Here is a 52,933-nt window from a genome sequence, read left to right as displayed (position 1 = left end):
TTCGTAGGCTACACGGTAAGGATGGATCGGCGAGCTGTTCGATTTGAACAAAGGCATCAGCTTCTCGGTCGCAATCGCTTCCTGCAGTTGCAGCTGTTTCATCCAGGCACGCCGCTTTTCCTGCGCGCTCTTGTTGATACGGCCACTGGCCGCTTGCAAGACCGCCCCCAGGATGGTGCCGGGATCACCCACCAGACCCAGCGTGATGTCGCGATTCTTGCCCACCGTACGGTAATCCTGGTCGATCTGGATCACTTTGGCATTCAAGCCCAGACGCTTGCCATAGCCCATGCGGAAATCGAACGGGGTGCCGACAATCAGGATCACATCGGCTTTATCGAAACCTTCGCGCCGGGTACGGTCGAAATGGTGCGGATCGCCTGGCGGCAGCAAGCCACGCGAAGCGCCGTTGAAGTACGCCGGGATATCCAGGCCGCGCACCAGGTCGATCGCTTCCTTGTGACCACGCGAAGACCAGACCTGGCCGCCGTACAGCACCACCGGACGTTCCGCCTGCACCAGGATGTCGGCCAGCTTCTCGATATCGGCCACGTCGCCCAGCGATTTCACCGAAGCGCGGTATTGGCCGGCAGCCGGAATCACCGCCTTGCTGATGTCGATTTCACGGTCCAGCACATCGCGCGGGATTTCCAGGTAGGCCGGGCCGGGCGCGCCGGCAAAGCAGGCCCGGATCGCCATCGACACCATGTCGGCGACACGTTCGGTGGAACGTACGCCTTCGGAGAATTTGGTAATCGGCCGCATCATCTCGGTATGCGGCAAGTCTTGCAGCGAACCCATCATGTGCTGGGTGATGCCGCCCTGGCCGCCGATATGCAACACCGGGCTTTCGGAACGGAACGCCGTGGCGATGCCGGTCACCGCATTGGTGCAACCCGGCCCGGCGGTGGTCACCACCACGCCCAACTTGCCGGTCTGGCGCGCATAACCGTCGGCAGCGTGAGCCGCGACCTGCTCATGCCGCACGTCGATGATACGAATGCCTTCGTCGATGCAACCATCGTAGATATCGATGATATGGCCGCCGCACAGGGTAAAGATGGTGTCGACGCCTTCATTCTTCAGCGCACGCGCCACCAGATGCCCGCCTGACACCACGCCGGCGTCACGGCTCTTGCGTTTGAGCGTATCGTCGGCCGTGGTGCTCGACACTGCACCAGGCGCCACTTTCGACTCGGATATCACTGCTGCCATTGCTCCTCCTGTTATCGGTTATCTTTTTCAATGCCGCTTTTTTCCAATTTCTTGCGGCTCCAAAACTTGATGCCATCTTAGCTAGCTCCGACAACTCTCGGCATTGACCATAGTCAAGTTTCCGTCCTTTTGTTTCCGCCTTTTTCCTGGGCGAAGTCATGCCGCGCCAAATGCGCCTGTCAATGTGCGTAAAGTGGGGAGATATGGAGCGAAATTGACAACAATGCAAGCACAGGAACCGCATCCGATCCTGCGATCGCTCTTACTTGAGAGTAAAACCGGAATAGTCTTCAGCTAGTCTTCAAAGCGGCCGTGGCGGCCAACCCCTAAGGTAAATCTGGCGGCCCCGGCTTCGCCTTCAGCCAGCACAATCGGTACCCCTTGCGCACCTTCGCGGCGCAGCGCCTCGGCCAGCGGTAAATCCCATTGTTCATACGCTGAACGGCGATCTGCCAGCATGCACTGTTGTGGAAAGGCTGCTACCTGGCGTGCCAGCTCGTGTGCCGCCGCCAGCGCACCGCCAGGCGGCGTGATGCGATTAATCAGCCCCATGCTCAGCGCTTCGGCAGCCGTCACCGGGCGTCCGGTCAAAATCAGGTCCAACGCACGACCCATGCCGATCAGACGCGGCAGCCGTACCGTGCCGCCGTCAATCAAAGGCACGCCCCAGCGCCGGCAAAACACACCGAATACGGCATCTTCATCGGCGACACGCAAATCCGCCAGCAACGCCAGCTCCAGTCCGCCGGCTACCGCATAGCCGTTGATGGCAGCAATCAGCGGTTTCGAGAGTGCCATGCGTGTCGGCCCCATCGGGCCGCTGCCGGCGCCTTCAGGATCAAGTTCATTACGCAAAGCCGGATCGCCGACAGCGCTCAGATCGGCGCCGGCGCAAAACTGGCCACCGGCGCCGGTCAACACCGCGACCTTCAGCGTGGCATCGCCTTCAAAGCGTTCAAACGCCAAGCGCAATTCCTCCGCCATGAGGCGGTCGACAGCATTGCGCTTGTGCGGCCGGTTCATCGTAATGGTGCAGATGGCGCCGTCCGTGTCGAATAGAATGCTCTGCATGATTCATCTTTCTACCTGGCAGCGTGGGCATGCATGCCCACCCTGCAATCAGTTGGTGGCGGAATCAATCGAACGCATCTCGCGCGCCGCCACCGACAACATGGCCAGATCGACATTGCCGCCCATCTGGAAATCGGTAAGCAGCCGGCGGTATCGTTCCAGCGGGGTTCGGCTGGCGGCTTGCCAGACATCGATCATTTCCTGCGATTGTTCCAGCGTGGGTGAAAGCTGAATCACCTTCGCCGTCAAAGCGCGCTGCAAACCAGTCAGATCGCTTTGCAGTGCAGTACGCGCCAGGATTTGCCAATGCGAATCGACCGGCAACGCACTTACCCGCTCACGCATCCAGCCGAAGTTCAGGTTGACGTCCAGCGCAAAGTAGACTGCCGCGACCAGTTCCAGGCTGCGCCCGGTCGATGCCGCGACTTCGGCAATATCCAGCACCGCGCCGATCAGCTCGGCGCTGGCGACCCGGCGTGCCAGCTGCTCCGAGACACCGGCGTGTATCAACGCATCGCGCTTTGCCTTGAGGGCGTCGGCATCGCTGGCCGCCAACAGCGAGACCAGTTGCGGCCCCAGTTGATCGGCAGCCTGGCGGAAGCGCGCCACCGTGGCTTCAATCGAAGCTTCCTGTGCGTGGCGATGCAGGAACCAGAAACTGGCTTGTTCGATCAATCCACCGACATCGACAAACATTTGCGCCTGCAAGGCATCCGGCACCAGGTTGTCGAGAGCATCGATGTCTTGCCAGATTTCCTCGAAACCGAATACCTCGCGGGCGATGACGCTGGCGCGCAGCACGTCGGTCGGACTGGCGCCGCTCTCATCGGCCAGTTGATGGACAAAGGTGGTCCCGACCCGATTGGTCAGCGTATTCACCAGATAGGTGGAGATGATCTCGCGCGCCAGGGGATGACGCCGCATGGCGTCAGGGAAGCGTTCGCGCAGCGGCTTTGGAAAATAGGCGGCCAACGAGCTGGCGATAAACGGATCTGCCGGCAAATCCGATGCCAGCAGCTGTTCATACAGCCACATCTTGTTATACGCCATCAGCACCGCCCGCTCCGGCGCGGTAAGCCCTTGTTTGGCCGTCTTGCGTTCAGCGCACTCCTCTTCCGATGGCAAGAACTCGACCGCCCGGTCAAGCCGGCCGGCGCGTTCAAGGAAACGAATCAAACGTGATTCCGGCTCCAGCAAGCTGGCGGCGCGGCGCCCCGCCACCGACAGCGCCTGGGTCTGGTAGTAGTTATCGGTCAGTACCTGCAGGCCGACTTCCTCCGTCATTTCGGCCAGCAATTTGTTACGCTGCTTCTCGGTCATTTCGCCTTCACTGACGATCAGGCCGAGCATGATCTTGATATTGACCTCATGATCGGAGCAATCGACACCGGCCGAATTATCGATGGCATCGGTACAGATGCGGCCGCCCTTTTGCGCATACTCGATGCGGCCGAACTGAGTGCAGCCGAGGTTGCCGCCCTCCGCTACCACCTTGCAATTGAGCTCGGCACCGTTGACGCGAATCGCATCGTTGCTGCGATCGCCAACCTGGGCATGGCTTTCACGCGTGGCCTTGATGTAGGTGCCGATACCGCCGTTGTAGAGCAGATCCACCGGCGCCAGCAGGATGCCGCGTATCAATTCCGTCGGCGCCAGTTCGCTGGCAGTTATGCCCAATGCCGCCTGCACTTGCGGCGATAGCGGAATTGTCTTCAGGGTACGCGCATACACCCCGCCACCGCTGGAGATGAGACTGGCGTTGTAATCGGCCCAGCTTGAACGTGGCAACGCAAACAGGCGCTCGCGTTCAACGAAACTGGTCTCCGGATCGGGATTCGGATCGAGGAAAATGTGCCGATGATCGAACCCCGCCAACAGTTTTATGTGGCGCGACAGCAGCATGCCGTTGCCGAACACATCGCCAGACATGTCGCCGATGCCGACCACGGTGAAATCCTGCTCCTGGGTATTGACACCGGTTTCGCGGAAATGGCGCTTGACGGCTTCCCATGCGCCGCGCGCGGTAATGCCCATTTTTTTATGGTCATAGCCGACCGAGCCGCCGGAAGCGAAAGCGTCGCCCAGCCAGAAGCTGTATTCGGCAGAAATCGCATTGGCGTAATCGGAGAAACTGGCGGTGCCTTTATCGGCAGCCACCACCAGGTAAGGATCATCCGGATCGTAGCGCACCACGTCTTGCGGCGGTACGACTTTGCCGTCGACCAGGTTATCGGTCAGATCCAGCAAGCCGCGCAGAAACGTCTGATAGCAGGCTACCCCTTCGCGCAAATAGGCGTCGCGGTCGCTGGCCGGCGGCGCATTCTTGAGGACGAAACCGCCCTTGGAACCAACCGGCACGATCACTGCGTTCTTGACCATCTGCGCCTTCACCAGGCCCAGCACTTCAGTGCGGAAATCTTCACGCCGGTCGGACCAGCGCAAACCACCGCGCGCCACTTTACCGCCGCGCAGATGCACCCCTTCAAACCTCGGCGAATACACCCAGATCTCGAACATCGGCTTGGGCGCCGGCAGCCCTGGCACTTTGGCCGGATCGAACTTGAATGACAGATAGGATTTTGGCTGGCCATCGGCGCCGCGCTGGAAATAATTGGTGCGCAAGGTGGCGCCGATCACGCCCAGGAACTGGCGCAGTATCCGGTCTTCATCAAGATTCGGCACCTGATCCATCGCTTCTTCGGTCTGTTGCAGCAAGGCCTGGGCTTTCGCTTCGGTACCGGCATCTTTTGCCAGAGCCGGATCGAAACGTATCAGGAACAGCTCCACCAGCTTGCGTGCAATCGCCGGATTAGCGGTCAGCGCCTGTTCGATATAGGCGTTGCTGAAGGTCGACCCGACTTGCCGCAGATAGCGCGCGTAGGCGCGCAGAATGGTCACTTCACGCCAGTTGAGCCGAGCCCGCAATACTAGCCGGTTGAGATCGTCATTGTCAGCTTCGCCACTCCAGACACGGCCGAAAGCATCTTCGAATACGTCTTTGATGCGATCGATCTCGATTTCGCTATCGTCCGCGGTCTGCATCCCGAAATCGTGGATCCACGCCGGTTCGCCATCTTGCAGCTCGATCCGGTAAGGACGTTCCTCATTCACCTTGACGCCCATGTGCTCCAGCATCGGCAGGCTTTGCGACAGCGCCATCGGTTTGCCGGCACGATAAATTTTCAGGCGCAATGAAGCCGGCGCCGCTTCGATCGGACGATACAAACTCATGGCCAGGCCGGCATTCTGCTGCGCAGCCTCCAGCAATGCGATGTCATGCACCGCCGTGCGTGCAGAATAATCTTCGCGGAAACCGGCCGGGAACGATGCCGCATAACGACGCAGCAACCGCGTACCCTGTTCTTCTCCACGCTGCTCCAGCAAGGCTTCCGTCAAATCGTCCTGCCAGCGCCGGGTGGCTTGCACAATGCGCGTCTCCAACTCCTCGACATTGACATCAGTTACGCTGCCCGGCTCGGTACGCACAGTAAACTGGATACGTGCCAGCACCGATTCCGACAACAACGGCGTGAATTCGATGCCGGTGCCGTTGAAGGCTTCCAGCAGCAAATCCTGGATACGTTCACGCAACTCGGTATTGAAGCGGTCGCGCGGCACGAAAACCAGGCAGGAAACATAACGGCCGAAGGCGTCGCGCCGTACAAACAGGCGGGTACGCTGACGTTCTTCCAGCCGCAAGATGCCGCTCGCGGTATCGAACAATTCATCTTCATCGACCTGGAACAATTCATCGCGCGGGTACTGCTCCAGGATGGTGGCCAAGGTCTTGGCAAGATGCCCCTTGGGCACAAAACCGGCACGTTCCAGCACCTTCGCCACTTTGCGCCGCACCAGCGGGATCTCGCTGGTCGGCACCATGTAAGCCGTCGAGGTATACAGACCGACCATGCGGCGCTCACCGACCACTTTGCCGCCGGCGTCATACCGTTTGACACCGACATAGTCGAGATAACCGGCCCTATGCACAGTAGCGCGCGAATTCGCTTTGGTAATAAAAATCGGCGAGCGCGCGTCTATGATGGCTTGTGCGCTGACCGGCAATTTGGTGGTGCTATCCGCGGTCCGTAGGGAATCGCGCAGTATGCCCAGGCCCGAGCCGGGTACGCCTTGCAGATAGTTTTCGCCGTCGTTGACCACCAATTCGTAATCGCGATAGCCGAGGAATGTAAAATGATTGTCGGCCATCCATTCCAGGAAGGCGCGCGCCTCGGCGACTTCACTTTGCAACGCGGCATCGCCGCCACCTTGTTTTTTCAGATCGTCGATAGCGGCGTTGGCCGCGCTCATCATCTGGCCCCAGTCCTCGACTGCGGCACGGACATCACCCAGCACCTTGAGCACACCGGCCAGGATTTCTTCCATCCTGGCTGCCTCAGTGCAACGGTCGACTTCTATATGTATCGTCGATTCCAGCCTGGCCTTGCTGCCATCCTTGCCAGCGTTCTCGCTGGCGCGCTGGATTTTTTCCACCTGCCCGCTGGCATCGCGCCAAACGCGGAATACAGGATGAATCACCGCGTGCAAAGTCAGGCCCAGGCGGTTGATTTCGGTGGTCACGGAATCGACCAGGAACGGCATGTCGTCGTTGACGATTTCGATCACGCTATGGCCGGATTGCCAGCCATGCTCGTCCACCCTTGGATTGTAGATACGCACCCGCGGCGTACCGCTCACAAAGTGCCGTGCAAACTGCCAGTGGGCGACTGCAGCGCCGTACAAATCGGCGATATCGCGGCTCAATATCTGCTCTTCCCCTACTTGCGAGTAATACTCGACCAGGAATGGTTGCATCGGGGTAAACACTTCCGGCGGCAAGCGATCGCGAGCGAATTCGACCATCTCTGCCAGCTTTTGCTGTTTTCTTTCCACGGCGGCTGTATGCATGATTTTCCCTCGAGCGGTTATGTCCAGTTTCGGTCCAATTTCGGTCAATCAAGTTAGATTCTACCCATGACATGCCGACACCACACGCTTTTTAAAAATGCAACTCCGATTCCATGATTCCATGACAGGCGCACGCCAGGCAGCCGTGTCCATTGATGCACAACAAATGGTGCATCGCGCCATGAACGATATGCACGTAAAGAAATTTATCGGCAATGATAAACCGCGGTGGCAGCTCAAAAATAGGTCGTTAGCCAACATTTGATAAAATAGACAACTTAATTCTTTAACCCCCCCCCGGACAGACAAGGAAAAAGTTGCAGCATCTTCGCGCACGACAAACACATTCCGCTGAGCCTCGGCAATTTCATGTTTGAATGGACGACAATCACCAAGATCGGCGGCAGCACTGTCATGCTTCCCGCTGCTGCTGCAATTGCAGCATGGCTGCTGGTGGCACGTGCCTGGCGCGCATTTTGGGTGTGGTGCATGTTGTTTGGCGGCGCGTTACTGTTGGTGGCCGCGTCAAAGATCGCATTTGTGGGCTGGGGCATCGGTATTGAAGCCCTGGATTTCAGGGGCTTCAGCGGCCATGCAATGCGCGCCGCGGCGATTATTCCTCTGCTTTTCTATCTCGTTTTACAGCAACAGACAGCACTGGTCAGGCGCACGGCGGCAGTTTTTGGCATGTGTTTTGCGGTACTGGTCAGTTTATCGCGCGTACTGTTGGATTTCCATTCGGTCAGCGAGGCGGTCAGCGGATGGCTGATGGGAAGCCTGGTCTGCCTGGCGTTTATCTGGCAAGCGGAACGCCTGCCAAAACCGTCATTGAATCGCGCGTTGATCACCGCCAGCTTCGTATTGCTGCTGGCTGCATCGTTCGCCAGGCCGGTACCGACACAATGGCTGATCGAAGAAGCCGCGCAATTATTAACGGGCCATGATGTAGTGGCCGCCGAAAGCCACCGCCATGCGGTGGAAAAATCCGGCGAACGGCCTGGAAATCAACTGGCGCCTTGATGCTCAGCCCACACCATTCTGCTGTCTTAATTGCCGGTCCCAACCAGCACCATGCCGGCGGCTCTTGCTATTTGAAAACGAAGAGGCTACCTTCTCAATTAAGCAGGGGCGAAATAATTATTTGATTGCTGGCCTATCTGAAGGAGTAGCTGATGAAAACCGTCGCACAGATTCTTAAGACCAAGCAAAATCAGGCCGTCTACACGATTTCTCCCGGAGCCAAAGTCCTGGATGCCGTAAGAATGATGGCAGACAAGAGCGTCGGTGCATTGCTGGTGGTAGAACAAGAAACGATCGTCGGCATTGTCACCGAGCGTGACTATGCCCGGAAGATGATACTCATGGGCCGCTCGTCGACCGACACTTTCGTACGCGACATCATGACTTCCTCCGTCATGTATGTGCGCCTGGATGACACCAACGAACAATGCATGGCGCTGATGACCGAAAACCGCTTGCGGCATTTGCCCATCCTGGACGATGGGAAGTTGATAGGAATCATTTCCATCGGCGATCTGGTGAAAGACATCATTTCCGAGCAGCAGTTCATCATCCAGCAGCTCGAGCATTACATCATGGGACGCCCGGCCTTGTAAATTTAGGTATATAGTAGAAACCGCAAGCAATTCCCACTCGGTGGCCTCAGATGAAAAACTGGGTAGTCCTGCCTTCCTGCTTTATTTGCTGCTTCTTGCTCGCCGCCTGCGCGACCACGCCCCAGGCGCCACGGGCCGATAATCTTTTTAACGATCAACTTTTCGCTGCACCGTCGCAACCTGTCAGGGCCGACGATGTATTTGCCGTCAGCCACGCAATGAAGCAGTATCTGAATAGTGTGGAGACGGCCCGTCAAATGCACGAAAAAGGCATGCAGCAGGGCCTGTTCGACGCACTATATAGCGAGAAGCAGTTGAAACTGGAATATAACGCCGAACACACTCGCAATGCCGCACAAACCTTCACTGCCCGCACGGGAAATTGCCTGTCGCTGGTGATCATGACTGCCGCCTTCGCCAAGGAACTTGGACTGCCGGTGCAATACCAGACGATATTGATGGATCGCGCCTGGAGCCGCAATGAAGACCTTTACTTTGCCAGCGGCCACGTCAACATCACACTCGGCAAAAGATTGACTGAAGCGCGCGTGCGGTTCGACCAAAGCAGTCTGCTGACGATTGATTTCCTGCCGCCGGAAGATACCGCCGGCCAGCATCGGCAAGACATTGATGAGAAAACGATTGTAGCGATGTACATGAACAACCGCGCCGCCGAGGCCTTGGCCGTGCACCAGCTGGACGACGCCTACTGGTGGGCGCGCGAGGCGATCAGGCAAGACGACCGGTTCCTGCCTTCCTACAATACGCTGGCGGTGATCTATCGGCGTCATGACAATCTGCCGGAAGCCGAGCACACGTTGCGGCTGGTGTTCGAGCGCGAACCGGATAGCACCGTAGTCATGTTCAATCTGATCGGCGTTCTTAACGATCTTGGCAAATTTTCAGAATCGAAAACATTGGCTGCCAGACTGACGAAATTGCAGCCTGACGCTCCTTTCCAGGCATTCAACCTGGGCATGGCAGCGATGCGCGCGGGAGATTTCAAAACCGCGAAACAGCAATTCACCAAGGAAATTGCACGCGACCCTTACTATCATGAATTCCAGTACTGGCTGGGGATCGCCTGCCTGCGCCTTGGTGAAACGGATCAGGCGCTCAAGCACTTGAGCATCGCAATGGAAAACAGCACCAGCCGTAGCGATCACGATGTGTACGCTGCCAAACTTGATCTGATCAAGTCTCATACTTCGCCGCTGCTGGTTCATTAAGCGGCACTGCGAACTTGCTGCGTTGGCAGCCATCATTGATGCTTCTTTCGAACGCATCCTGTCTTTTTTCATCTTGCATTTCCCGATTATTAATGCATTGTTGTTCTACGTAAATAATCGCGTGGAAATTGCGCAACAACAGTGCCAAATGATGTTAGTTGTCCACTCTTTTGTTAGCTTTTTTCGGCAAGAAAGATTTAAGATCAAATCGTCTCCACACAAAAGAGGTGACAACATGGGATGGATGAACAGATTGGCGACGAAATATATCCAGACGCCGGAAAAGCTGGCAGAAAATGAACTCCGCGATACGCGCCTGGCGTTATATCAATCAGAAAGGCAATTGCTGGAAGCGGAAATGCGAGTCGATTATTATCGCAACGTCCTGAACTTCCTGGAAGCGATTTCCGCCGACGGCGTAGAGAGCGTCGCCGAGTCGCAGAGATCCAAACTATCCCCACAGCCACAAGGGCCGCAACGGCTTACACCAGATCTGAGCACATACCGCGGAGCGGCCTGACATTCGGGATTGCATGGATTTCACGCGGCGCAAATGGACAGGCATGGTTGATGTTCAAGCTTGTTCGTTTTCGCTGCAATTTTTGCTGCAATTCACCCTCCTGGCCGGCCGGCCCTGAGACCGTGACTTTCGCCCCGCAGTGGTTGGCGAGGTGCAGGTTCGTCATGCTTCGTATCTCACGTTTTTTACTTCCGCGACTTTTACTTAAGTACGCTACCGTACAGACCACGCTCTGCGTCAGGCAGATGCTGGCAAGCATGACTGCAAAAATCGCCACACCTTTGGGATTTTCCAATCCCGTCCTGGCAGCTAGTTCGATACTGCGGAAAGGCATTGATGAATTCCATCGATAAGGCACGCTCCTTCCATAGTCAGAACTATCGGAAGATCGCCGGTTGGGTAGTGGAACCGGGTAAAGAAATTATCCTCGGTAATCAGGGGAATCGCGTGTGCCGCTTCTGCGCCAAACGAGCTCCTGAGGTCAGTTTCCGTCTATCTGCACATGCACTGCCTGAATCAATGGGTAACAAGAGCCTGTTTGCCGCTTATGAATGCGATGAATGCAATGCTTTTTTTGGCAGCGGAATAGAAAGCGATTTTGGTAACTGGTCCAAACCTATGCGCACTTTGGCGCGTATCAGAGGCAAAAATGGTGTGTCTGTCATCAGGCACCAGCGTGCCGCCTGGCACATCGGATATGACGACATCAGCAGCTTGGCGACAAGCCAGTTTAAAGATGACCCGACGCTTGCGGTTGACCTGCACACCCGGCAAGTCATGTTGCAGCGTGACCCCTACACGCTCCTTGCCGTGTTGACAGCTTTCGTAAAAATGGGATTGTCCGTGATACCAGATAACGAAATGCCGAACTTCGCACATGCGCTTCATTGGATCAGGACGCGCGACCACCGGAATAGCCTGGCGTTGGAGTTTCCCGTCATGCACACCTTCGCTCTCGACCTGATGCCAAATGACAAAATCAATGTGTTGCTTATCAGACGCAAAGACGGAAGCCGCGGGGTTCCTTATGTTTTCTTCATTCTCGCCTACGGCAACGAAATGTTCCAGGTAATGCTCCGCTCGCCGGAACGTGATCCGTTAATCGACACACCAAGCTTTTCAGCTAACTTGAGCATGTATCCTTTCCCGCCTCCAAACGCGCGTTTCGACTCGCCCCGTCAGCAGTCTTTGGACTTCAGCGGCAGGCAGTTGATACAGGGGGAAATCGTGCCGATGCCAATCGGATCTGAGAAAAAGGACAGGTCGGCCAGATCCGCAGGACAAACGTTATTCGGCAGTAACGCAGAGCAGCCGGCTCCCATCGGACGAAGTCAAACATGAATTCTCCCGTGTCAGACGCGTTGGTTTTCTTCGGTGCCACCGGCGATCTGGCTTACAAGCAGATTTTTCCAGCCCTGCAGGCTCTGACCCGCAACGGCCATCTCGACATGCCTGTCATCGGCCTCGGCAGGTCAGACTGGAGCGTCGATCAATTCATCGCACGGGCGCGGGATAGTATTGAACAACATGGTACGTTGGATGCGGGCGCCTTTAAAAAACTCTCGGCACGGCTGCAATACCTGAGCGGCGACTATTTGGACAACAGCACCTATCAACGCCTCCGAGTAGCGCTGGCAGGCGCAAACCACCCCCTGCACTACCTCGCCGTTCCGCCAGAAATGTTTGACAACGTCATCAGAGGCTTGTATCGCTCCAGGTGCGCAAAAAACGGCAGGGTCATTGTGGAAAAGCCGTTTGGCCGCGACCTGGCGTCAGCGCAAGCCTTGAACCAGTTGCTGATGCAATCCTTTCCGGCGCCGGACATATTTCGTATCGATCATTACATCGCCAAGGAAGCGGTCCAGAATTTACTCTACTTCCGCCTGGCAAACAGCTTCCTCGAACCGGTCTGGAACCGCGACCATGTGGCAAATGTTCAAATCACCATGGCGGAATCATTTGGCGTGCAAGGACGTGGCGGATTTTATGAAAGCGTGGGGGCAATTCGCGACGTTGTGCAAAATCATTTGCTGCAGGTAGTGGCGCTGCTGGCGACCGATGCGCCGGCCGACCACCATGCAGACGCCATACGCGACGCGAAATTGCAAGTATTCCGGGCCATGCGGCCGATTTCCCCTGCTCAGGCCGTGCGCGGCCAGTTTCACGGATACCTGGAAGAACCCGGTGTGCAGGCCGATTCCGCAGTCGAGACTTTCGTCGCCCTGCGCCTGGATATCGATAATCAACGCTGGGCAGGCGTACCGTTTTATATCCGTGCAGGTAAACAATTGCCACTGACTGCAACCGAGGTCATGGTAACGCTCAAATCGCCGCATCACCCCATCTTTGATGCTGCGGAAACAGGACATGGCAACTATTTCCGTTTCCGGATCAGCCCCGAAGTCCAGATTTCTTTAGGTGCACGCGTCAAGCTGGCAGGCGAAGCGATGCTTGGCGAAGCAGTGGAACTGCTGGCCCAGCATCACGACAGCGTTGAAATGTCACCTTATGAACGCCTGTTCGGCGACGCCATCCAGGGAGACGGCTCGCTGTTCGCACGTTATGACAGCATCGAAGCGGCCTGGCGCACCGTGGCGCCGATTCTCGGCAACACCGTCCCTCTAGAGGTATATGAAGCGCAAACCTGGGGACCGCTGCAAGCCGCGGACATCCCCTCAGGCGACGGCGGCTGGCATGACCCCGCACCTACCAAGGATTCCAATGGCAGCGCCGGATGAAATAGTTTTCTTGCTTGATGTCGACAATACCCTGCTCGACAATGACAGGCTGCGCGACGAGCTGATGCTGCATCTCGAACAAGAGTTCGGCGCTGACAACCGGGATCGCTATCGCACCATTCTCGAGCAACTGCGCACCGAACTTGGCTACATCGATTATCTGGGTGCGATGCAACGCTATCGAGTGGCCCACATGGACGATGCCCGAGTATTGCTGATGTCAGCCTTTCTCATCGATTACCCATTCGCCGATCTGATATATCCAGGAGTGCTGGACGCCATCGTCCATCTCCGCCAATGGGGCCGCACGGTGATTTTATCGGATGGCGATGTCATTTTCCAGCCACGCAAAATCCAACGTTCCGGCCTGTGGCGAGTCATGGATGGCCGGGTGCTGATTTATGTCCACAAGGAAGATATGCTGGACGCTGTCGCCCGCCAATATCCGGCGCGCCACTATGTAATGATCGACGACAAGCTTAATATACTGGCCGCCATGAAACACAGTTGGGGCCAGAAGCTCACCACGGTATTTCCGCGCCAGGGTCACTACGCACGCGATCCGCAAATTGTCGCCGCCTGCCAGCCGGCAGACATTACCGTCGAACATTTTGCCGACCTGATCACCCAGGATTTTTCCAAACTGTAGAGGTTTCCATGAACGCAACTACCCAATTACATGCATTTGGCCAGAGTTTGTGGCTGGACAATATTACGCGCGAACTATTGGACAGCGGCACGCTGCAACGCTATTGTGTGGATTTTTCCGTGACCGGATTGACCTCCAACCCCACCATCTTTGAGCGGGCGATTCGCAATACCAAAGCCTATGACCAAGCCATCCACTCAAAAACCAAAGAAGGGAAATCCGGCGAGGCGCTGTTTTTTGAACTGGCCATAGACGACTTGAAGCGCGCCGCGGCTCTGTTTCGCCCTGCTTTTGAAACCAGCGACGGTGTCGACGGCTGGGTTTCCCTGGAGGTATCACCGCTGCTGGCCAACGATACGGCGGGCACCATCGAAGCGGCCAAGCGGCTGCATGCCCTGGCGGATTGCCCCAATCTGTTCATCAAGATTCCAGGTAACGAGGCTGGCGTCCCAGCCATCGAAGAAGCCATCTTCGCCGGTGTCCCGGTCAATGTCACACTGCTATTTTCGCGCGAACAATATATTGCCGCAGCCGATGCTTATTGGCGCGGCATTCAGCGCAGGATAGGGGCCGGCCTTGATCCAAAAGTCAATTCGGTGGCGTCGATTTTCGTCAGCCGCTGGGATAAAGCGGTGGCGGGCAAAATTTCAGGCGAATTGAATAATCGCCTTGGCCTGGCGATTTCCGGGCAAATCTACAAGACCTATCGGGAACGCCTTGCTTCCGCGGATGCGCATAGATTCGCCCTGGCCGGCGCCTTGTCTCAACGCCTGCTGTGGGCCAGCACAGGCAGCAAAGACCCGCAGATTTCGGAAACCTATTACATCGAAGCGCTCGCGGCTCCCCATACCGTCAATACCATGCCGGAAAAAACCTTGCACGCCTTGGCGCAGCTCGGCGGCTTGAACGGTGTCATGCATGAGGATGGCGGTGATGCAGAGCAAGTACTTACCGCGTTTGCCTTGGCTGATGTGGATATTGTGGCGATTGCGGTTCAACTGCAGCTGGAAGGAGCGCAATCGTTCAGCAAGTCCTGGCACGACCTGCTGACCCTCATTGCGGAGAAGTCGCTTTAGCCACGATCACACAAAAATGAAACAGGCGGCCGTGATATCCTATATGACTATCAGATGCTGTCCGGTCGCTGTCCGATATTCAGCAGGAATATCGCCGGGCCCCAACCATGAAATACGCCAGACCGCACGATACGACTGCACGGAGAAAGCCATGAGCCAGACTTCGCAAGACAAGGCACGCGACGACTACAGCAAGGAACTGGTTACACGTTTCGAACAATTCAGGAAATGGGCCATGGACAACTGGCCTGTACCCGACCAGCCATTGAACACTGCCGACTTCAGCGCCACCGAACACGAAATCAACTTGTTGCTCGGCGCCCGCTTGCACACTCAACTGGAAGCGCACGCGCCGGAAGACTTTGAACCGCAGTATCTGCCGGTTACGCCCGCGCCTTGGCCCTGAACCCGGACTTTGCCGAAAAAACACCGCAGGCAAAGCCTGTTGCCAGCGTTGCTGCGTTATCATTGCCCCATGCAACCAACCTCATCCCGCTACCTGAAACCAGAGCAATGGGCCGTGACTGTCTTGCGTACCGTAAGCAGCTGGTGGCACATGCTTCACCTGGCCGGCATTACACTGGTCATGGCGCTTTCGCCGTCCACCTATCATCGGGCCAACCGCAACGCGACTTATCGCTATATCTACACCAGCACGTGGCAAATCCTGCCTTGGTTCACCTTGTTGTCTACGTTGCTCAGCCTGGTGCTGATCCGGATCGTGCTGGTCACCGCGCTGAGCTATGGCCTGTCGCGTTACGCGTTGGAAATGATGGTGCGCGTGCTGGTGCTGGAATTGATACCGCTGTCGGCCGCGTTGTTCGTGGCGTTGCGCGCCGGCCTGGCTTTTAACAGCACGCTTGCCGCACAAAACAGCGCCGGGCCGGACATCGCGCAATTGCAGCGGGATCTGGTGCCGCGTGCTATCTCCAGCGTCTTTTCAGTACTGAGCCTGGCGACTGTGAGCGGCGTGATCGTCTTGCTGCTGGCTTATATCAATGTCTACGGCATCAGTCCCTGGGGCCTGCTTGACTACACCCGCACCGTGGGCCGCGTATTTGATCCGATAGTGACGCTGGGCTTCGGACTGAAAACCCTGGTGTTCGGACTTGCAGTAGCGGTTATTCCTACGGCGGCGGTGCTTGAAGCCGCGCGCTGCAATACCAGGCTGTCATCGCCGCTACAACCAGGCGCCACGCGGCTGCTGTTTGTGCTGGTTCTGATCGAGGTCGGAGCGCTCGCAGTGAAATATATCTAACCCGGAAGACGACTATGGCAACTGCCCCCGATTCTCCTCTTGTCCCTTCGCCCTCCGCTCCGCCGCCGCCCGCCCACGTTGAATTCAAGGCGTTGCTGCTGCTGATCCTGATGGCGGCGCTGATATGCAGTTTTGTGTTGTATGTGATGTATGCGCGCGGCGTGTTCGAAAGCACTCAGCGCCTGGTGCTGATATCAGACGATTCCGAGGGCGTGCTGGTCGGCATGGACCTGACCTTTTCCGGCTTTCCTATCGGCCGTGTGCAGCGCATAGATTTAGGCCCTGACGGCAAGGCGCGCATCTTGATCGATGTTCCGCGCAAAGACGCCAACTGGCTGCGCACCACCAGTGTCTTCACACTCGAGCGCGGATTGGTAGGCGATACCCGCATCCGCGCCTTTAGCGGCGTCCTCGACGACCCGCTATTACCACCTGACTCGGAACGCACGGTGCTGCGCGGCGATACGGCCGCAGAAATTCCGCGCCTGGTGGCGACCGCCAGGGAACTGCTGGTGAATCTGGAAACCATCACCGCCGCCGACTCAAGCCTCAACACCAGCCTGGCGAACATGCAAACCGTGACGCGCCGCCTGACCGGGCAATATGGGGTTTTAGGCGGCGCCTTGGGCAGCGACGAGAATGCCAAGAAAATCATCGCCACGCTGGATCGCGTCAATGCGCTGCTGGCCAAGGCCGACCAACGCGTATTCGGCCAGCCCGGCCAGCGCGGCGTGATGGATGATGCGCAAGCCGCCATCGTCCAGCTCAACGGCGTACTGAGCGACGCCCGCAACAGTCTCAAGAAGGTCGATGCAGTGCTGGCCGAGGCGCAAGCGGTGGGCAGCAATGCGCGTATCGCCAGCAACGACCTGGGCGTACTGCGTGCCGAAGTGGATGCCAGTTTGCGTAAAGTGACGCAGCTGGTAGACGAGATCAACCGCAAATGGCCTTTCGCCCGCAATACGGACCTCAAACTGCCATGAAGATATCGACCGCCGCATTTTCAACCTTAGCATCCACCTTGCTATACACCTTGCCGGCTGCACTCTTAATTGCCTGCAGCAGCAAGCCGCCGGCGCCTGAATGGCAAGGCAACGCCTTTGGCTCTATGCAAAGTTTTTCCTCAGCCTATCTCAGTGGCAATACGCGCGTCGCCGACCTGGAGTTTGCGCGCGCCCGCGATGCCGTCGCCAGTACCGGTCGCGCCGATCTGGTGGCACGGGTTGAACTGACGCGCTGCGCCACGCGTGCGGCCAGCCTGGAGTTTGACAATTGCGCCGGGTTTCAGCCGCTGGCGCAAGATGCCGATGCCGGCGAGCGCAGTTATGCGGCTTACCTGAACGGCCGCTGGCAAGGACTGGATGCCGGTTTGCTGCCACCTCAACATAGAGCCGTGGTCAGCGGCGGCCGCATCGGCGATATCGAAGACCCGCTGGCGCGCCTGGTAGCGGCGGCCGCACTGTTGCAAAGCGGGCGCCTGACGCCAGCCGATATCGGCAACGCTACCGAGACCGCCTCTACCCAAGGCTGGCGCCGTCCGCTGCTAGCCTGGCTAGGCGTGCAACTGCAGCGCGCCCGCGCCGCCGCCGACAGCGAAGCACAGGCGCGGATTCAACGCCGCATGGACCTGGTGGTTAAGCCGCAATCTTAAGCCGCAATCTTAAGCCTCAGTCTTGATGCTGTCCCGAATCTCTCAAACTACGGCGGTGGCGTCAACGCCGCACAATTCGAGGTGATCGGCAGGCCTGCAAACAGCTTCTGCACGAACGGCTTTGAATCTGCCAGCGATGCCAGCACCGTACCGTCGTGATCCTGGCCGACATAATAATGCTGCTCAATGGTGCTGCCGGCAGCGCAAGCGTCTTTGGCGAACTGATACTGGACTACGGTTGGAATATCGGTATCCAGGGTTCCGGTGCCGACGAACATCGGCGCCGCGAATTTTACCGTCGGATAATTGGCCGACTGCAAGGTTTGCGTGGCCCAGCTGGTGACATCGCCGTTGAATATATCGGAAGTGACCAGCTTGTTCTGCGTGATGTAATCCTCAATCGGCCCCAGGCATTGCGTCGCCACCACCGAGTAAAACGCCTTGCCCTTGGCCGTCAGGTTATCGGACAGCACAAAACCCGGCACCACTCTCTCCGCTGTGGCGTAACCCAGCCACGCATACGATTCCAGCGTCGCCAACACCGACGTAAAACCGGTGGTGGGCACTTGCGCCGTCAGCGCGTTCAGGTACGCCAGCACACTTTGCAACTGATACGGAACGCCGGTCGCCACGGTTCCCAACAACTTGATTTCCGGCGCATAGACAGGCGCGTAGGCCGCGGTTGCAATCGCTCCCTGCGCTCCTTGGGACTGGCCGACGATCACCACGGAACTGGAAAGTTGCGGGAACGCTTTCGACACTGCCCGGATGCTGTCCAGCACACTATAGGCTTCGGGCCGCGCGTGCAGGTATGGATGCAGACCGGGTGTTCCCAACCCTTGATAATCGGTAGATACCACCGCATAGCCTTGCGCCAGCCAGGCGTCGAGATAATCGACATCGCGCGGATCGCGCACTGTCCACGAAGGCGCGCAGACATCCGCCACGCCGACGGTGCCATGGGCCCAGGCAATCAGTGGCCAGCCACCGGCGGGAGGCGTGCCCTTAGGCAGTTGCAAATCGCCGGAAACATAGATCGCGCTTTTACCGTCATCGCCGTCGGTCGAGCTATACAGGATGCGGATGCCTTGCGCGGCATTGGGCAGCACCAGATTGGCCGGCAGCGCTTCCTGCTGCAGCAAGATGCCCGGCGTACCGGGAACTGCTCCGTTCCATTGGTAAAACGCCGATACGCCGCCGTCGGCGGTAATTTTTTTCGATTGCGACGTCAGGCTGGCGTCGCCGCCGCCACCGCAGGCGCTAAGCGCCAGGCCGGTTAATGTAACTGCAAGAAATGTCGAAAGACGGTTGAACCGGGTAAGGCGCATGACTTTTGTCTCCTCATTTATTTTTTATGTAAATTGATCTGAGTTCAAAGTTGCAGTTGCCATTATGCATCACTAATGCATCAATATTTACCGGAATTGATTTCCCCTTTACCAAATCTTGATCAGCGCAGCGACTCTTGTTGCAGCCAATCGCAAAAATGCTTGATCAGCGGCACATCAGCTTGATGGCGCGCCACTATCCACCAATAACTCCTGGCGCGAATCACCGGTTCGGCTAGTGGAATTACCAGGCGGCCGCTTGCCAGCTCATCGGTAATCAACGGCAACGGCCCCAGTACAACGCCAAGCCCGTCAATGGCTGCCTGCAAGGCCAGATAGAAATGGTCGAACGATTGCTTCTTCTTGCACAAGGCTGGCGCCACATCGGCCGCCGCCAGCCATTTTGGCCAGGCCTCCGGCCGCGTATCCGAGTGCAGCAAGGTGTGCGCAGCGAGGTCGCTGGCTACCCGGATGGGTGCACGCGCCAGCAGCGCCGGACTACAAACCGGCAATTCGCTTTCTTCCAGGAATTCACCGCTCACGCAATTCGGCCAATGCCCCGGGCCGCGTCGAATCGCAACGTCGAACAGTTCTCCGGCTTCGCCCAAAGGCTGTAGCGAGGTGGAGGTCGACAATTTCAGTTCAACTCCCGGATACAGACGCTGGAAACCGCTCAGGCGCGGCAATAGCCAGCGCATGGCGAAGGTCGACAAAGCATTGATGTGCAACACCCGCACCGTGCCGGATTCACGCAACAGTTTGGTGGCCGTCGCGATATTGTCGAAAGCCGCTTGCACCGTCAGCAAATAACGCCGGCCATCGTCGGTGAGTTGCACGCGCTTGCCGAGACGGTGGAACACCTGCATGCCGAGCCAGGTCTCCAGCGCCGCCACCTGGCGACTGACCGCACCGTGCGTCACATGCAACTCTTCGGCAGCGGCCGAGAAATTTTCAAAACGCGCCGCGACTTCAAATGCGCGCAACGCTTGCAAAGGAGGGAGTTTACGAGACATGCTTGTGATTATAAATCACAACAAGGAAGTAAAAAAGTCGATTCGTATGATCTTCGGATTTCTGTAACATGCATCTATCGAATCAATATTCATCAACTTTTCCACGGCGATGACAGACTTCAACTGGGGCGGCCTGGAAATTACCTGAACGCGCGACCTTGTGATAATTCCTAGGAGATAACATGGATACAACTACCGATTTTTGGGATGCCAAGCAATATATGCATTTTGGCAATGAACGTTTGCGCCCCGCCCTCGATTTGCTGGCTTACGTTCCCGAGCAGGAGCCACAACGGGTGGTCGATCTCGGTTGCGGCACCGGCAACGTATCGGCCTTGTTAAAGGCGCGCTGGCCAGACGCCGATGTGCTTGGCGTCGACAGCTCGGAAAACATGTTGGCAGCGGCGGCCGCAGCAGTCCCGGACTGTCGCTTTGAGCGTGCCGATCTTGCGCAATGGCAGCCCGATGGATTGCTGGATGTGATTTATTCCAATGCGGCGCTGCAATGGCTGCCCGACCACCCCACCCTGCTGCCGAGGCTACTGTCGTTCTTGCGCCACGACGCCTGGCTGGCGCTGCAGATGCCGGCCATGCACGATGCTCCCTTGCGGCTGATGCAGGCCGAAATAGCCAGGTCGCCATCGTTTGCGCCCTATCTGCGGGGCGTACCGCAGCATCCGTCTATCCTGACAGCGGAAAACTACTACGACCTGCTGCGTTCGCGCAGCAGCAAGCTGGACATCTGGGAAACCACCTATCTGCATACCTTGCGCGGCGAGGACGCCGTCGTGGAATGGGCCGCCGGCACCAGCTTGCGGCCTTATCTGGACGCGTTGCCGGAGGATAAACGGCCAGCCTTCCGCGCTGCCTATGCAGAAGCGATGCGTGAGGCATATCCGCAACGCGCGAATGGCGTCACACTATTACCGTTCAAAAGATTGTTTATCGTCGCCAATGTTTAAGCTATGACTGCTCTATGACTACAGAATCCATCGAATCCATCGCCACCATCGAAAATAGCGCGTACGAGGCACCGTCCACGCGTGAATTGTTCGTCGGCTTCCTGACCTTGGGAATGATCGGCTTCGGCGGCGTGCTGCCGCTGGCGCGGCGCATGATCGTTGAGCAGCGCCGTTGGCTGACCTCCGCGCAATTCACCGACATGCTTGGCCTGTGCCAGTGTCTGCCGGGCGGCAACATCATCAATCTATCGGTGGCGATAGGCTTGCATTTCCGCGGCGTAGCTGGCGCCCTAGCCTCGCTGCTGGGGCTGATTGCTGCGCCGTCGGCTGTTGTGATCGCACTCGGCGTGATCTACCAGCGCTTCCAGGACAATATCCCGGTGCAACACATGTTTGCCGGCCTCGCCGCGGCAGCTTCCGGCTTGTTGATCGCGATGGCGTTGAAAATGCTGATGCCGATCTTGAAAAAGCCCGTGCCCCTTCTGATTGCTTGTTTGTTCTTTGTCTCCATCGGCTTGCTACGTCTGCCTTTGCTGCCGACCATGCTAATACTGGCGCCGCTCAGCATCATCGCCATCTGGAAACTGCCGTCATGACCGATACCCTGCTCGCTCTTGCCACGATTTTCAGCCAATTGTCGTTGCTGGCGTTTGGCGGCGGCAACACCATATTGCCGGAAATGCAACGCCAGGTGGTCGATATCCATCACTGGATGTCACCGCAGGAATTCAGCGCCATGTTCGCCCTGGCACAAGCCGCGCCGGGGCCGAACATGATGGTGGTGACGCTGGTCGGCTGGCATGTTGCAGGCTGGCCCGGCGTCCTGGTCACCAGCCTGGCGAAATTCGGCCCGTCATCGATACTTACCGGCGTAGTCCTGCATCTGTGGCAACGTTTCAAGGACAAACCCTGGCGGGCCGTGGTGCAGGTTGGCATGGTGCCGATGACAGTGGGCCTGGTGGGCGCCAGCGCCGCCTTGATCACCGCAGCCTCGACCCGTACCTGGGGCCTGGCGGTCATCGCTGCGGCTTGTGCGCTGTTGGCCTACAAGAGCAAGGTGCATCCGCTATGGATTCTGGCAGCCGGCGCATTGCTAGGCTTGAGCGGGATAGGTCAGGTATAGTCATGACTTCCTTTTTCGCCGATCCCGATGCCTTGCCGCTGGAACTGTATGAGCAATAATCCGAATCACGGCGATCATGGTAGCCATTTTGACAAGCACGCCGTTGTGGCCCTTAGCCTGCCCACCTGTTAGACTTCCCTCCCTTTTAAGCTGGCGACTACATCATCGTGAAAACATCCTCATTCTCCAATCTCCCGCTGGCGCCGGCATTACTGAGCAACCTGGATAGCCTCGGTTATCACGAAATGACCCCGATCCAGGCGCAGAGCCTGCCGGTCATCCTCGAGCGGCGCGACCTGATCGCCCAAGCCAAGACCGGCAGCGGCAAGACTGCCGCTTTCGGCATCGGTATCCTGCATAAACTCAACCCGAGCTACTTCGCGATCCAGGCCCTGGTGCTGTGCCCTACGCGCGAACTGGCGGACCAGGTCGCCAAGGAACTGCGACGGCTGGCGCGCTTTGCCGACAACGTCAAGATCCTGACCCTGTGCGGCGGTACGCCGATGGGGCCGCAAATCGGCTCGCTGGAGCATGGCGCCCATATCATCGTCGGCACGCCAGGGCGTATCCGCGACCACATCGGCCGCGGCAGCATCAACCTCGGCACAGTCCAAACGCTGGTGCTGGATGAAGCCGACCGCATGGTCGACATGGGCTTTTATGAAGAAATCTCGGGTATCGTCAGCGCCTGCCCGGCACGGCGCCAGACCTTGCTGTTTTCCGCCACCTATCCGGACGACATCCGCAAGGCCAGTGCTGAATTCCTGCGCGATGCTGTTGAAGTCAAAGTCGAGGCACAGCACGATACAGGTTGCATCGAACAACGCTTTTACGAAGTCTCTTACGAAGGCCGCAACGCCGCTGTAGCGCAACTGTTGAATCACTACAAACCGGTGTCTACGATTGCCTTTTGCAATACCAAGATTCATTGCCGTGAATTGGCCGACGAACTGCGTGCACAAGGTTTCAGCGCGCTGGCGCTGTATGGTGAACTGGAACAACGCGAACGTGACGAGATTCTGGTACTTTTCGCCAACCAAAGCTGTTCGGTGCTGGTAGCGACCGACGTTGCCGCCCGCGGCCTCGATATCCAGACTCTGGGAGCGGTTATCAACGTCGACGTTTCCAAGGATACCGAAGTCCACATCCATCGCATCGGCCGCACCGGCCGCGGCCAGGAACGCGGACTGGCGCTGAGTTTATGCGCACCGAATGAAAAGAAATGGGTCAAGCTGATCGAGGACTACCAGCAAGGCCCGGTCAGCTGGTTCGACCTGGCAGAACTGGAGCCAGCCTACGGCGAACCGTTGACGGCGCCCATGGTGACGCTATGCATCATGGGCGGTAAAAGAGACAAGCTGCGCCCGGGTGATTTGCTGGGTGCGCTGACCGGCGATGTTGGCTTGGTCAAGGAACAGGTCGGCAAGATCAGCGTCTTTGATTTCGTCACCTACGTGGCATTGGATAAGCGCATTGCCAAGCAGGCATTTGGCAGGCTTAGCAGCGGCAATATCAAGGGCAAGACTTTCAAGATGCGGTTTATTTAAAACCTGCGTTTTACGGGTGTGCAGATATGCTTAAGCGGGGCTGCCGACTGCAGCGGTGCCAGTAGCACCAGCTGCACGCAAGCGTGCAACATCGCGCGCCGGCGGCGAGCCGAACATGCGGTTGTACTCGCGGCTGAATTGCGACGGGCTTTCATAGCCGACCAGATGCCCTGCCGTGGCGGCGTCGCCGACCTGCGCAAACAACAGCCGGCGCGCTTCCTGTAGCCTGAGTTGCTTCTGGTATTGCAAAGGCGTCATCGCCGTCACTGCCTTGAAATGATGGTGCAGCGAGGATGAACTCATGTTCGCTTCGCGCGCCAGATTTTCTATCCGCAGCGGCAACCGGTAATCGCGCTTGATCAATTCGATCGCTTTGACCACGTGCTGTGCCTGGCTGTCAGACATGGCGATCTGTTGCAACATGCCGCCCTGTTCGTCCTGCAGCAGCCGATACAGGATTTCCCGTATCGCCAGCGGCGCCAGCACTGGGATATCTTGCGGAGTCGCCAGCAACTGTATCAGCCGCAGCACCGCATCCAGCAGACTGGAATTAGCCTTGCTGACAAACATGCCACGTGCCGGCAGATCGGCTTTTTTTACGTGCCCCTCACCCGCCATGATCAGATCGCCAATCTCCTTCGGATCAAGATCCAGCCGCAAGCTCAGATAAGGCTGCTCTGGCGTGGCTTGCGTCACATGCCCCGTCACCGGCAAGTCAACCGAGACCACCAGATATTGGGCGGGATTATAAATATAGACTTCGTCTGCCAGCATGGTTTGCTTCTGTCCCTGGGCAATGATGCACAAAGCCGGTTTATGCACAGCATGGGCAGGCACCGAAGGTTGCGACAGCCGCGCCAGGTAGAGCGGCGCAATCGCCGTCTGGTGTATGCCTTCGGTGGCGGCGTATTGCGCAATCAGGCGCGCCAACTCAACTTGCTGCAGCGATACCGCTTGCTCGGCGGCAGCCTCTTGCATTGATCCTGAATTATTCATTTCCAGCCTTTCACAGCGTTTGATCGAGTCTACTATTTTTCGATCCGACGCGGCGCGGCCCGGTGGCAGATTTGGAGGATTGTGCAAGAAGTCGGGACGAAACGACTAATCCTGACCCGCCTGGTATCCGCTGCCACCGAGGTTACTTTGACTATAGATTCATACGCGCCCTTCCCATGGCACGTATTTGCGTTGCAGCCAACGCAGCCCATATTCAAAGCCCGATGCAATCAAGGCAATCACCAGGATTCCCATGATCACGACATCGGTTACCAGGAATTGCGCAGCCGACTGGATCATGAAACCTAGGCCACGCGTAGCAGCAATCAATTCCGCCGCCACCAGGGTCGACCAGCCGACGCCCAGGCCAATCCGAATCCCGGTAAGCACGTCGGGCACTGCGGATGGCAAGATGACAAAACGGATCAGCTGCCAGCGCGAAGCGCCCAGCGTCTGCGCCGCCCGCAAGCGGTTTTGATCGACGCGACGTACGCCATGCAGGGTAGCAATAGCCAGCGGCGCAAAAATCGCCAGGTAGATCAACAGCACCTTGGATAGCTCGCCGATGCCAAACCAGATCACGATCAGCGGCAAATAGGCCAAGGGCGGGATCGGCCGGTAAAACTCGATCAAGGGATCGAATACCGCACGTGCACGGCGGCTCAAGCCGATCAGGATGCCCACCGGGATGGCGCTGACGATAGCCAGCAGCAACGCAGCAAATACCCGGGTGACACTGGTCAAGGCATGCTGCCACAATGTAGCGTCGACAAAACCGTCGATGGCCACAGTCTTGAATTTTTGCAATACCGCCAATGGCGACGGCAGGAACAGTGGCGGCACCAGTGCAAGGGTGGTGACCAGCCACCACAGACCCAGTAAAGCTGCCACTGTCAGCAAGGTGATGCTGCGTTCGGAAATGGCGTGCCCGGCTTTGATTTTCGGGGCCGACGACAGTGACGTTGCGTAGTCCGGCGGCTCCGGTTGCAACTCATATTCCAGCGGCGAAAACGTGACAGATAATTCACTCATGCTAACGTGTCCTCCAATACAGCATCCTCACGGGAGTCATGGTGTGCTTGCGGATGCAGCAGTTGCTCCAGGATTTCCTCGCGCAAGCGGACGAAACCCGGATCTGACTTGATACTGCGTGCCGACTCGCCGGCGGCAAAGCGGGCTCCGAATCCAAGCTGGCGCACGCTATCCACTCGCCCCGGCCGCGCACGCAGCAATACCAGGTCGGTCGCCAGGAACAAAGCTTCTTCGACGCTATGGGTAATCATGAAGATACCTTTGCCCGATGCTTTCCAGACCTGCAGCAGATGCTCCTGCATCTGTTCGCGCGTCAGGGCGTCAAGTGCACCCAACGGTTCATCCAGCAACAGGAAGCGTGGATCTACCGCCAATGCGCGCGCCAGGCTGACACGCTGGCGCATGCCGCCCGACAATTCCCAAATGGCAGCGTCGGCATAATCCTGGAGTCCGGTCAGCGCCAGGTATTCGCGCGCCCTGACTTGGCGTTGTTGCGGCGATTGCCCGGCCAGGCGCAGCCCGAATGCCACATTTTCCTGCACCGTTTGCCAAGGCAGCAAGGTATCGCTCTGGAACACTACGCCGCGCTCGGCGCCTGGTCCGGCAATCGGTACGTTATCGATGCTAGCCAAACCCGAGCTTGGCTTTAGAAAACCAGCGATCAGGTTGAGCAAAGTGGTCTTGCCACAGCCCGATTCGCCGATCACCACCGTAAACCGGCCTTCGTGCAGATCCAGCGAAAGATCGCGCAAGACTTCTTGCGGCCGCGCAGCGCCTGGATACGCCACGCTCACCGATTGCAGACGAATCATGTGGATTCCTTACTGAAGCGCGGCTTGCTTGACAAATGCCGGATTGACGTAGGGTTGGTAATCCGGCAATACACGCTCCACTTTCTTTTGCTCTTGCAAAAAGCCGGCAGTCGCGGCCAGCGCCTTGACGGTTGAACCGCTCAGCAGTTGTCCCTGTTCGGCCAGCGTAGGGAAGCCGCTACCGGCCAACAACTCGGCAATGTCGGTCTGCTTGGCAGCTGTCAGCCGTGCAATTTTCTCGAATTGCGGTGAACCGGCTTTCCAGTCTGCGCCGTGGCTGCGGTAATCGGCATAGGCTTTACCGGTTACCTTGACGAAGGCAGTCACAAAATCAGGATGCTTTTGCGCAAAATCCTTGCGCACGATCCAGGCGTCGAAAGTCGGCGCGCCCCACTTGGCCACCTCGGCCGAATCGGTCATGACTTTACCGGATTCCTTGACCTTGCCCAGCGCCGGATCCCAAACATAAGCGGCATCGATATCGCCGCGCTGCCATGCCGCGGTAATTTCCTGCGGCCGCAGATTCAGGATCTGCACCTTGGATGCAGGAACGCCCCAATGCTTGAGCGCCGCCAGCAAGCTATAGTGGGTGGTTGAAACAAATGGCACGGCGATCTTTTTGCCGATCAAGTCCTGTGCCGAATTGATGCCACTGCCGTTGCGGACCACCAGCGCCTCGGCCTGGCCGATCTGAGCAGCGATCAAAATGGTTTCGATCGGCAACTCACGCGTCGCCGCCGCTGCCAGCGGACTGCTGCCGACATATCCCACCTGGATATCGCCGGAAGCTACCGCCGCAATGACGTCGGCGCCGCTATCGAATTTTTTCCAGTTTATTTTCCAGCCGCTGGCCTTTTCATACGCGCCGTCAGCCTGAGCGACTTTAGCTGGCTCGACCACCGTCTGGTAAGCGACATTGACTTCCTGTTCGGCTGACCAGGCTTGATTGGCCAACACCGCGATGATTGAAGCTGCCGCTAATACTGGCAAACGTTTGAAAATGTGAGCGATCATGCAAACCCTCCTGGTGGATTGAATCGGCTAAAGGACAAAACCGAGTGACGAAACTGATGACGAAGCTACTCAGGCTTTGCGCCAAGTTAATCGATTCAAGCGACTTGTAAAACGAAGGTTTTCGGCAATGCTTATAAGGTTTTTGCCTGACGCAAATATTTACAAAGAGATAGTTAAATATCCTTATTTAACTATAAGATATTTAACTATCTCTTTAAGAAAAAGATACTATACTATTCTTAATTACATAAAAGATAGTTTACTAATCCCATGAAAACCTTAAGTGAGTTATCCGCCGTCCTCCGGCAAGCCAAAGACCGACTGGCGCTACCGGTCATCACCATGACCCGCAACAGCGGATTGACGGCGGTAACAATACGCGGCGTTCTTGCTGGAAAGAACGATCCTCGCCTGAGCACCTTGATGACGATTGCCGATCAATTGGGATTGGAAGTAATGCTGCTGCCTAAAGCCTTGGCTGCCTCGATTGCGGCAAAGCCGCCCGCTGAAGAAGAAGTACAAAGCCTGGTGGCGGCAGCGCTGGCACAGAAAAGGAACGAAAGGAATGTTCAATGAACTTGAGCGCACTGGATATTTTCGTGGCGGATCGCCAGGTTGGCGTTCTGTTCCAGTATGGCGACATGGTGCGTTTCCAGGTCGACCCCGCCTATGCTCAGGATCCGCAGCGGCCGACCTTGTCGCTATCGATGCGCGCAGCCACACCTCAACAAGATATGGCTTTACTGCTTAACCCGCTGGCGGCGATTTTCAACTCGCCCGGCCAGATGCGGCTGCCCGCCTTCTTCCAGAATTTGTTGCCGGAAGGCGTGCTGCGCAAGCAAATTGCGCTTGAACGCCAATGCGCGGAAGACAATCATTTCGAACTGCTGGCTGCCTGTGGCCGCGACTTGCCGGGCGCAGTCAGAGCAATCCCGACCAAATTGACACGGTCCATGATGACCCGCCTGGTGACCCAGGACCAGGAAGCAATAGAGGAAAGCGTGATAGCGGCGCCGCTGGTGGACGGCGTCTCGATTTCCGGCATGCAGCCGAAGCTGGCCCTGATCCAGGAAGGTGGCAGGTATGTCAGCCGCACCCGTCATAAAGACGCCCATATCATCGGCAAGCTGCCAACCGCGCAATACGACCATCTGCCGGAGGTCGAACATCTGTCGTTGCAACTGGCCCGGGCTGCCGGCGTTACCGTGTGCAGCGCCAGCTTGCAGCCGCTGGCGGCGATCATGGCCGGGCATCCATATGCCGCAGAAGAAAACCAGCAATTCCTGGCCGTGCAAAGATTCGACCGGGATCAGCCGGGCCGGCTGCACGTGGAAGATTTTTGCCAGATACTAGGTGTCGATCCCGACAAGAAATATACCGGCGCCACCTACGCCGACATGGCGTTGGTGATGCAGGCCGTCCCGGGGCTGGGTGAAGCCGCCTGCCATGAACTGCTGCGCCGTATCACCGTCAACGAACTGATAGGCAATTACGACGCCCATTTGAAAAATTTCGGCATCCGCTACCTGGCTGCCGGCCAGATTGAATTCTCACCGGCCTACGATGTGGTGGCATATAGCGTGTACCTGAACGGCAGCGGCCACGCCCTCAAATTTGCCGAGGGCCAGGCCAAAAGGTCTTTCCTGTCGCCGCAGACCCTGCGCGCCTTCGCCAATCGCAGCGGCATGCTGGAACCGCCGCTGCGCCAGGTTATTTCCGATGTCTGCAAGAGAGCCTTGTCAGCATGGCCGGAGTTGATAGCCGCCAGCCAGTTGCTGCCGCATCAGAAAACCAGGCTGACTGAATATTTCATGGGACGCGGCATCATTGCCGGCTTACGCAAGCGGCAATCCAGGCTTGCAACAAAACCCTGAAACCTGACTTAGACTCTTGCAAATTTTCCGGCTTCGGAAAAAGTTGTCAAAATCCGCTAACATCCCCCTTCCCTCGCTTCAGTATCAAAGGATAAATAATGCCCGCAACCGCAGCTCAAGCCCAACCAGGAATTCTCGACGCACTCGCGCCACTCGGCCGTTCGCTCACCTTTCGCCTTAATGACCACAGTAATGGCCACACTAACGCTCACAATCTGCAAGCGGCCCTGACCCGGCTGCGTGAAGTGTTCGCGGCTGACTGGGGTGTCGTCGGCCTGGGTACGCCACTGGTCGACGCGTTGGATCAGCATGTCGCTGGCCTGCGTCCGTTCCCGGCACTGGAAGGACAAGGCTGCGCTGCGCCGTCGACCCAGCAAGCCATGTGGATTTTGTTGCGCGGCAGCGAGCGCAGCAGCCTGTTCGAGCGTACCGCGCAGCTGGTCGAACTACTGGGCGATGCGCTGGTGCTGGAAGACGCGCTGGACACCTTCCGTTATCGCGACAACCGCGACCTGACCGGTTATGAAGATGGTACCGAAAACCCCAAAGATGCGGCCGCCATTGCCGCTGCGCTGGTGGCGGAAGGCGCAGGACGTCAAGGTTCAAGCTTTGTCGCGGTACAACGCTGGATCCATGATTTGACGCGTTTCCGCGGATTCCCGGCAGCGCAGCGCGATGCCAGCATCGGCCGCCAGATTAGCGACAACGAGGAAATCGAGGACGCTCCCGAATCGGCTCATGCCAAACGTACGGCTCAGGAAAGTTTTACGCCCGAAGCTTACATGGTGCGTCACTCCATGCCATGGGATACCGGCCTGCAACAAGGCACGGAATTCATCGCTTACGGCGAATCCAGCGACCGCTTCGAAAACGTCCTGCGCCGCATGCTGGGTCACGAAGACAATATCGTCGACGCCCTGTTCAGCTTTTCACGGCCGGTAACCGGCGGCTACTACTGGTGCCCGCCGCTGCAGGACGGGCATCTCGACCTGACCAGCATCGGCATCTGAGAAAAAGTCCTACGTGAGCTCCATCCAGCTTTCCTTGCCTGCCGCACGCGCCCTGCAACTGGCAGCGCAAGGCTTGCTCAATCCGGTGCGCAAGAAAGCCATCAAGCAAGACGTGCTGGCCGCCATCCGGCAAATGGGCGTACTGCAAATCGACACCATCCATGTGGTGGCGCGCAGCCCCTATCTGGTGTTGTGGAGCCGGCTTGGCAGCTATCCGCAGCACTGGCTGGATGAATTGCTGGAGGAGCGCCAGCTGTTCGAGTACTGGGCGCACGAAGCCAGTTTCCTGCCGATCGAAGATTACGGTTTGTACCGCCACCGCATGATCGATCCCGGCTCGATGGGCTGGAAATATTCCGCCAAATGGATGGATGAGCATCGTGCCACCATAGAACTGCTGCTGCAGCATATCCGTCAACACGGCCCGGTGCGCTCGGCCGATTTCAAACGCACCGACGGTAAAGGCGGCGGCTGGTGGGAATGGAAGCCGGAAAAGCGCTCGTTGGAAGTATTGTTTACCGCCGGCCGCCTGATGATTGCCAAGCGCCATAATTTTCACCGGATCTACGATCTCGCCGAACGCATCCTGCCGGACTGGGACGATGCCAACATGCCGTCCACCGCAGATACGCAACGCACCCTGCTGCTCAAGGCGGTACAAGCACTGGGAGTAGCGAAAGCCAGCTGGATCGGCGATTATTTCCGCACCGCCAGGAGCCGCCCCAAACCCGACCCCGAAACCCTGGTCGATGACGGCAGCCTGCTCAGGGCGACGGTCGAAGGCTGGCAGCAGCCGGTATATATTCACCCGGCCCACCGCGAACTGGCACTGGCAGCCGCAGCCGGCTTGTTGAAACCGACCACTACCAGCCTGCTCTCGCCCTTCGATCCACTGGTATGGGACCGCAAGCGCGCACTGGAATTATTCGATTTCGATTACCGGCTTGAGTGTTACACGCCGGAAGCCAAGCGTAGCTATGGCTATTTCACGTTACCGATCCTGCATCGCGGTGCATTGGTAGGACGGCTGGATGCCAAAGCACACCGTAGCGACGGCGTGTTTCAAGTAAAGGCGCTGTATCTTGAACCGGGGACGCGCACCAGCCAGAGACTCGTGACCGAACTGGCCACAGCTTTGCAGCGCCTTGCGACATGGCACGGCACGCCGCGCGTAGTGATAGATCAATGTACGCCACGCAGCTTTAGAGCCATGTTGAAAGCGGCGCTAATTTAGAGCTATTCGTTAAAAGATTTCCCTCGCCTCCAGAGTCATGTCAGCAAAAATCCTATGCCGAACGACACCGACTTGTTCTAGCCCATAAAGCTGCAGCCCCATATCTTCTATTTTTGCATCCGCCACTACGTGATGCATATCAAAACATTCAATCACAGTTTTCAAAAAAACAAGTGCGACTCAAAATAAATTGACGTATTATTAACTTTTGTTCCGCGTTACTTTTGCCAGAAATTGACACCGTCACGGCAATTCCCACCTACGAACATAGAGTGCAAAGGCCATCGCTAACATGACGCAAGAGCTAGAGCTGATTTTTCCGCACAACCGAATTCAATCAAAGGAAATCCATGCGTTTCAAACATTTGCTGTTAATTGCTGCAATGCTCGCACTGAGCGCCTGCGCCACACAATCTCCGGTTACTACGGAAACACTCACAAAAAAGCCGTCAAAACTGCTCAATATTCCGATGGTCCCGGTGTCAATTGCGTGCGCATATCATCCGGGCACGGACTACATCTACTCATTCTATGTAAAGGAACCATTCAGCTCGCGCATGCTAGGAGGGTTGAGCTGTGGCGGTACGGGAGCCTTCGGGTACATGCTCCCAAAACAATGGCAACCCGGCATGAAAGTCAAAGTGCGTTGGAAGCCTAATGGACGTGACTGGATAGAAAAAACCACCACGATCAGGCGGTACGACAGAGTCGGAACGCTGTTCGTTCATTTCTTTGCTAACGATGAAGTACGTGTATTGTCAGCGTTTGCTTATCCCGGCCCACATCATCCAATTTCGATGGATCTGACCATTGCTCCGCCGGAGGAAGAATAAATGGATGCACCAATCCAATCTGCGCCGTCGCACATTTCAAACAACGCGGAAGATGAACTGCTCCTGACTACAGCCGAATGCTGCTTTGTGCAAGGCATCGATAGCCAGCCAGCTAAAAACCCGCCGCCATGCCAGAAATTCGTCAAGATTGGCCTATTCTTCGATGGCACCGGCAACAATATGATTCGCGACATACCGCGGCAATGTCATACCAACGTCGTCAAATTATTTAACGCGCATAAATCCGTCGATGAGAAAGGTATGCTTAAGGTACCTGGACATTACAGGGTTTATATTCCGGGTTTGGGTACACCTTTTCCAGAAAACAGGGAGTGGCGTGAATCCCAAGATGGTAAGGCTCTAGGGAAAGGCGGTGAAGCCCGTATTCTGTTCGGATTGTTGGAGGTCTATAACGCAATCCATCGGGCATTTAGTGAAAACCAACCGATGTTTGGACCTGACGAGATCGCGGCCAAAATCCAGCAATACGCCAAAGACGTAAAAACCAACGATCCGCTACGCGACGCCAGCGCCCCACGCCCAAATCGCCAAAGTTGGTTTAATGACCTTAGCAATGAACTCAACCAAAAATTAAGCGCAGCACGCACACACAGGCCACGCCCGGACATTCCAAAAATCGCGCTGAATGTCTTCGGCTTTTCACGCGGAGCGGCAGAGGCACGGGCCTTCTGCCACTGGTTCGCCGACGTATTGGCTCCGGACGGCACTTTTGCCGGAATGCCCGCCGAGATTCTTTTTTTAGGTTTGTTCGACAGTGTCGCTTCTATTGGACTGGCAAATTCCGCGGCAGAAAGTACGCCGCTGTTCTTTGCCGACGGCCATTTCGCCTGGGCCGGTGAAATCGTTAAGCCGTTACCTCCTTGCGTTAAAAAAACGGTGCATTTCATCGCCGCCCATGAACAGCGCCGCAATTTCCCTGTGACCCGCGTCAAAGGAAATAACGTGAGCGAATATATCTACCCAGGTGTGCATTCCGATGTCGGCGGCGGCTACAGCCCTGGCGATCACGGACGCGGTTTGACCATGGGAACCATGCTGTCGCAAGTACCGTTGCTGCATATGCACCATGCTGCCAGCGCCGCAGGGGTGCCGTTGGCGGCGTATTGCGTGATGCCATCCGACTTGCGGGCAGACTACGATATCGATCCCGCATTGAGCCAAAACTGGAATACGTACATGGCTTACGGCAAGAAAATATTCGAGGGCAGCAACTATCGCGACATGCTGCGCGAGCACATGCGTTTGCTTTATCTGTTCCAGGCAAGATGGCTCAACGAGTTCGAACATCTCCCGCCATATACGCTCGCCCGCAAGGGACAAGAGCAAGAAGATCTGCGGAGCTACAACAATTTACTGAAAGGCGATCTGGCCATATTACGCAATCGCGCCTACGATGCGCAGCAAGGCGGCCGCCATTACTACCTCCCCTTGGATGGCAAAGAAATCGACAATTCCAACCAGTGGCAGCAACAACTGCACAAAAGCCGGATCGCGCCAGGCAAGGATGAGTTATGGGCCTTACAACAATTCAATCACACACCAGCATCTTTTGATGAACCCTATATGCGCTTATTCAGGGACCAAGTGCACGATTCGCTGGCCACCTTCTATATGGCCGGTTATGTCACCGACGAAGAAAAGGCAGAAAGATTGCTGGAGATGACGCGTGCCGGCCACGCACCGGCGAATCCCTACGATAAGCAGGTATGGGAGAACTATCAAGCGATGATCCAGAGCGATCCAGAACTGGCCGATGCGATGAACGAAAAAGTGCGCATCTACCGGGAGGCCGCAAGGAATGACGACCATCAGAATCTACGCTATCGCCTGGAGTTACGCAAGGCGATGGAACAAGCCGACGAGCAAACACCATTTACGCAAGAAGAACAAGCGAAGCTGGCTAGCTGTTATCCACTGCAAACCGATGCAAATACGCAAGGATTGCGCGATCCCCGGGTTTCCTTACAAACCGACAAACGCCGTGAAGGTAGCGGTTATCTGCGGCAGCGAATTGTATTTTGATTCAACAATAATGGCCGAGCACTCCAGGTCTCGGCCAATGGCAGTGCCGACAGCAACATCAATACCAGCCAAGGCATAAACAAATAAACACCCACGAGAAATGCAGAAGCGATATTGAAAGCGGCTCTGGTATAAGCCAACTAGCTCGCATTCTGCAGGATTTTGCTGGCACCGACGCCAAAGGCGCGCGGCCGCTCGATACCGTAGCCCTGGGCGAAATCGACGCCGATCTCGGTCAGCGTACTAATAATCCGTTCGTTGACGGCAAACTCGGCAATCGTCTGCTTGCCCATCAAATGGCCGATTTTGTTGATCGCCTCGACCATCGCATAGTCGGTCGGGCTATTCAACATGTCTTTCACAAACCCGCCGTCAATCTTGATGAAATCGACCGGCAGATTCTTCAGGTAGGCAAACGAAGACATGCCTGCGCCGAAATCATCCAGCGCAAAGCGGTAACCGACGTTCCTTAACTCCTCGATAAAGTGCGCAGCCTTGGCAAAATTCGCGATGGCGCTGGTCTCGGTAATTTCAAAACAGATGTCTTGCGGCGCAATGTCGTATTTCAGGCGCTGTTCCTGCACAAAATTGAGAAAATCGTTATCCCCGACACTGGCGCCCGACAAATTGATGGCGCAGCTCTGGATTTCCCGGCCGCCCCCTTCCAGATGCATTTGCGCCAACGTGGCAAATACCGTAGAGACCACCCAGCGATCAATCGCGGGCATCAGGTTGTAGCGCTCAGCGGCGGGAATGAACACCATCGGCAGCACCAGATTGTTGTCCTTGTCTAGCATGCGCAGCAGGATTTCAAAATGCGAGCCATGCCTGGATGGCTTGCCCAAAGCGACAATTTCTTGTGAGAACAGGCAAAATCTGTCTTTGGCTAACGCTTCATTGATACGGGTTATCCATTCCATCTCACCGTGCCGTATTGACAATTCACTGTCATCCAGGCGGTATTCATGTACTCGGTTGCGACCCTTTTCCTTGGCCAGGTAACAGGCGGCGTCGACCGCGCTCATGATCTGGCCCAGTGTATGCATTTCTCCCGCCAGATTAATCAGTCCGATACTGACCCCGATGGTGAATGGCTTGTTGGCCCAGACGAACTGAAAATCGGCAACCGTCTGCCGCAGCCCTTCCGCAACCCCCAGCGAATATTCAACCGGACAATTTTCCAGCAATACGCCGAACTCGTCGCCACCCAGACGCGCGATGGTATCGGTATCGCGCAAGCGCTGCTTCAGCAATACGCTGATTTGCCGGATCAGTTCGTCGCCGGCGGCATGCCCGCAAGTATCGTTGACTACCTTGAACTGATCCAGATCGAGATACAACACCGCGTGCTGGCGTTGCTGATCGCGCGAAGTAATCATCGCCACCGTCAGGCGGCGCTCGAATTCGCGCCGGTTGATGAGCCCGGTCAGTTCGTCGTGACTGGCCTGATACGACAGCTGGGCCGCGTATTCGCGCTCCTTGCTGACGTCATGCAAAACCAGCACGGTGCCGATGGTTTCGCCGCTCAGGTTGCGTATCGGCTCGGACGACAGATTGACCGCCACTTCGCTGCCATCATTGCAAACCAACAACAAATTGGTTTCACGGTCGATCGGATTGCTATTGTCGAGAATCTGATCGATCAGATTCGGAATCCGCTTGCCAGAGGCCTCGCCTACCAGGTTCAGGATTTTTGCCAGCGGCAAGCCGCGTGCCGACGCCAGCGTCCATCGGGTCAATATTTCTGCTGTCGGATTAAGATATTCAACCAGGCCATCGGTGCCCAGCGTAATTACCGCCTCGCCTATCGATTCCAGCGTGACCTGGGCGCGCTCCTTGGCGGCATACAGTTGTTCTTCGGACCGTTTGCGGGCGGTGATATCGGTAAACGAACCTGCCATGCGCACCGGCTGGCCGGAGGCATCGCTGGTGGACTGTGCGCATGAGCGCACCCAGCGTAACTCGCCCGATTTGGTGACGATTCGGAACTCGATGTCGCACGGGGAGTTATCGTACAGATGAAAATTCAGTTTTGCCCGTACCGAAGCCAGATCCGATGGATAAATACAGTTAAGGAACTGTATCGGAGTCGGCTCGCCATCATCCAGCGTGTAACCCAGAAATTCCGTCAGGCGTGGCGAATAGTAGATGTTGTCAGCCTGGATATCCCAGTCCCACAAACCATCGTTACTGCCTAGCATCGCAAGATGCAGGCGTTCCTGGCTGATCTTCAGCGCCTCTTCGAACGCGTCGCTCTTGGTCAGGATGTAGCGTGCGAACCAGCTACTGAAAATCATCAGCCCAATGGCAATCGTCAATATCGCAAACAGCAGCAGGCGCTCGGCCTGTCGTGAAGATTCCCCCAGGCTGGCCGAAAAACGTAACTCTAAAGGCGTGAGACGGGCGTCTATGTCGCGAATACGGGCAATACTGTCCGTCAGCGTCGATGACTCGGGATTGCCGGCAGCGATCACGGCATGCAAACGACCGGCCTCCACATTCAGATCTTCAATCAGCTCGTTGCCAGCCTGCCAGGTGGTCAGCGGTTCTTCCAGCAGGCTGAAATTCCTGAAGTTACGATACAGGCTGATGATGCCGTCGATGTCACCGGGATGATTGCCACCGTCCAGAAAACCCTGGCGTGCCACTTGCAGATCCGGCTCGGATTTGTCTAGCTCATCTCTGGCGCGACGATCGCCCATGGGCACCGCCAGCGCCTGCAGCACCTTCTGGTAGTCAGCCTCGGCTTGGGTATTCGCATATTGATTCAGATGGAATACGGCCTCCTTCTGCGCCTTCGACCACAAGCTCTCACCGCCGACCAACGCCCGCACCGAAGACAGGATATTCATGCTGAATATCAGCAACCCTACCATCAAGAGCACAATCGCCAGGAAAGGCAAAGTCACCTTGATCCAGCGCACACTGCCATCCATAGTCCAAAATTTCTTCAATCGCTGCCTCACAAAATCTCGCTGATGAATTTGCACAGTCAGAAACCCATAGCGTATTTGCAGAAAATTGCGAAAAAACGACACTACTTGAATCCAGGCACCGAATGCCCCATCATACGACCAATAATTTCCAAATTGCAAGTTCGTTGACGAGGAATAAAATATTGCCTTGTTTATGTCTGCAAACTGTGTCTCTGCAAACCGTTGGATACGACAGCCGGCAACGCCTGCCTTGAGGCAAAAGTCGCCATTGATACCGATATCATGAATTGGCAAAAACAGCGGTAAAACAGCCACAAAAACAACGGCAAAAAATTGTCTGAACGTTACCGAATTTACCCGCAACTGCCGTGCTACCATCGCTGGTTTTCCGCCTTTCCGTTGACCTTTCTCACTTGCCTCATCCATGACCCAGTCTTTGCACGTTGACATCGCAGCCGCCAGCAGTTTTCCTATTCACCCCGACATTTTGCACGGGCCGGCTCAGGCTGAGTTGATTCGCGATGAGGTGCTGACAGATCTGCTGGAGGCTACCGCCGCGCGCGTACCAAATCAGATCGCTTTGATTTTTGGCGAGCGCCAGCTGAGTTATCGGGAACTCAGCCAGCGTGCCGACTTGGTGGCTTCACGTCTGATCGCTGCCGGCGTGGGACCTGGCCAGATCGTCGGACTGTGGCTGCCGCGTGGCATCGACCTGCTGATCATGCAAGCCGGCATCGCCAAGGCAGGCGCCGCCTGGCTGCCGCTGGATGCGGACACCCCGGTGGAACGCATCGCAGTCTGCCTGGAAGACGCGCAATCGCCAGGGATTGTCAGTTGCCGGCAATTTGCCGTACGCCTGGAGCCGGATCAGCTCGGATGCCAGGTCTGGACCGCCGAGCAGTTGCTGGCGCCGGCCGACGCACCGCTGCAACGCCGTCAAAACGTGCAGCGCAGCGATCCGGCTTATGTCATCTACACATCAGGTTCGACCGGCAAGCCGAAAGGTATCGCTATCACCCAGGGCGCGATCTGTCATTTCCTGCGCAGTGAAAACGCCGTGTTGGGCGTCACCGGCAGCGATCGCGTCTATCAAGGGTTTTCGGTAGCGTTCGACATGTCGTTCGAAGAAATCTGGATCAGTTACCTGGTCGGCGCCACGCTCTGGATCGCTCCCAAGGAACTGGCGTCCGATCCCGAAGCCTTGCCGCTGGCGCTTGCCGCAAACGGCGTTACCGTATTACATGCGGTACCGACCTTGCTGGCGCTGTTCAATCAGGATGTGCCGAGCTTGCGCATCATCAATCTCGGCGGCGAAATGTGTCCGGAAGCATTGGTCACGCGCTGGGCAAAACCTGAATCCGGCCGCCATATATTCAATACCTACGGCCCCACCGAAGCAACGGTATCGGCCAGCCTGGCGGAATTACATGCCAATGAAGCAGTAACCATCGGCCGCCCTTTGCCCAATTACGGCTTGCTGGTGATCAATCCAGCCGTAGAAAATGGCCTGCTCCTGCTGCCGCGCGGTGAAGTCGGCGAATTGTGCATTACCGGCCCCGGCGTTGCCGAAGGTTATCTGGGACGCCCCGAACTGACCGCCGAGAAATTCCTGGCAAATCCGTGGTCGAGCGGCAGCCATGACCGTCGCCTGTACCGTACCGGCGACCTGGCGCGGATCGAAGCAGACGGCCGGGTTCAATGCCTGGGTCGTACCGACGACCAGGTGAAGATTCGCGGCTTTCGGGTCGAACTGGGTGAAATCGAAGAAGTGCTGGCGCGTCAGCCGGGCGTTGGGACGGTGGCGGTAGTGTTGCGCCAGGAAGACGGCATCGACCAGCTGATTGCGTTCATCGTGCCCGAAAGCGGATCCGAAGTCGCGCCTGCAGTGCTGCGGAGTGCTTTGGCCGAACGCCTGCCGCCCTACATGGTGCCGGGTTTCTTTGAGCCTATGCAGGAGATGCCGCGCCTGACTTCCGGCAAAATCGACCGCAAAACGCTGAAAGCGAGGCCTTTGGCCGCGATTAGTGTCGGCCACGCCGGACTTGATTCGGACACGCCCGAAACGCCAGCCGAAATAGCGCTGTTCGCCGCGCTGAACAAACTGTTCCCGGGCCAGCCTATCCAGCGCAGCGCCGATTTTTTCAACGATCTCGGCGGTCATTCGCTGTTCGCGGCCAAACTCGCCTCCGCACTGCGCGCCAATCCCGATTTCGCCCATGTGACAGTGCGCGACATTTACATGAATCGCACCGTCGGCCGCATCGCTCAGGTATTGGCGGTAGCGCCGGTCGCCGGTATCGCAGTCGACACCAGCTGGGCCGCGCCGTCGGATCTGAAACGTTGGGTCTGCGGCGCCGCGCAAGCAGCCGCCGTGCCGTGGCTGGTGGCAATGCGCATGATGCAATGGCTGGCGCCGTTTTTTACCTACCACTTCTTCACCGGCGATCCGGGTGACTCCATCACCTTGGCGATCGTGGTGTCGGTCGGTGTGTTCTTGCTGGCTACCTTGTTTGAATTCGCCATCGCGATTGCCGCAAAATGGCTGATTGCCGGACGCCTGAAAGCCGGCCGTTACCCGCTCTGGGGCCTCACCTACTACCGCTGGTGGCTGGCCGACCGCCTGATCGAGGCAGCGCCGGCTTACCTGCTGAGCGGCTCGACCTTGTATAGCTGGTGGTTGAGAGCGCTCGGTGCGCGCATCGGTTCCGAAGTCATCATCGGTTCCATGACTTTGCGCGCGCACGATTTGCTCACCATAGAGGATGGCGTGAGCATCGGCAATGCCGTCAATTTTGAAAATGCCCGCGTCGAACATGGCGAACTGTGGCTCGGACCGATCACATTGCAGCGTGAAAGCTGTATCGGTTCCTATGTCGTCATGGAAGGCAACACAGATGTCGGCGCCTTCGGCCATGTGGAGGGTCAGAGCGCCATCAGCGAAGGCCAGGCGGTGCCGGCCGGCCGCATCTGGACCGGCTCGCCGGCGCGCGATGTCGGCGCTTTCGACAAGGCCTCCAAGCCGCCGCGGCCGCCGGTAACGTACAGGCGTCAGCTGGGCGAATCGATATTTTTCCTGTTCGGCGCTTTCCTGATCACCACCTTGTTCTTCATGCCGGTGTTCCCCAGCTTCATCCTGATCGACTGGCTCGACGATACCGATCGTTTCCCGTGGCTGCAAAGTAACGGCAATGTGGCGTTTCAGCTGACCAAATATTTCATCATGGCTTTCCCTGCCACAGCCGTGCTGATCGTATGCACAGCTTTGCTCTCGGCCGGGATTCGCTGGAGCTTGCTGCCGCGCATGCGAGCCGGCAGCTGGCCGGTGCGCAGCAATATCTATTGCAGCAAATGGCTGGTCAACCAGATCCAGGAATCCAGCCTGAGTGTGCTGCATGGCGTGTATGCGACCGTCTACGCGCCGCTCTGGTATCGCCTGCTGGGCGCGAAAGTAGGCCGCCATGCCGAAATTTCGACTGCTCTCGGCGTAGTGCCTGACATGCTGACCCTGGGCGACGACACTTTCATCGCCGACGCTGTGCTGCTGGGCGATGAACAAATCGACGGCGGCTGGATGACCATGAAGCCAACCATCATCTCGCGCCGCAGTTTTGTCGGTAACGGTGCCTACGTGCCTGACGGCAGCATCCTGCCGGAAAACGTGTTGATCGGCGTCCATTCCCGTACTCCGGATAACCACCGCATGCAGCCAGGCGACACCTGGCTCGGCTCGCCGCCGATCAACCTGCCGGCACGTGAGCAAACCAGCGGCTTCCCCGAACATTTGACGTTCCGGCCATCGCGCCGGCGCCGCCTGGGCCGCTCATTGGTGGAAGGTTTCCGTATCGTTTCGCCGCATGCGATCGTGATCGCGGTCGGTTATACCGTGGTGCTGAACCTGATGCCTTTGGCTGGCGCCGGCCAGTGGGGTGAAGTGATCTCCCTGCTCACCTCTGCCGGGCTGCTGTACGGTATCGGCACTTTCATCTTTATCGCCGCGCTGAAATGGCTGCTGATCGGACGCTACAAGAAGTGCAGTATCCCGATGTGGACGCCGTTCGTCTGGCTCTCGGAAGGCGTTACCAATCTGTATGAAGGGATTGCGATACCGAATTTCATGAACTACCTGCGCGGCACACCGTGGCTGCCGCTGGCCTTGAATGTGCTGGGCTGCCGTATCGGCCGCGGCGTTTACATGAATACCACCGACATCACCGAGTTCGATTGCGTCACCATCGGCGATTACAGCGAACTGAATGCCCAGGCTTGCCCGCAGACCCATTTGTTCGAAGACCGGGTCATGAAGATCGACCACGTCAACATCGGCAGCCGGGTCTACATGGGACCGCGCAGCTTCGTGCTGTATGGCGCAGTGGTCAACGACAACGCCAAGCTGGGCGCACTGACGCTGGTCATGAAAGGCGAATCGATTCCAGCGGCCACCAACTGGCGCGGCTGCCCGGCAGCGCCGGCAAAGAACTGATCAAAGTCACGGCGATATCGAATTTGTAGGGTGGGCACGTATGCCCACGCGGTACATCAACCATTTGATGAGTGAATTCCGCGTGAGCAGAAAAACCTGCCCACCCTACCTGACTGATCAAAATCAGGATTAGCATCAGGAAGGTGTCTGCTCACGCTCGCGCAGCAACCGCTCCAACAGGCGGTCACGCGCATGGCGCCGGCGCTCCAGCTTGTCGGCCTCCTCGCCCAGGGCGCGGAACAGGCTGGCGCACATGATCAGCATGATGATCATGAACGGCAAGGCGATCACGATCGAGGTCGTCTGCAAGCCTTTCAAGCCCCCGGCCATCAGCAGCACCGCTGCAATCAGCGCGGTCAACACGCCCCATGCCAGCTTGATCCTGGCTGACGGCGCCGGATTACCCTGGCTGGTCATCATGCCCAGCACGAAGGTGGCGGAGTCGGCTGAGGTAACGAAAAACACCGAGACCAGGATAATTGCGATCAACGAAGTCAGCGTACTCCACGGCAGATGCTGGAGCAGCGCGAACAACGCCAGCGAACTGTCCTGCTTGACGATCTCGACCAGTGGCAAGTGCTCGAACATGATGCCATGCAGTGCAGCGCCGCCAAACGTGGCGAACCACAAGAAACTGATCAGTGATGGCACCAGCAGCACGCCGGTAACGAACTCGCGGATGGTGCGGCCGCGCGATATACGAGCGATGAAGGTACCGACGAACGGCGCCCAGGTGACCCACCAGGCCCAGTAGAACAAGGTCCAGTCGGCGATCCAGGTGTCTTTGGAAAATGGCGTCATGCGCATGCTCATGCTGATCAGGCTGTCCAGGTAGTCGCCCAGCGTGGTGGTTAGCGCATCCATGATGAACAGCGTCGGTCCCAGCACCAGCACGAACAGCATCAGCAGCAATGCCAGCACCATATTGATGTTACTGAGGATTTTCACGCCGCGATCCAGCCCGCTCAGGGAAGACGCCAGGTACAAGCCGGCAGCCACCGCAATCACTGTCAACTGCAAGGCCAGCCCATTCGGCAGGCCGAATACCGTGTGCAAGCCGCTGCTGATTTGCAGCGTGCCGAAACCGAGCGAAGTGGCGACACCGATCGCGGTCGCCAGCACTGCCAGGATATCGATAGCCTTGCCCAGCGTACCTTGCGCATACTTGCCGATCAGCGGCTCGAAAGTGGTACTCATCAACATCGGGCGATTGCGGTTGAACTGGAAAAATGCCAGCGCCAGCGCCACCACGCAATACGCAGCCCACGGATGCAAGCCCCAATGGAAAAAAGCATAACGCAAACCTAGCCGTGCCGCCTCGGGGCCACCGGCAGGGCCGCTAGGCGGTGTCGCAAAATGAGAAACCGGTTCCGCCACGCCCCAGAACACCAGCCCTATGCCCATGCCAGCGGCAAACAACATGGCAAACCAGCTATGGCGGCTGAAATCCGGTTCGGCATCCTCTCCCCCCAGCCGAATCGCGCCAAAACGGCCGAACGCAAGATAGAGCGCAAACACCAGGAAACCGAACATCGACAACAGGTAGAACCAGCCGAAATTGGCGATGGTGCCGCCCAGTGCGGACTGCATCAGTGCAGCCATGCTGAGCGGTGACAGTGCGCCCCAGAGGACGAACAGAGAGACCAGCAAAAGTGAAACGATTAATACCATTGAGGAGGCCCAAGGTTGTTATTGTTTTCACATGATACGGCAATCATTTTATCTAAAACAACAAATAGTATGGCAGAAGCTGCGCCAAACATAATTGCTGGAACTCATACACACAGGAATTGACACTGAGTCATACTGAGCCGCATTGAGTTTTTGCTCTGGAAAAAGAAAAAAAACCACATAAACATTGATGTTTATGCGGTTTCTCTTTACTTCCAACACCAGTTACCTGGTGCCCACGGAGGGACTCGAACCCCCACACCTTGCGGCACATGGACCTGAACCATGCGCGTCTACCAATTCCGCCACGTGGGCCGTAATGCGAAGCCCAGTAAGGCTCACTGCAATTCCGAAGACCGAATAATACGTGCATTTGATAGTTTCGGTCAATCGAAGTTTGCGATTTTATGCAATTAATTGTCGTACTTCATGGCTGGCGTCGCAAATTCGGCTGCGGATCAGCGCTGCAGCATCCATTCGTGCGCCGGATCGTTCATGAAATGCCATTCGCGCCGGGGGCCGGCCATCACGTTCAGGTAATAACTATCGTAGCCATGCGGCGCCACCACCGGGTGATATCCCCGCGGCACCATGACCACATCGTGATTTTCCACCGCCATCGATTCGTCCAGCGAACGATCGTCGGTATACACGCGCTGGAAAGCAAAGCCTTGCGGCGGATTCAAGCGATGATAATAGGTCTCTTCGAGAAAACTCTCTTGCGGCAGATTATCGGTATCGTGCTTGTGCGGCGGATAGCTCGATGAATGGCCGCCCGGCGTCACCACCTCCACCACCAGCAAATGATCGGCCGGCTCGGTTTGCGGCAGGATATCACACACATAACGCGTATTGCTGCCCTGCCCACGCACCGAGCGCTTTGCCATTCCTGGTTCTATCAGACGCGCACTCAGGTCACCATGGCCGGGAGCGCTGCAGACGGCAATTTCAGCATCGCCGTGCGCGCTGACGGCGACGGCATGGCCGTGCGGCACATACACCGCGTATGGCGAACTTTGATCAAACACGCTTTGACGTTCACCGATTTCTTTCCATGCATGATCGCCAGCCTGCACGCTGACCACCCCGCGCAGCACCACGATACATATCTCGCGGTCAGCCGTATCGAAACGAATCTTCTCTGTTGCCGCAAGCCGATATGCGGCAAAGCCGACAAAACGCCAGTTCGCCGATTGCGGCGTAACGCTGACGATTTCCCGCCCTTGCGCGCGACCTTTGACGAGCAGACTCATGCTGCCTCCGCATTGTCGACATTATCGATCTTGCTACCGGCCTCGATGGCGCTCACCAGGTCAGCCAAATGACGATAACCCATCTCGGCATATTGAAAGCTTGGGGCGACAGCCGGATCCTGCTCCGCCTCAACCACCAGCCAGCCGGCATAGCCATGCCGATATAACAGCCTCAGTAGTCCTTCAAAATCGATGGTGCCGTCGCCCGGCACGGTAAAAGCGCCATTGATCACCGCCTGCAGGAAACTCCAGTTACCGTTGCGCGCCATCTTCACCACCGCCGGCCGCACGTCCTTGCAATGGACGTGGCAGACGCGTTTGATATGCTGCTCCAGCACCTTCAGAGGATCGCCGCCGGCAAACGTAATGTGGCCGCTGTCGAACAACAAGCCGACTTCATCGCCGCTCAATGCCATCAGCCGCTCGACATCGGCCGGTGTTTCAACATAGGCGCCCATGTGATGGTGATAAGCCAGGCGCACGCCGTGCGATAACGTAAAGCGCGCAAAGGCTGTCAGCTTGTCGGCGTATTGCTGCCATTCCAGATCGGTCAAGAACCGCGGACGCTTGTACAAGGGATCCGGCCGGCCCTGGATGGCATTGGCGACTTCGCCGTACACCATGACTTTGGCGCCGTTTTCCGCCAACAACCGCAGATGCGGGCCGACAGCGGCAAGTTCATCCTCGACCGAACCAGTCGCCAGGCGGCCGGAATACCAGCCTGAGATACATTCGAGTTGATATTTACCGAGCACTGCGGCCAGCGCCGCCGGTTCCTTCGGAAATTTGTTGCCCAGCTCGAAGCCGCGATAACCGATTTGCGCGCCCTCGGCCAGCGCCACTTCCAGCGGCGTCTCGCCGCCCAGCGATGGCAAGTCATCGTTCATCCAGGAAATCGGATTAATGCCGATCTTTACGTTAAATGTCATGGTCTCTCTCGCAATGTTCGCACTTTGTTCACACTTTTTGATTGTGGCGGGCTTCTTCGTATTCGGCTCTTGCCGTTTGCACCTGCTGCCGCTGCGACACCTCCGGTACCGCTACCTCCCACCAGCAACCACCCTCTTCAGTGGTGCGCGTGGGATCGGTATCGATACATACCAGATAGGTGCGATCGGCCGCACGTGCCCGTTGCAATGCCGCTTCCAGCTGGGCGATGGTCTTGACGTTCTCTGCCAATGCGCCAAGTGATTTTGCATGGGCGGCAAAATCGATGGCCGGCGCGCCGTGCTGACCTTGCAGGCAATCTTCAAGCATGTTGTTGAATGGCGCGCCACCGCACGCCTGTTGCAGGCGGTTGATGCAACCGTAGCCGCGGTTATCCAGCACCACGATGATCAATTTCTTATCCAGCATGACCGATGTGGCGATCTCCGAATTCATCATCAGGTAACTGCCGTCGCCCACCATCACGATTACGTCACGGTCCGGCTGCGCCATCTTGACACCGAGGCCGCCGGCAATTTCGTAACCCATGCAGGAGTAGCCGTACTCGACGTGATAGCCGCCGGGGGTAGAGGTGCGCCACAGTTTGTGCAGCTCGGCCGGTAAAGTACCGGCGGCACAGACTACGATGTCGTGCACGGTAGAATCGATGCTGGAGCGCTGCACAGCGCCGATCACCTCGCCGTCATAGGGCAGCGCCGGTGCTTCAATTTCACGTCTGCCGGTAATTTTGTCGACGGTAGCACGCCACGAGTTGGCCTGTTCCAGCGCCAACGCGTGCCAGGCCGTGCTGGCGCGCCAGTCTTTCAAGCCTTGCGACAAAGCAGCCAGGCCTAAACGCGCATCGGATAACATCGGCGTTGCCTGCCATTTGAGAGCATCGACCGCATTGACATTGATGCTGAGCAGTTTCGCCTGGCCGAACAGAGAGTGCGAGCCGGTGGTGAAGTCTTGCAGACGCGTGCCCACCGCAATCACGACATCAGCCTTTCGCGCCAAGGTATTCGCCGCCGGCGAGCCGGTCACGCCGAGCGCGCCCACCTGCAAGGGGTGACGCCAGGCCAAGGCGCTTTTCCCTGCCTGCGTTTCCGCCACCGGCACCGCATGTTTTTCGGCAAAACTACGCAGCGCTTCGGTCGCCTCGCCATACAGGACGCCGCCACCGGCTATGATCAAAGGTTGTTTGGCATTTTTCAATAATTCGAGTGCCGCCTGCAACTCGTCCGCTGCCGGTCCCTGCGCGCGGAATTTCACCGCTTTCGGCGCAAAAAAATCGACCGGATAATCGTAGGCCATGGTTTGCACGTCTTGCGGCAAGGCCAATGTCACCGGGCCGCATTGGGCGGCATCGGTCAACACCTGGATCGCCCGCGGCAACGCTGTCAGCAACTGCTCCGGATAGTAGATACGGTCAAAATAACGAGAAAGAGGCTTGAACGCATCGTTGGCGGAAACCCCGCCATCCTGGAAATTTTCCACCTGCTGCAATACCGGGTCCGGACGTCGCGAGACAAAGATATCGCCCGGCAGCAGCAACACCGGCAGGCGGTTCACGTGGGCCAGCGCAGCAGCGGTCAACAGATTGGTGGCGCCCGGCCCGATCGAACTGGTGACGGCCATCATGCGTCGGCGCATATGAGTTTTGGCATAGGCGATTGCTGCGTGCGCCATGGCTTGCTCGTTGTGCGCGCGATAAGTCGGCAATTGTTCCCGGTGCTGATACAAAGCCTCGCCCAGGCCGGCCACATTGCCGTGGCCGAAAATCGAGAACACGCCGCCAAACAAAGGCACATCGTTACCTGCCTCCACCGTATCGACGCGCAAGGCCGCCAGATAGCGCACCAGCGCTTGCGCCATGGTCAGGCGTATGGTTTTGGCTGCACTCATGCTGCGCGCTCCGCTGTGTTGGGTTGATCTTCACTGCGGCTGGCTTGCCACACACCGATAAGCTGCTCGAAAGTCGTCCGCACCTGCTGGATCAGCGTAGCATCATCTATCTGCCCTTGCAGCCAGCGCTTGGACGGCTCATGGAAAATCGTCCGTCCAACCATGAAACCGCGGCAGGTCTTGCTGTGGCGCGAGGCGCGAAAGCCGGCCGCAAGTTCTTCCACCGGCGCCGCCAAGCCCAGCAATACCACTCCGCGGCAATAAGGATCGCGCTCGGCAATCAGGCGGTCGATCGCATCCCATTGCGGCGCCGACATCGACTCCAGCTTCCACCACTCCGGATAAATGCCCAGGTTGTACAAGCGCTTGATGCCGCGCAACACGGTGTCGTCAGCCTTCGGCAACTCCTTGGGCGGGATGATCTCCAGTAGCAATTCGTGACCGCTGACCTGCACCGCGTCATACAGGCTGCGAATCTGCGCCTCCTGTTCCAGTCGTTTGTCGATCGCATCGTCCGGATGAAACTGCACCAGGCACTTGACCACATGTTCCTTGGGCCAGCTCAGCAGATGCGAACCTATCGAGCGGCCGTAGTCGAATTCCAGCGGATTCGAGAGCGGTAACTCGACCGCATGGCCAACCCACCAACCGCGCCCGGTAGCGGCGTTCAGCGCATCCTGGCCGTAACGATCATCAGACAAGATGCCAATCTTGCCTTGCAAGCCCAGCGCCTGTTCGGTAGCCGCAACGGCTTGCACCAGCAACTGCTTGAGCTGCGGCAAACGCGCTTCACCTACGCCTGATTCACGTGCCAATTCAAAGAACTGGTTGCGATGATCGAAAGCAAATACGTTGACTTCATCCCAGTTTTTACGCGGCACGGTAACCCTATGCAAACGCTGCAAATGTGCATCCTGGTCCGGCCGCTGCATGCGCTCGGCATGCTCCAGGAAATACGCCAGTTCGACCGGTGTCGGCATCGCCGGCGCGCATGCATGGCGCGACACTACCAAGGCTCCACAAGCATTGGCGTAGCGGCAGCAGCTTTCATCGTCTTCGCCGTTCAGCCAGCCTTTCAGAAAGCCCGACAGGAAGGCATCGCCTGCACCCAGAACGTTGAGCACCGCGACTTGTACACCTTTATAGTTGAACCCGTCATCCAGCGATTTCGGAATCGCGCCATGGATTACGGTACAGCCTAGCGGACCGCGCTTAACCACCAGCGAAGCGTGGCTGGCTGCGCGCACTGCCTGCAGGGAAGCGATGATGTCCCGGCCGCCGCCCGCAATCATGAATTCTTCCTCGGTACCGACCACCAGGTCGAATTTCGGCAAGATCCCTTGCAGATGCGCGGTTACGCCATCGTTGGCGATAAAGCGCGTCTCGCCGTCGCCTTTTTGCGTCAGGCCCCACAGTACCGGCCGGTAGTCGATATCAAGTACCGTGCGAACGTTGTTGCGACGCGCGTACTCCAGCGCCAGGCTGCTGCTGCGATGCACCTGTTGCGTGGAAAAATGAGTGCCGGTAATCAGCAACGCCTTGCTGGAAGCGATGAAAGCCTCATCGATATCCTCTTCGGCCAGCGCCATGTCGGCACAGTTGTCGCGATAAAAAATCAAGGGAAACGTATCTTTGTCCTTCAAGCCCAGCATCACCAGCGCAGTCAGTCGCTCTGGATCGATCCTGATCTGGCTGACATCGCAACCCTCTGCCGCCAGAGCAGCCGTCAAAAACTGGCCATTATGCTCATTGCCAACCCGTGCCAGCATCGCCGATTTCAATCCCAGCCTGGCACAGCCGAAGGCGATATTCGCGGAAGATCCGCCCAGATATTTGGCAAAACTGCTGACATCCGACAGCGGCGCGCCGATTTGCTGCGCGTACAGATCCACCGCGAGACGGCCGATACATACCACGTCGAGCTTGCGGCCCGGTGCGAAGGTGTTGTTGGTGTGTTGCATGAGTGCGTCCTTAATTTAAACTTTTGATGCTTAAACTTTTGATGCTTAAACTTTTGATGCTTGATCTTAGGTGCTTGAACTTGGATGCATAGATAGTGCCCCAGGCCTAGACCTGTATTCCTTCAAGCTGATTCATCAGCGTCTGCATTTCCGCGCCGCCCGCCATCATGTCCAGCACTTCATCCTTGCTGACAGTGTCCTTGGTGAAAGTGCCCATCGATTTGCCGCGATTGAGCAAGGTGAAGGAATCGCCGATCGGATACGCGTGATGCACATTGTGGGTAATGAAAATCACCGAAATTCCGCGCTCACGCGCCTTGTGGATCAGCTTCAGCACATTGAACGATTGCTTGACGCCCAGCGCCGCAGTGGGCTCGTCGAGAATCAGGACCCGGGCGCCGAAATGAATCGCCCGGGCAATCGCCAGGCATTGTTTTTCACCACCGGACATGGTGCCGATCGCATGGTGCGGATCGCGCACCATGATGCCCATTTCCGCCAGTTTTTCACGCGCCGTCTCGGCCGCATAGTTGATGTCCATGACGGTGATGCCGAACACCTTCTTTGTCGGCTCACGGCCCATGAAGAAATTGCGCGCCACCGACAGCAGCGGCACCAGCGCCAGATCCTGGTAGACGGTAGCCACGCCTACATCCAGCGCCTCTTTCGGAGAATTGAAAGAGACCGGCTTGCCGTCGACCAGGTATTGCCCTTCGGATGGTTTGTGCACCCCGGCCAGCGTCTTGATCAGGGTCGACTTGCCGGCGCCGTTATCGCCCAACAGGCAATGTACTTCCCCTTTTTTCAAGCGCAAGGTGACATTTTGCAAAGCAATCACCGAACCGAAATACTTGCTGACGTTTTCTAGAGCCAGAATAGTGTCACTCATGATTACCTCGCCTCCGTCACGCGGCGACGGACATAATTGTTGAACAGTACAGCCACCAGCAGCATCACGCCGAGGAACACCCGGAACCAGTCTGAATTGAGATTGGTGTATGTGATGCCGATCTGCACCACGCCAAAGATCAAGGCGCCGAAGCAAGCGCCGATCACTGAACCGTAGCCGCCGGTCAGCAAAGCGCCGCCGATCACTGCGGCGATGATGGCTTCAAATTCCTTTTGCAAGCCACGATCGGCCGCAGCCGAGCCGACGTCGGCCACCTGCAATACGGCGAACAGGCAGGCGCAGAAAGCGGTAAACACAAACAGCATGGTCTTGACCCGCTTCACCGGCACGCCGACGTTCTTGGCGGCATTGGCGTCGCCGCCGACGGCGAAGATCCAGTTGCCGAAACGGGTCCGTGCCAGGACAAAACTTGCAACCAGCGCCAGCACCAGCCACCAGATGATGACCTTGGGGATTCCGGCTACCAGCGGCTGGCCGTTGTCCGTGGTGGCGATCCAGCCGTGGCTGGCCATCCAGTGGAACAGCCCGCTGCCGAGATTGCCGGTGAACAGCCAGTTGCCAAGCCAGTCATGCGCGGCCAGGTCGCCAACGCCGCTGACAATAGTACGGTTGGCGAACATGATCGAGAGCGCCAGCGTCAAGCCGCGCAAGATGAACATGAACGCCAGCGTGACGATGAACGAAGGCAGCCTGGTCTTGACCACCAGGTAGCCGTTGAGCCAGCCCAAGGCCATGGAACCGGCAAATGCGAACAGGACAGCCAGCCAGAACGGCCAGTGAAAATAGACGGTAGGAATTGCCACCATCATGCCGGCAAAGCCGATCATCGAACCCATCGACAAATCGAACTCGCCGGCAATCATCAATACGCAGGCGCCGATCGAAATCAGGCCCAGGTAGGCCGCTACCTGCATCCAGTTGACTACGCCATCCAGATTGAACATGCCGGAATCGCCGGCGGCAAAACCGAATACGATAAACACCAGGATGGCGCCTGCCAGCGAGGCAAACTCGGGGCGCCCGAGGAAGCGCTTGAGTGAACCCTCCTTGCGAACCCGCTCGTCTTTCGGAGCGATATTCTGCTGCGCTGGGCTATTGCCGTCGGCACCTAGCTTGTCAGCGTGCGCACTGCTTGAATTCATGACTGTATCTCCTGCTGTGTTGGCCATTGATTGATTCTAAGGCTGCGAATCTCAGACTGGCTGCTGTATGGGGTGGCGCGAGATCCTGCGGACGTAGTCGAACCCGGGTGAATCGCTCTCCCTGGATTTCAACCTGGCTGCCCGTAATATCGTTGCGGGCAGCCGCTGGTGTCACAAAATACTTGTCACAAAATGTATGTGACGAAAGTCGCTGGATCAGCGATATTGGCCGGCGTATTTCAACACTTTATCGAGATTGTCTTTGGTAATGTAACCAGGGCCGGAGCTGATATGACGCGGGCCGTAAAGAGGCGCCAGGCCATATTCGGCCAGTCGTGCCTGGAATTTCGGATTGGCTTTCAGCTTGGCCTGGATGGCAGCGACATCGGTGATCTTGTCTTGCTTCATGATGGCCAGAACGGCAACCGGGATGTAACCCTGCAAATAGGGTTGCTGGTCGATCGCAAACTGTACCGAACCATCTTTGATACCCTTGGCGACTTCTTCAGACAGATCGAAAGTGGCGAACCACATCTTGCCCTTCAGGCCCATTTTTTGCAGAGCGCGCAGGCTTGGCGAAGCCGAATCGGGACCGAGCGCCAATACCGCTTGCGTACCGGGGTTATTCCGCAGATAAGCACTTACCTTGCTCTCGATACCGGTAGGATCCTGGCCGGCATCCAGCGTTGATTTTTTATAATCGACGCCTATCGCATCGGCAAAGCCACGGCAACGCTCGAAGGAAGACGGGTTGGTTGCATAGTGGTTAACGCACAGGAAGGATTTGATCCCTGCAGCCTTGGCTTTTTCACCTGCGCCATGGCCCGCATCGTATTCCGGCTGGCCGACATGCATGATGGCGCCGAGTTCTTCACTTTGCTTCTGGGTGCCGGAATTGATGGTCACCAGTGGAATTTTCTTGGCAGTGACGTTTTCCATGGCTTTTTTCAACACGCTGAAATCGGCAATGCTGGCGATCACGCCATCGTAGTGACGGGC

General features: G+C 57.3%; 42 protein-coding genes and 1 tRNA gene (1 of these 43 only partly in view). 23 read left to right on the top strand and 20 right to left on the bottom strand.

What is annotated here, in order from left to right; translation table 11 throughout:
• The 3 genes from KHU29_RS03940 to KHU29_RS03930 all read right to left on the bottom strand — a co-directional run.
• On the bottom strand, positions 1-1,215 hold a 1,215-nt coding region (locus tag KHU29_RS03940; protein ID WP_211451377.1), incomplete at its 3' end, for a thiamine pyrophosphate-binding protein.
• Between the two features lie 294 nt (positions 1,216-1,509).
• Positions 1,510-2,286 (bottom strand): crotonase/enoyl-CoA hydratase family protein, encoded by a 777-nt coding sequence (locus KHU29_RS03935; RefSeq protein ID WP_211451376.1) that lies wholly within the window; start codon positions 2,284-2,286, stop codon positions 1,510-1,512.
• Between the two features lie 48 nt (positions 2,287-2,334).
• On the bottom strand, positions 2,335-7,176 hold the full coding sequence (locus tag KHU29_RS03930; protein ID WP_425514445.1) for an NAD-glutamate dehydrogenase: 4,842 nt from the start codon (positions 7,174-7,176) through the stop codon (positions 2,335-2,337).
• Positions 7,177-7,560: 384 nt separating this feature from the next.
• Here KHU29_RS03930 and KHU29_RS03925 point away from each other — a divergent pair, with 384 nt between their 5' ends.
• The 4 genes from KHU29_RS03925 (at position 7,561) to KHU29_RS22130 (ending at position 10,556) form a co-directional block, all read left to right on the top strand.
• A complete protein-coding gene (locus KHU29_RS03925) occupies positions 7,561-8,211 on the top strand; it encodes a phosphatase PAP2 family protein (protein ID WP_211451374.1) in 651 nt (216 codons plus the stop codon).
• 152 nt (positions 8,212-8,363) lie between these two features.
• Complete coding sequence (locus KHU29_RS03920; RefSeq protein WP_211451373.1) at positions 8,364-8,807, top strand: CBS domain-containing protein; 444 nt, start codon at positions 8,364-8,366, stop codon at positions 8,805-8,807.
• A 50-nt stretch (positions 8,808-8,857) separates the two neighbouring features.
• A complete protein-coding gene (locus tag KHU29_RS03915; RefSeq protein ID WP_211451372.1) occupies positions 8,858-10,036 on the top strand; it encodes a tetratricopeptide repeat protein in 1,179 nt (392 codons plus the stop codon).
• Between the two features lie 22 nt (positions 10,037-10,058).
• Positions 10,059-10,556: a hypothetical protein gene (locus KHU29_RS22130; protein WP_246541456.1), complete on the top strand. Its 498-nt coding sequence runs from the start codon at positions 10,059-10,061 to the stop codon at positions 10,554-10,556.
• On the opposite strand, the gene KHU29_RS03905 is transcribed toward KHU29_RS22130, so the two are convergent.
• Positions 10,519-10,890 (bottom strand): hypothetical protein, encoded by a 372-nt coding sequence (locus tag KHU29_RS03905; RefSeq protein WP_211451371.1) that lies wholly within the window; start codon positions 10,888-10,890, stop codon positions 10,519-10,521. The two genes, KHU29_RS22130 and KHU29_RS03905, sit on opposite strands and share 38 nt — an antisense overlap.
• A gap of 2 nt (positions 10,891-10,892) precedes the next feature.
• Between KHU29_RS03905 and KHU29_RS03900 the strand changes: the two genes are divergently transcribed.
• The 8 genes from KHU29_RS03900 to KHU29_RS03865 all read left to right on the top strand — a co-directional run bounded on the left by KHU29_RS03900 (position 10,893) and on the right by KHU29_RS03865 (position 17,928).
• Positions 10,893-11,897: an HNH endonuclease gene (locus KHU29_RS03900; protein ID WP_211451370.1), complete on the top strand. Its 1,005-nt coding sequence runs from the start codon at positions 10,893-10,895 to the stop codon at positions 11,895-11,897.
• On the top strand, positions 11,894-13,294 hold the full coding sequence (gene zwf, locus KHU29_RS03895; RefSeq protein WP_211451369.1) for a glucose-6-phosphate dehydrogenase: 1,401 nt from the start codon (positions 11,894-11,896) through the stop codon (positions 13,292-13,294). Before KHU29_RS03900 ends, zwf begins: the two co-directional genes overlap by 4 nt.
• A complete protein-coding gene (locus tag KHU29_RS03890; protein WP_246541454.1) occupies positions 13,251-13,943 on the top strand; it encodes an HAD family hydrolase in 693 nt (230 codons plus the stop codon). Before zwf ends, KHU29_RS03890 begins: the two co-directional genes overlap by 44 nt.
• Before the next feature lie 8 nt (positions 13,944-13,951).
• Positions 13,952-15,019, top strand: coding sequence for a transaldolase (gene tal, locus KHU29_RS03885; protein WP_211451368.1), 1,068 nt, complete (start codon positions 13,952-13,954; stop codon positions 15,017-15,019).
• A gap of 151 nt (positions 15,020-15,170) precedes the next feature.
• Positions 15,171-15,425, top strand: coding sequence for a hypothetical protein (locus KHU29_RS03880; protein ID WP_211451367.1), 255 nt, complete (start codon positions 15,171-15,173; stop codon positions 15,423-15,425).
• A gap of 69 nt (positions 15,426-15,494) precedes the next feature.
• Complete coding sequence (locus KHU29_RS03875) at positions 15,495-16,277, top strand: MlaE family ABC transporter permease (RefSeq protein ID WP_211451366.1); 783 nt, start codon at positions 15,495-15,497, stop codon at positions 16,275-16,277.
• Between the two features lie 14 nt (positions 16,278-16,291).
• Positions 16,292-17,260, top strand: coding sequence for an MlaD family protein (locus KHU29_RS03870; RefSeq protein ID WP_211451365.1), 969 nt, complete (start codon positions 16,292-16,294; stop codon positions 17,258-17,260).
• Positions 17,257-17,928, top strand: a complete 672-nt coding sequence (locus tag KHU29_RS03865) for a hypothetical protein (RefSeq protein WP_246541452.1) — start codon at positions 17,257-17,259, stop codon at positions 17,926-17,928. The genes KHU29_RS03870 and KHU29_RS03865 overlap by 4 nt, the downstream gene beginning before the upstream one ends.
• 47 nt (positions 17,929-17,975) lie before the next feature.
• Here KHU29_RS03865 and KHU29_RS03860 read toward each other — a convergent pair whose 3' ends face one another.
• Both KHU29_RS03860 and KHU29_RS03855 read right to left on the bottom strand, forming a co-directional pair.
• A complete protein-coding gene (locus tag KHU29_RS03860) occupies positions 17,976-19,256 on the bottom strand; it encodes a lipase family protein (RefSeq protein ID WP_211451363.1) in 1,281 nt (426 codons plus the stop codon).
• 122 nt (positions 19,257-19,378) lie between these two features.
• The gene (locus KHU29_RS03855) at positions 19,379-20,269 is read right to left on the bottom strand and encodes a transcriptional regulator GcvA (RefSeq protein ID WP_211451362.1); all 891 of its coding nucleotides are present in this window, start codon (positions 20,267-20,269) and stop codon (positions 19,379-19,381) included.
• A 182-nt stretch (positions 20,270-20,451) separates the two neighbouring features.
• On the opposite strand from KHU29_RS03855, the gene tam reads away from it, so the two are divergent.
• The 4 genes from tam to dbpA all read left to right on the top strand — a co-directional run bounded on the left by tam (position 20,452) and on the right by dbpA (position 23,901).
• On the top strand, positions 20,452-21,231 hold the full coding sequence (gene tam / locus KHU29_RS03850; protein WP_211451361.1) for a trans-aconitate 2-methyltransferase: 780 nt from the start codon (positions 20,452-20,454) through the stop codon (positions 21,229-21,231).
• A 14-nt stretch (positions 21,232-21,245) separates the two neighbouring features.
• The gene (locus KHU29_RS03845; RefSeq protein ID WP_211451360.1) at positions 21,246-21,827 is read left to right on the top strand and encodes a chromate transporter; all 582 of its coding nucleotides are present in this window, start codon (positions 21,246-21,248) and stop codon (positions 21,825-21,827) included.
• Entirely contained in the window at positions 21,824-22,354 is a 531-nt protein-coding gene (locus KHU29_RS03840; RefSeq protein WP_211451359.1) for a chromate transporter, read from the top strand. Before KHU29_RS03845 ends, KHU29_RS03840 begins: the two co-directional genes overlap by 4 nt.
• 167 nt (positions 22,355-22,521) lie before the next feature.
• Complete coding sequence (gene dbpA, locus KHU29_RS03835) at positions 22,522-23,901, top strand: ATP-dependent RNA helicase DbpA (RefSeq protein WP_211451358.1); 1,380 nt, start codon at positions 22,522-22,524, stop codon at positions 23,899-23,901.
• A gap of 30 nt (positions 23,902-23,931) precedes the next feature.
• Here dbpA and KHU29_RS03830 read toward each other — a convergent pair whose 3' ends face one another.
• From KHU29_RS03830 to tauA, 4 genes are all read right to left on the bottom strand, one after another.
• Complete coding sequence (locus tag KHU29_RS03830; RefSeq protein ID WP_211451357.1) at positions 23,932-24,897, bottom strand: AraC family transcriptional regulator; 966 nt, start codon at positions 24,895-24,897, stop codon at positions 23,932-23,934.
• A 159-nt stretch (positions 24,898-25,056) separates the two neighbouring features.
• Positions 25,057-25,929, bottom strand: coding sequence for a taurine ABC transporter permease TauC (gene tauC, locus KHU29_RS03825; protein WP_211451356.1), 873 nt, complete (start codon positions 25,927-25,929; stop codon positions 25,057-25,059).
• Positions 25,926-26,747: a taurine ABC transporter ATP-binding protein gene (locus KHU29_RS03820; RefSeq protein WP_425514444.1), complete on the bottom strand. Its 822-nt coding sequence runs from the start codon at positions 26,745-26,747 to the stop codon at positions 25,926-25,928. The genes tauC and KHU29_RS03820 overlap by 4 nt, the downstream gene beginning before the upstream one ends.
• A gap of 3 nt (positions 26,748-26,750) precedes the next feature.
• On the bottom strand, positions 26,751-27,755 hold the full coding sequence (gene tauA, locus KHU29_RS03815; protein WP_211451354.1) for a taurine ABC transporter substrate-binding protein: 1,005 nt from the start codon (positions 27,753-27,755) through the stop codon (positions 26,751-26,753).
• Between the two features lie 270 nt (positions 27,756-28,025).
• Here tauA and KHU29_RS03810 point away from each other — a divergent pair, with 270 nt between their 5' ends.
• The 6 genes from KHU29_RS03810 to KHU29_RS03785 all read left to right on the top strand — a co-directional run bounded on the left by KHU29_RS03810 (position 28,026) and on the right by KHU29_RS03785 (position 34,749).
• Positions 28,026-28,331, top strand: a complete 306-nt coding sequence (locus KHU29_RS03810) for a helix-turn-helix domain-containing protein (RefSeq protein ID WP_211451353.1) — start codon at positions 28,026-28,028, stop codon at positions 28,329-28,331.
• Positions 28,328-29,629, top strand: a complete 1,302-nt coding sequence (locus tag KHU29_RS03805) for a type II toxin-antitoxin system HipA family toxin (protein WP_211451352.1) — start codon at positions 28,328-28,330, stop codon at positions 29,627-29,629. The genes KHU29_RS03810 and KHU29_RS03805 overlap by 4 nt, the downstream gene beginning before the upstream one ends.
• A 98-nt stretch (positions 29,630-29,727) precedes the next feature.
• Positions 29,728-30,639: a Dyp-type peroxidase gene (locus tag KHU29_RS03800; RefSeq protein ID WP_211451351.1), complete on the top strand. Its 912-nt coding sequence runs from the start codon at positions 29,728-29,730 to the stop codon at positions 30,637-30,639.
• Positions 30,640-30,652: 13 nt separating this feature from the next.
• Entirely contained in the window at positions 30,653-31,873 is a 1,221-nt protein-coding gene (locus KHU29_RS03795; RefSeq protein ID WP_211451350.1) for a winged helix-turn-helix domain-containing protein, read from the top strand.
• A gap of 350 nt (positions 31,874-32,223) precedes the next feature.
• Positions 32,224-32,706 (top strand): DUF3304 domain-containing protein, encoded by a 483-nt coding sequence (locus KHU29_RS03790; RefSeq protein ID WP_211451349.1) that lies wholly within the window; start codon positions 32,224-32,226, stop codon positions 32,704-32,706.
• An 87-nt stretch (positions 32,707-32,793) separates the two neighbouring features.
• Positions 32,794-34,749 (top strand): T6SS phospholipase effector Tle1-like catalytic domain-containing protein, encoded by a 1,956-nt coding sequence (locus KHU29_RS03785; RefSeq protein ID WP_343216022.1) that lies wholly within the window; start codon positions 32,794-32,796, stop codon positions 34,747-34,749.
• 140 nt (positions 34,750-34,889) lie between these two features.
• On the opposite strand, the gene KHU29_RS03780 is transcribed toward KHU29_RS03785, so the two are convergent.
• Positions 34,890-37,703, bottom strand: coding sequence for an EAL domain-containing protein (locus KHU29_RS03780; protein ID WP_211451347.1), 2,814 nt, complete (start codon positions 37,701-37,703; stop codon positions 34,890-34,892).
• A gap of 406 nt (positions 37,704-38,109) precedes the next feature.
• Here KHU29_RS03780 and KHU29_RS03775 point away from each other — a divergent pair, with 406 nt between their 5' ends.
• Positions 38,110-42,165, top strand: a complete 4,056-nt coding sequence (locus tag KHU29_RS03775) for a Pls/PosA family non-ribosomal peptide synthetase (RefSeq protein WP_211451346.1) — start codon at positions 38,110-38,112, stop codon at positions 42,163-42,165.
• Between the two features lie 135 nt (positions 42,166-42,300).
• On the opposite strand, the gene KHU29_RS03770 is transcribed toward KHU29_RS03775, so the two are convergent.
• The 9 genes from KHU29_RS03770 to KHU29_RS03730 form a co-directional block, all read right to left on the bottom strand.
• Positions 42,301-43,836 carry a glycine betaine uptake BCCT transporter gene (locus KHU29_RS03770; RefSeq protein WP_211451345.1) on the bottom strand — a complete coding sequence of 512 codons (1,536 nt, stop codon included), beginning with the start codon at positions 43,834-43,836 and terminating at the stop codon, positions 42,301-42,303.
• Between the two features lie 230 nt (positions 43,837-44,066).
• Positions 44,067-44,151, bottom strand: a tRNA-Leu gene (locus KHU29_RS03765).
• Positions 44,152-44,294: 143 nt separating this feature from the next.
• Positions 44,295-45,089: a 5-deoxy-glucuronate isomerase gene (gene iolB, locus KHU29_RS03760; protein WP_211451344.1), complete on the bottom strand. Its 795-nt coding sequence runs from the start codon at positions 45,087-45,089 to the stop codon at positions 44,295-44,297.
• Positions 45,086-46,018, bottom strand: a complete 933-nt coding sequence (iolE, locus tag KHU29_RS03755) for a myo-inosose-2 dehydratase (protein ID WP_211451343.1) — start codon at positions 46,016-46,018, stop codon at positions 45,086-45,088. Before iolE ends, iolB begins: the two co-directional genes overlap by 4 nt.
• Positions 46,019-46,046: 28 nt before the next feature.
• Entirely contained in the window at positions 46,047-47,921 is a 1,875-nt protein-coding gene (gene iolD / locus KHU29_RS03750; protein ID WP_211451342.1) for a 3D-(3,5/4)-trihydroxycyclohexane-1,2-dione acylhydrolase (decyclizing), read from the bottom strand.
• Positions 47,918-49,882, bottom strand: coding sequence for a bifunctional 5-dehydro-2-deoxygluconokinase/5-dehydro-2-deoxyphosphogluconate aldolase (locus tag KHU29_RS03745; protein ID WP_211451341.1), 1,965 nt, complete (start codon positions 49,880-49,882; stop codon positions 47,918-47,920). The genes iolD and KHU29_RS03745 overlap by 4 nt, the downstream gene beginning before the upstream one ends.
• 106 nt (positions 49,883-49,988) lie before the next feature.
• Entirely contained in the window at positions 49,989-50,771 is a 783-nt protein-coding gene (locus KHU29_RS03740; RefSeq protein ID WP_211451340.1) for an ATP-binding cassette domain-containing protein, read from the bottom strand.
• A gap of 2 nt (positions 50,772-50,773) precedes the next feature.
• On the bottom strand, positions 50,774-51,934 hold the full coding sequence (locus tag KHU29_RS03735; protein WP_211451339.1) for an ABC transporter permease: 1,161 nt from the start codon (positions 51,932-51,934) through the stop codon (positions 50,774-50,776).
• Between the two features lie 216 nt (positions 51,935-52,150).
• Positions 52,151-52,933 carry the 3' portion of a sugar ABC transporter substrate-binding protein gene (locus KHU29_RS03730; protein WP_211451338.1) on the bottom strand. The gene runs 261 nt beyond the window's last position, so only the last 783 of its 1,044 coding nucleotides appear in the window; its start codon lies beyond the right edge, outside the window; it ends in the stop codon at positions 52,151-52,153.

This window comes from Collimonas antrihumi, from assembly GCF_018304965.1.
GTDB lineage: Bacteria > Pseudomonadota > Gammaproteobacteria > Burkholderiales > Burkholderiaceae_D > Collimonas > Collimonas antrihumi.
Note: the sequence above shows the minus strand (reverse complement) of the source record. Positions and strands in the feature narration are given on the sequence as shown.

Coding starts and splice junctions, on each gene's coding strand:
- KHU29_RS03935 (WP_211451376.1), bottom strand. CDS start 2,286: ATGCAGAGCATTCTATTCGACACGGACGGCGCCATCTGCACCATTACG.
- KHU29_RS03925 (WP_211451374.1), top strand. CDS start 7,561: ATGTTTGAATGGACGACAATCACCAAGATCGGCGGCAGCACTGTCATG.
- KHU29_RS03920 (WP_211451373.1), top strand. CDS start 8,364: ATGAAAACCGTCGCACAGATTCTTAAGACCAAGCAAAATCAGGCCGTC.
- KHU29_RS03915 (WP_211451372.1), top strand. CDS start 8,858: ATGAAAAACTGGGTAGTCCTGCCTTCCTGCTTTATTTGCTGCTTCTTG.
- KHU29_RS03905 (WP_211451371.1), bottom strand. CDS start 10,890: ATGCCTTTCCGCAGTATCGAACTAGCTGCCAGGACGGGATTGGAAAAT.
- KHU29_RS03900 (WP_211451370.1), top strand. CDS start 10,893: ATGAATTCCATCGATAAGGCACGCTCCTTCCATAGTCAGAACTATCGG.
- zwf (WP_211451369.1), top strand. CDS start 11,894: ATGAATTCTCCCGTGTCAGACGCGTTGGTTTTCTTCGGTGCCACCGGC.
- KHU29_RS03890 (WP_246541454.1), top strand. CDS start 13,251: ATGACCCCGCACCTACCAAGGATTCCAATGGCAGCGCCGGATGAAATA.
- tal (WP_211451368.1), top strand. CDS start 13,952: ATGAACGCAACTACCCAATTACATGCATTTGGCCAGAGTTTGTGGCTG.
- KHU29_RS03880 (WP_211451367.1), top strand. CDS start 15,171: ATGAGCCAGACTTCGCAAGACAAGGCACGCGACGACTACAGCAAGGAA.
- KHU29_RS03875 (WP_211451366.1), top strand. CDS start 15,495: ATGCAACCAACCTCATCCCGCTACCTGAAACCAGAGCAATGGGCCGTG.
- KHU29_RS03870 (WP_211451365.1), top strand. CDS start 16,292: ATGGCAACTGCCCCCGATTCTCCTCTTGTCCCTTCGCCCTCCGCTCCG.
- KHU29_RS03865 (WP_246541452.1), top strand. CDS start 17,257: ATGAAGATATCGACCGCCGCATTTTCAACCTTAGCATCCACCTTGCTA.
- KHU29_RS03860 (WP_211451363.1), bottom strand. CDS start 19,256: ATGCGCCTTACCCGGTTCAACCGTCTTTCGACATTTCTTGCAGTTACA.
- KHU29_RS03855 (WP_211451362.1), bottom strand. CDS start 20,269: ATGTCTCGTAAACTCCCTCCTTTGCAAGCGTTGCGCGCATTTGAAGTC.
- tam (WP_211451361.1), top strand. CDS start 20,452: ATGGATACAACTACCGATTTTTGGGATGCCAAGCAATATATGCATTTT.
- KHU29_RS03845 (WP_211451360.1), top strand. CDS start 21,246: ATGACTACAGAATCCATCGAATCCATCGCCACCATCGAAAATAGCGCG.
- KHU29_RS03840 (WP_211451359.1), top strand. CDS start 21,824: ATGACCGATACCCTGCTCGCTCTTGCCACGATTTTCAGCCAATTGTCG.
- KHU29_RS03830 (WP_211451357.1), bottom strand. CDS start 24,897: ATGAATAATTCAGGATCAATGCAAGAGGCTGCCGCCGAGCAAGCGGTA.
- tauC (WP_211451356.1), bottom strand. CDS start 25,929: ATGAGTGAATTATCTGTCACGTTTTCGCCGCTGGAATATGAGTTGCAA.
- tauA (WP_211451354.1), bottom strand. CDS start 27,755: ATGATCGCTCACATTTTCAAACGTTTGCCAGTATTAGCGGCAGCTTCA.
- KHU29_RS03810 (WP_211451353.1), top strand. CDS start 28,026: ATGAAAACCTTAAGTGAGTTATCCGCCGTCCTCCGGCAAGCCAAAGAC.
- KHU29_RS03805 (WP_211451352.1), top strand. CDS start 28,328: ATGAACTTGAGCGCACTGGATATTTTCGTGGCGGATCGCCAGGTTGGC.
- KHU29_RS03800 (WP_211451351.1), top strand. CDS start 29,728: ATGCCCGCAACCGCAGCTCAAGCCCAACCAGGAATTCTCGACGCACTC.
- KHU29_RS03790 (WP_211451349.1), top strand. CDS start 32,224: ATGCGTTTCAAACATTTGCTGTTAATTGCTGCAATGCTCGCACTGAGC.
- KHU29_RS03775 (WP_211451346.1), top strand. CDS start 38,110: ATGACCCAGTCTTTGCACGTTGACATCGCAGCCGCCAGCAGTTTTCCT.
- KHU29_RS03770 (WP_211451345.1), bottom strand. CDS start 43,836: ATGGTATTAATCGTTTCACTTTTGCTGGTCTCTCTGTTCGTCCTCTGG.
- iolB (WP_211451344.1), bottom strand. CDS start 45,089: ATGAGTCTGCTCGTCAAAGGTCGCGCGCAAGGGCGGGAAATCGTCAGC.
- iolE (WP_211451343.1), bottom strand. CDS start 46,018: ATGACATTTAACGTAAAGATCGGCATTAATCCGATTTCCTGGATGAAC.
- iolD (WP_211451342.1), bottom strand. CDS start 47,921: ATGAGTGCAGCCAAAACCATACGCCTGACCATGGCGCAAGCGCTGGTG.
- KHU29_RS03745 (WP_211451341.1), bottom strand. CDS start 49,882: ATGCAACACACCAACAACACCTTCGCACCGGGCCGCAAGCTCGACGTG.
- KHU29_RS03740 (WP_211451340.1), bottom strand. CDS start 50,771: ATGAGTGACACTATTCTGGCTCTAGAAAACGTCAGCAAGTATTTCGGT.
- KHU29_RS03735 (WP_211451339.1), bottom strand. CDS start 51,934: ATGAATTCAAGCAGTGCGCACGCTGACAAGCTAGGTGCCGACGGCAAT.